This is a genomic window from Microcoleus sp. CAWBG58 (assembly GCF_020883045.1).
In the GTDB taxonomy this organism is placed as follows: Bacteria; Cyanobacteriota; Cyanobacteriia; order Cyanobacteriales; family Microcoleaceae; genus Microcoleus.
On the sequence record NZ_JAHRFA010000047.1, the window covers coordinates 1 to 54,778 of the forward strand.

The window sequence follows — 54,778 nt, forward strand, 5'->3', positions numbered from 1 at the left end:
TCAAGTTAGCATTACTCAACTCAGCAGAAATCAAGTTAGCATTAATCAAATTAGCATTGGCGAGATTGATATCAAGGAGATTTGCCTTGTTCAAATCGACACCGCTCAAGTCAACCCCAGCAAAGTGTCTTTCTCCACTGGTATATCTTCTAAGTAATTCTTCAGCGTTCATAAATTATCTAGTCAATGAGTTTAACTTTTGAATTATAGTACAATCATCCTCTGACCTGACTCCTCTCGAAACAGAAGTATGATGAATATTCAAACGGAGGGTATATCTGTTTTCAGTAAGGTTTAGCATTCATTGATGTGTACAATTATCATTTCGGATAGTTCCATCTGGCATGATAGTTTTGCATAAAATCGTATCTTCAAACCCTTTTCCCATGAGCCTAACTCTGTTTGTCATCAGACTAGGCTCTGGTTGAACCCTCATTAGATTAGCGTGGGTGAGATTTGAACTATCAAAGGAAGTTTCGTCCACGATCGCACCAATAAATTAATATTACCCAAAGTCAGGACACGGCAGTTCCGTTTCCCTACAATTAATCGGGCGATCGTTACATCTGGTGCGATCGCGATAGATTATTTTGCGGCGCAAGAAACGGCATTGCCGTCTCCTCCGTTGCTTAACAGTCAACCGTCAACCGCCAACCATCAACAATCAACTGACTAAAACTGAGATTTAGGCGCTACTCCGTCGCACAGACGCCGATCGCGATCGCTCACATTAGGATTAGTTCTGAGATAATCCCCCACCCAATCGCAGCCCCTCACCAGCAAATCATCAAGATCCAAATTCCACAAAATTACCCGGTTATCCTTGCTAGCAGAAGCCAGAATTTTCCCATCCGGGCTAAAACTCAAGCCCATCACACTATCCTTGTGACCGGTCAAAGTTTTCAGCAACGTCCCGCTGCGGCTCCACAACTTCACCTTATGATCGTAACTGCCCGAAGCAACCAACAAACCGTCCGGGCTAAAACCCACGCTAGTCACGCTGTCGCTAGAACCCTTCAGCAGCGTCGCTACCAAAGTTCCGTCCACCTTCCACAGCTTCACCGAATTGTCGTAACCAGCCGAAGCCAGCATTTTGCTATCAGGGCTAAAAGCAACCCCCAACACAAAACTATTGTGAGCCCCTTCAAAAGTCCTCAGCAAACCACCGTCCCGATTCCACACTTTGACAGTACCGTCATCGCTTGCAGAAGCCAACATCGTACCGTCAGGACTGAATGTCACCCCAGTCACCCAGCCTTTGTGTCCCGTCAAAGTCTTAATCAACCTGCCGTGTCTCGTCCAGAGTTTCACAGTCTTGTCCTTGCTCGCCGAAGCGATAATCTCGCTGTCAGGGCTAAAATTCACGCTCATCACGCTGTCGCCGTGTCCTTCGAGGGTAAACAGCACAGAAGGCGAACACGGGAATAGCGGCGCCGAAGGACAAGGGAGACTATTACTCGTCGCATCTTTGTTCAGACTCCAGACTTTCACCGTTTTGTCGTAACTCCCAGAAACCAGTAGCTGTCCGTCGGGGCTGAAATTGACGCTGGCGACTCTCTGAGTGTGTCCTTCCAAGGTTTCGAGCAAAATCCCCGTGCGGCTCCAGAGTTTGATAGTTTTGTCCGTAGAAGCAGAAGCCAGCTTTTGACCGTCGGGGCTGAAAATAACGCTTTGCACCCGGTTTTGGTGTCCGTCGAGGGTTTTGAGCGGCACATCATCGAGCCGCCAAAGTCGGACTGTTTTGTCAAAACTTGCTGAAGCCAAAGTTTTGCCATCCGGGCTAAAACTTACCTGAGTAACTCGATCGGCGTGTCCCTCAAAAGTTCTGAGCAAACGACTGTCCGGTTTAATATTGCTAGCATCCGTTGGGCGTTTGTCGCCAACACCAGCCAGACTCCAGAGTTTGACAGTCCCGTCTGCGCTTCCAGAAGCAAGTGTTTTACCGTCGGGGGAGTAACTGACACCAAATACCCACTTGCTGTGTCCCCGCAAAGTTGTTAGCAGTTCGCCCTTATTTGCCTTGGCTGATTTTTTTCGGGCTGGGTATTTTATGGCAGCGATGCTCCAGATTTTGACCGTTTTGTCTTCACCGGCACTGGCGAGCGTTTCACCGTCGGGGGAAAAACTGACCGTGTAAACTTTGGAGGGTTTTTTGTTTTCGCTGTGCCACAAATTAGCGATTAACCTGCCGTCAGCATTCCACAGTTTTACAGTGCCGTCATCGCTCGCCGCAGCGATGATTTTACCATCGCGGCTGAAGCTGATCCAATTTATGGGAGCTGGTTGTGCGATCGTTTGCAGCAACGTACCGTCGGTTTTCCAAATTTTGATAGTTTTGTCTGTGGATGCGCTGGCGATCGTTTGGCCGTCCGGGCTAAAAGCAACGGTGGTAACGCTATTAGTATGTCCCGTTAAAGTGGTCAGCAAAGTGCCGTCTGTTTGCCAAATTTTGACAGTTTTATCTAAACTTGCCGAGGCGATCGTTTTATTGTCGGGACTGAAAGTGACACAGGAGACGCTGTTAGTGTGTCCTTTGAAAGTAGCCAGCAAACTGCCGTCGCGCCGCCAAAGTTTCACGGTTTTATCTACGCTAGCAGAAGCTATTGTTTGACCGTCTGGACTGAAAGCCAAACCCCAAACTACGTCACCGTGTCCCTCCAAACGGTTGCGTTCTTTGACGCCATAAACTGCTTGCTGGAGGGCAGCAGCAATCAGAATTTCCGTGTCTTTGAGAGTGTGCATTTCTTTGGAGCGTTCTATCTGTCTCCACTTTTTACCCGCTCTCAAACTTTCTAGCATGGCGTCAAATTTGTTGTTTGAGAAATAAAGAGCTTCAGAAGCTGCTGTGAGGGTACTAATTTCGGCTCGCTGAGTTTGAGCGACAGCTAGCTGTTTTTGACCGACTGCCCGCCACCAAAAGTTGACGGCGGCGATCGTGGAACTCGTTAGCAATAGGACGCCGATAACTGCTACTCCTAGCATTTGTTTGAGAAAAGTATTGGCTCGGTAGAGCTGTGCTTGACTCATCTTTTTGTCGGCTTCTGCTTTGTGGAGTCTGGCTTCTAAGCCAAATCTTTGGCGGATCGGCCGCACTAAATAGTCGTGTACCAATTGATAGCGGTCTTCGGGCGATTCCCGCAGCAGAAATAGCAAACCGTGACCGACTAAAATGTCTAAAATCAAGTCGAGGTTGTCGGTTTTCTTTTGTCCGCTTTCTGGTTCTTTTGCGAACTGTCGCTGTAGGGAAATTCTTCCTCTGCTGCCGATCGCCAATAATTCACTTTCGCCCCCATCTGCCGGCTGCTGGCCTGTCACTAAGGACAGTTCGTGTTTGGTTTTAATCAGCCGAACGCCTCTTTCATCCGTCAGGGAAAACAATATTTTCCAAGCTGCATCTTCGTTAACTAGGCCGCAGTCAGAGATCACTCCTTCGAGCGATCGCTTCACTAATTCTGCTTTGGGATTGGCGCCCAATTGCTGGTATTGTGCTAGAGTTGTAATACCTTCTTCTTGCAGTTGCGCTCCCACTACCTGCAATTCGATCGGTCTCACTTCTTGCAGTTCGTCTGCTAAATCTTCCACGAAGGCATCGATCAGTGCCGGTTCTAAATAATATTCTGCCCGTTTCGTTAAGTGTCCGATCACAGCCCGCGCGTCTTTCATTGAAAAACTGCGTAGTTGGTAGCGGATGCTTTTGTCGAGAATATTATTGTTAATGGCGTCGAGATCGGGGAAGCGATCGCAGTCGAGCAAATAGTGCAAGTAATCTTCGCGCAAGCACAGAATTATCTTGACATAAGGTAGGTTCAAAAACAATCGCAAAAAGTTATAAAAAAGTTGTCTTTGTGCCACCGAAGTCGAAACAAAGAAAAATTCTTCAAATTGGTCGAAAATCAGCACAGTTAACAAATTATTTGTGGCATTTTCGCGTAACTGCTCTATAATAAAAGAAGAAGTTTCCGAGCCGCGTTCTGGAGAAATAGAGCAACTGCTTTTGTGGATTTCCTTTAGTCCTTGAGCGATTAATTGCGTTTCATCTTCGGCTTGTTTGTCGTACAGCGCTCCGTTCAAAGCGTTTTCTAATTCCACCAGCCAGTCGGTGTAAACTTTGATAACTACTGGCAAGGCATCGCGTGCGCCCGGAGTAATATTTTTCAAAGCAGGTACTAAGCCGGCGTTGACTAGAGAACTTTTTCCGACTCCGCTGGGCCCGTGAATAATAGTTAATTTATGATCGTCCCTGCTAATTCTTTCGAGCAATTTATTGATATCTTTTTGGCGGGAATAAGCTGTCATTTCCGCTGCGATCGCAGCTTGATTTTGAGCTGAGGGGCTCGAAGGATTGACAGCTTGACGCTGCTGTTGCAATTGGCTGGCTCCGATAAAAGCTCTAAATCCGTATTGATACTCGATCGATCGCTGGGTTTTTTTAATCCGGAAAGCTTTGAGATACTCTCCCTGCTCGAAATAAACCGCTTGGAGTTCTGTCAAAATATCGATGTAAAGTCGGGGATCGTACTTGGGTTCGCTTTGATTTTGAGCTAACTCCAAAGAATGAACCGCCGCTTCCCACTGGCCTAGCTCCCGCAAACTTCGGGCTAAGAGTAAAAGATACGAACTGCGATCGGATTTGGGATGTTGGATTTTAGATTTGGGATCGTTACTGAACTCGTTAGTACCCACGAATTCTGGATAATTTCCCGCAAATCCCAATCTCAAATCTTCAATCAACAATCTTAAATCATTAGGTGTTTGATCCAAAATCGCCAAAGCCAACTCGGCTAGCTGGCGGGCTTGAGTCCACCTGGACTCTTGCAGGGCAACTTCAGCCAAAAACCCGTAATCTTGAGCTAATTGGCTGGGAGTACCGTAGGTGAAGTGCAACTGCAAAGAATTTTCAGCTAATGCTTGCAACTCTCCCCAAGCTTTGAGGCGTTGCAGTACCTCTCCGAGGTGTGCTGTCACCTCAGCTACCAATTCTGGGCGATCGGCAAGGGAGAAAGCGTTTCTAGATTGTTCCAGGCTAATCCAAGCTTGTTCCCAGTGGTGGCGGTTGGCTACCGGATTTCTGGCTGCTTGCAATCTGTGACACAGGGCTATGTGAAATAGCACTATGCCTTCTCTCTCTAAAAATAGGATGTTGGGGACAGGATTCGACAATGATGAGCAGAGGGTCGATCGATTTTCGGCATATTCCCAGTTTGCCAGTTCCCAGTTGCCGGTTTGCTGCTGCCAAAATATTAAGCTTTCTTGGTAATGAATTAATGCTGTTTCGGTTTGGTCGCTGACATAGTAATCTCGACCCAGAACGAATTGCAGGCTGGCTTTCAGGGCGGGTTCTAATTCTTGACCGCGATTGTGTAAATCTCTTAAAGCTAATTCTAGTTCTCGGCGCGACAAAGAGCCGATCGCCAAATCGAGGGTATTGCCCGGACTCAAAGGCGAATACGAGTGGACATCTAATTGTCGTCCGTTTTGGAGTTGAGAGTTAAAGGTGAGAAAGCGTTCTCCGGAGCTAATTTGATGCTCCTGGGCTGGTTTTTCCCAGTCGGTTTCGCAGGTGCAAAAACCTGGTCGGGTGCCTGCTGTACTGCTGCCGAGTTCTTGATTTATTTCGCCTACTTTAAATATAGTATCGGCTTGCTGTGCCAAGAAATTAATTAATTCGTCAACAGCCATTTCAAATTTAATGGTGGCGGCGGCCCAACTTTTGAAATCCGGGGCCAGACGAATCATTTTGGTCACAATGTCATCTGTTACCCACAAAATCACCGGACAGGAAAAATTTTTGCGAAATTCATCTCGCACTTGATTGGTAGAGGCCATCAATTCGTCGATCGCTACTACTGTTTCTAAACCAAATACCATCAAAGCTGAGGCAGAACCTACAGCCGAAGCCCCGTTCTGAAGCGTGTTTGCCTGGAGGGTAGTGTAAAGGGTTTTGACGGATGCTGGCAGGACGAGATCTTGAATTGGAACTGCGGACATTTCTCGCAGCCGCTGCGCTATGTGCTGCCGCAACTGCTCGTAGTTGCAGCGCACCAAAATTAGCGAAAATTGCTGCTGAGACATGGCGATGGATCTTACCAGAGTTTTGAGCGATCGCTCGTTGTAGCTGGCGGTTTCTTGTTGTTTAAGTAGATCGGTCATGCGTGCACCCCTTTTGCAGAAATCAATTACCTAACGATTGCCGATCGTGACGGAAACAGTATCTACTTAGAGATGCCCGTATCGGTCTGGCGCTTTATATCTGTAGGAATACGTAGTTTTTCGTACTTCTCCTATGAATACTTACATAGTCATCAGGTTTAATCTAAAAACATCATAGCTCCCAATCTCAGAGAATGGGAAACTTGACAATAAAAATTAAACCTAGATCAAATATTTTTTAGTCAGCTACAGATAAAATCCTCCATTCATAAATATCAGACAGCTAAATGTATCGATAATACCAGCGACTAGCTATTAGTAAACAATAGGTATATCTGTAGCATATATTTGGAAAAAAGAAAAAAACTCGTCATGGATGCTCGCTCCAGACTAGGAGCAACGGATCAATACATACCTACCTACATGGTCTGGCATGGGAGATATGACAGTTGAGGTTGGGGAAATGTATTGTGTGGTGACAAATATTTATGGGGCAATTATATGCGCGGCGTAAAAACCGCATTTAAGAGAAATCAGCCAGTGGGAAAAACCGCTGACTGCGTGCTTATTGGATTGTAGAAATTGGGAGTTTTGAACGGTAAATTTTAAGTTAAATAGTTTCCAATTTACTCGTCGCTAACGGATCTTAGAGTCGAAGAATGCGATCTCAAAAATCCCAACTATTCTTGGTGATTTCGTTGCTGCCACTCCTGATATTTTCTGGTTTCTGCTAGGGCTGGATTGATGCCAAACCAGCGACCTTCTTGATCTCGGTATTCAAAGACAAACATACTTCGCAACAAGATTTGAGATTCTTCTTCGCCGGTTACACTTTGTCGGTTGACGACTTGAAACAACAATTCCCATTCCGTGTCATTGATGGCTCCCAAAAGGTCATCGCGATATTCTTGAATGACGCTTTCGAGGCATTCGCGAGAGAAGGGGGGATCTTCATGTTGCAAACAGCTATACAAAAGCATCAGTAGATTGCGAACATGGCCACCGCTAATCCGGCAAAGCCTGTCTAAAGTTTCGGGAGAGTCAAAGACTTTGGAAATCAAATCGATGCGTTGGGCGGGAGCGACTGTGGGGAAAGCTCTAGCCAATACGAGCTGGCGCAGCAGTGCCATTCCTTCGATATGATCGTCGCCCGATCGCCTCAGCACGGGTACCATCGGCATCACCTTGGGTTTGACTCCAAATCGACTGGCGAGACGGCCAAAGTCGTTGGAAAAAATCAAAGTCAGGGGAATGGTGTAGACGACGTGGCAATTGAGTTTTTTCAACTGTTCGCCGCGGTCTAAAAACAGGTATTCTGGCTGGGTGCGTCCGCTGGGTTTGAGGGAGGCGTCGAGGCGATCGAGATTGTCAACGATGACTGCGAGGCCTTTTTTGCCTTGTTGCTTGAGTTCGGCATTAGCTCTGTCGAGGAGTTCTTCGTTGATCGACTGCAAGATGCTGTTGGTGCGGGGTTCGAGATATTGCCTGAGTTGCGATCGCAGTTTGGGAGAATCTTTAGTTTTAGCAGTAACTCGAGCAATGCCTATAGATAACTCAGCTTCCGCTGACAAATCTATGGGAGTCTGCAAAAATTCTGCCACTTCTGCAAACAGATTGGTAAAGTAGCTCGGTCTGAGTTTAATTCTGGCGGATTCCATCGTTTCGCTGACTTGGCGGGCTATGCTCAGCAAAATATCGCTGATGTCTACATCGCCCATGTCTAAGTCTTGGGAAGACTCGAAGTAGACGACGCAAAAACCATCTTGCTCTAGCTCAGCTTTGAGTCGAAACAATTCGGTAGATTTGCCACAGCCGATATGCCCTGTAAATAGCTGACAGGTTGGCTCGTCGGGGGAGATGCGGGTGATGGTTCGCTGTAAAGATTCAATGATTTTGCCACCCCGCACAGAACCAAAATCGATGTAGTATTGATAATCTCCTGGGTCTCCCGCGACAAGGGTCTTGCTCGGGTTGCAGGCTTTATAAAATCTGTCTAATTCGAGTGCGATCACAATTGAAGCCGGCTAAAAGTTAAAAGAGTTAATCGAAAGTCTAAACTTTCTTTCGTTGAGTTTAGTTTGATTTATCACACTTTGCCGTGTGGGGTAATGCCCTAAATACCTAAACAACCTCTATCTGCTAATGAACCGGACGGCGCGGGAATTTGGAATTTTTAATTAAGAAATTTTAATTATCTAACTGAACCAGTGAATTTACGGATATTTGCCCTGCTTATGGGTAATTTCGCGGGGATCTGGGTGAACTACTCATCGTCAGGCGGGATACCGCTATGACGGGAGCTTCCAACTTCAAGCGGAACAGCATCCAGCAAGACCGAAATCTTACCAGGTTGACTTACATTCCGTCCATTGGCAGTAGCACTTCCAATGCCAAAATCCGCAAGGCTTCATCTCTAATATTCTTCGCCGCGTTCACGTCTCTATCGTTACGGCTATGACACTTAGGACAATCCCAATGACGAAGATTCAAAGGCATGGATGATACCTTGTGGAGACAATTATTGCAAGTCTTAGAGCTAGGAAAAAAGCGGTCTACCTCGATGTAGACCTTACCTAGTATCTGGGCCTTGTACTTTAACATTGTTCCAAACATTCCCCATCCAGCATCGCTAATAGCTTTTGCTAGATAGTGATTGCATACCATACCTTTGATGTTGAGATTTTCTACTGCAATAACTTGGTTTTCGTCTACTATCTTGCGGGACAGCAAGTTCCGAAAATCTTCGCGCACTCTTTTGATTTTTGAATGAACTTTGGCTACTAATTTTTTAGCCTTTTGTCTGGTGTTACTCCCCTTTTGTTTTTGATTTAGTTTCTGTTGTTTACGCTTCAGATTCCGGCTATGCTTCTTGAGATGTTTGGGGTTGACATACTTGCTGCCATCACTGGTAACACAGAAATCGTTCAGCCCAACGTCTAAACCTATGGCCTTGCCCGACGCATCACTTTCAGGGGTTTCTTGTCCACGATCTACTGAGATTGAGGCATAGTATTTACCATCAGTATTTTGAGAAATAGTAACGGTTTTGATGGTGCCCTCTAGCGGTCGATGAATCCGACAATGTACCTCACCGACGATCGGCAGCTTGATGAAACTATCGCCTACTTTAACATTCTGAGGGTAACTAACAGACTGTCTTCCATGCTTAGATTTGAAGCTCGGAAAACCTGCTCGCTTATCAAAGAAGTTTTTGTAGGCAGTAGATAGATTTAGCGCCACTACTTGAAGTGATTGAGAATAAGCTGACTTTAACCAAGTATATTCTTTTTTGAGGCTTGGAAGCAATCCTTGTATTGCACCTCTACTCAGTCCTTTGCCAGTATCTTTATAGGTTTGCTGGCATAGATTCAAGCTGTAATTCCAGAACCAACGACAACAACCTCTCATCACCCGCAAAATACCTGTGCTGCTCGGCTGTTGGGTAGATTCGGAATTTATAGTTTTGATACATTATCGGCAATCCACATCTCTGCTAATATATCAGAAATGCTAGGAAAATACAAGAAATTTGCGATACCCTGAACCCAACGACTGCGTTTATCCGCTCGCCTAGTCGAAGGGCAAGCAGATAAACTCCGCCGAAGGTTTCGCTGGGTACAACTCACGCGCCTTTCATCCCCTATTAACTGACTACGGTATAGTGGGGGAATTCTCGTCTGTCTAGTTAAATTGTCAAGAAGTAGATGGCTAGTTTTGGAGCGGTTTCTCAAAAAGAGTTAGGGCGCAGGCGCGAAGAGTTGCGGCGGCAGCGTCGTGCTCGATCGGCAGCCCTGCTGTGGCAAATGCTGGCAGCGAGCGCGATGGCCGGGGGTTTGCTGTGGTGGATTGCACAGCCGGCTTGGTTGATTGCTCGATCGGAACAAGTGAAGGTGGAGGGCAATCAGTGGCTGTCGGACAAGGCGGTGCGCTCTTTGGTGCCGCTATCTTACCCGCAGTCGCTGTGGGGAATTCAACCCCAGGCCCTGGCCCAAAAGCTGGAGTTAACTGGGCCGATCGCCAAAGCGAAGGTGACTCGCAACTTGTTTCCACCTTCTTTGACAATAGAAGTGTCAGAAAGGCTGCCGGTGGCGGTGGCGCAGCCGACTGCGGTGTTGAAATCTAGCGACAAGGACAAGGTGGGGTGGCTGGATGCTCGCGGAGGTTGGATGCCGTCGGAGAGTTATACTGCTGTGCGATCGGACAATAGTTCGATCGCACCGGTCAGCCCTCAGGGAACCGGGCCCCAGCATTCTTTGCCAACTTTAAAAGTCATCGGGCCTTTGGAACAGTATCGAGCCTCGTGGCCGAAGTTTTACCAAGGACTCAGCGGCTTGACTGTGAAAGTGTCTGAGATAGACTGGCAAAACCCAAATAACTTGATCTTGAAAACAGAGATCGGTACGGTACACTTAGGGCCGTACAGTTCCAAGACTATCGAGCAGCTTAAAGTTTTAGACCGAATGCGACAATTGCCAAAACAGCTAGATTCAAGCAAAATAGCCTACATTGACTTGAGAAATCCTGCTGCCCCGATCGTCCACTTGCCAGAACCCCCTCCTAGTTTGGAAAGTTCAACTCCTGCACCAACTCCGGATCAGAATTGAGCCTGCGTCTGCCAAAGGTAAAAGGTATCGTCGTCGATCGACAATCAGAATTTTTACCAAAAAATGGGGTCTAAAGCCCCGTGCTTTGAGCATCGGCTTTTGCTATAGTTATAGCGGTTGAAAATCCCATTGTGGTGGCTTGTTAAGACTCCTTGAACCAGAAAGCAGAGTTTATATCTGCAAAATATTGGGTAGCGAAAGCCAAGAAAAACATAGCTAAGGGAAATAAGTAAGTACCCAAAGAAACAAAAGCCATCATTAATTTAATCTAACAGTACCTCGCGGGCACTAGGAATCTGCCTCGTTCGAGGGAAAGCATGGGGAGAAGACTGCCTCTACTATAAAAGGGAAGCCTGATATAGCAAGCCGACTTCTGTGAACCATGAATTAGAATCCCCGTCCGCGACGGTCGGGGAGTATGTCAACTCTGGGTATCAATACGCAAGACTGGAAATAAGGACACTTTTTTGATACCGATCCGCATCGGAAAAAAAATTCATAACTTTGGGTTCGATCCGATGCGTTACGGGCTAGTCTCCATTTTTTTCATTTTGCCTTGCGTAGAAGTGCCTTGTGCACAAGCACCTAGATGGGGTATGCAAGCTATGGGCGAGCAGCAGCGGCCAAATCCGAGATTGCTAACATTGAGCCTCGACCAGTGTTAGTTTTTCGCGCAACATTAGCATATAGTTGATGGTGAATTGGCGTTTAGTTTAGTTAAAAAGCTGTAATCTACTATCCCAGACTCTCATGAACCTTAATAATAGTCAGGGGTCTGACCAAGACAGTCCCCCTTCGGAAGAAGTAAAAAATTTTCCGGTGGCCTTAGATTCCGCCAATCCGTTTAGACGCAAGTCTGGTTATGTAAATGTAGATAGTATTGATATCGATCCTATGGTCAATCCCAAAGACATAATGCCCAGCAGTGCCGCCAAAATCAAAGTAATTGGCGTTGGCGGTGGTGGCGGCAATGCCGTTAACCGGATGATTGCTAGCGAGGTTTCTGGTGTCGAGTTTTGGTGCGTGAATACGGATTCCCAAGCTCTGGTGCTCTCTAATGCTCCGAAACGCTTGCAAGTCGGACAAAAGTTGACGCGCGGTTTGGGCGCGGGCGGCAATCCGGCGATCGGACAAAAGGCTGCTGAAGAGTCTCGCGACGAAGTTGCTAATGCTTTGAATCACGCCGATTTGGTGTTTATCACGGCCGGCATGGGTGGCGGTACGGGCACGGGCGCGGCTCCGATTGTCGCGGAAGTGGCTAAAGAAATGGGCGCTTTGACTGTGGGCATCGTAACCCGGCCTTTCACGTTTGAGGGACGGCGGCGCACCAGCCAAGCTGAAGAAGGAATCGCCGCTTTGCAAAGCCGGGTGGATACGCTGATCGTGATTCCTAACGACAAGCTGCTGTCGGTGATTTCGGAACAAATGCCCGTACAAGAGGCTTTCCGAGTTGCTGACGATATCCTGCGCCAAGGGGTTCAGGGTATTTCTGACATCATTACAATTCCCGGTTTGGTGAATGTTGACTTTGCTGACGTGCGCGCTGTAATGGCGGATGCGGGTTCGGCTTTGATGGGTATCGGTGTGGGATCGGGCAAGTCGCGGGCTAGGGAAGCTGCAATGCAGGCGATTTCTTCGCCGCTGCTGGAGGCTTCCTCGATCGAGGGCGCTAGAGGTGTAGTGTTTAACATCACTGGCGGTACAGATATGACGCTGCATGAAGTTAATGCGGCGGCTGAGACGATTTACGAAGTTGTCGATCCGAATGCCAATATTATTTTTGGAGCGGTGATTGATGAGCGGCTTCAGGGCGAAATTAAGATTACTGTGATCGCTACTGGTTTTTCGGGGGAAATGATCTCATCGTCTCAGGCTTCGCGCACGCAAAATGTTAATGCTCCTTGGCGGGCTGCGACTGTGCCGGTGACTCCTGCTCAACAGCCGCAGGATGCGAAAGCGAAACCGCCCCAGGATTTTGGATTGGATATTCCTGAGTTTTTGCGTAACCGTCGCCCAAAATGATTTTAGATTTTAGATTTTGGATTGGGGATGAGGATGGCGGATTCGCTCTAAAATCTTCTATCTACAAAATCTAAAATCTATGTAGATAGATTTTGGATTAGGGATTAGGGATGGCGGATTCGATCTAAAATCTACAATCAGCAATCTAAAAAATCTAAAATCTATAGCCTTTCTCAAAAAAGTGAGGTATGCCCGCAAGCCCAATGCTCTTCTGCCCATGAGTACCTCCAGAAATCTGAGAAAGGCTATAAAATCTCTAGGGTTTGTCCGGGTTCGGGTTCGAGTAGCTGGGTGGATAGTCCCGAATTGGCGAGTAAATCGCGAAATTCGGGGATGCTGCCGATCGACTTCACTAACATTGGTAAAATACCCGTGGCTCGGATATCTCCTGTGGTTGTAGGTACAAAAAACCGAGGTTTTAGGGTTTGGGCAAGTTTCAGGGCCTCAGCAGGGCCGATGATGATTTGTCCGAGGAAGGGGAAGATTTGACCGATGACGGGGGCGATCGCTACGTCTATGGTGTCTATTTTCTGTTTAACTTTTTCTAATGGCGGCAGATGCGGTTCGTAATAAAGAGTCTCGCCGCTGTTTAAATCTTTGAGTAAATAGCCGTTTTCTTCTTGTCCGGGCTGGATTTCGGCTCCGGGTACGGCGGTGATTTGTAATATTTCTTTAAATTTAGACTCTTGCCAATTTGCTAAAGATGTGATATTGGTGTAGCCTAAACTGCTGAGGACTTTGGCGGCGGTGGGTGAGGCGATCGCGGGAATGGTGCGATCGAGCTTTTCGAGTGTTGGTCTGTGACAGTGGTCGTCTAAGCCTTGGGAAATGAGGATAAGATCGATCGGCGGTAAGGTACTGGGCGTAAAGGCGACAGGCGTATTGTGGTAGGCGGTGAACAGCCAAGGCTGGCCGTAAAATACGAGGGGATCCACTAGCCAGGGATCGACTAAGATGGTTTGGCCTGCGATGTGGAAGATCCAGGAGTTGAGGTCGATGCGGGTGAGTTTCATAAGTGTTTGCAATAATTATTTACATTTATTTTAATCATAGCTAATTTGGTTGGTTGGGGATGTTTTACCTAAAGATTCAGCCACAGCCGAGACGCCTGTGCCACCTACAGATTCAACCACAGCCGAGACGCCTGTACCACCTACAGATTCAGCCACAGCCGAGACGCCTGTGCCACCTACAGATTCAACCACAGCCGAGACGCCTGTGCCACCTACAGATTTACTGTGACAGAAATGTTATAGTTCAGAATAATTGAATTATTAACGATGCAAGCTGGATCGAAATGGAAATCAACCAGAATCCGCTCGATTTTTTAACGATAAAAGTACAAGAAACTGTTGCTGAAACCCAAAACTTAGCGAACGAAATGGCTGCTAAAGTTCAAGAAAATGCAACTTTAGTAACGGCATGGGTACAATCGGCACCAAGTTCAATTGTGAGCGCAGGGGCGATCGCAACTGAAGAAGCTTTTAAAGTCGCGCACAACATCCGTTTTGAGAATCTGCCAAAAAATCTGCAATTAAAATTTGCTAGGGCTGGCGTGCGCGACGGAATGCGAGATGTTCAAGAAGCAGCAAAAGTATTTGAATCCATCCCCGCCCAAATTCGCGCCCAAGGCCCGGAAGCAATTCGCAACTTCTGTCAAGATAAAGATTGGAGTCACATCCAAGCCCGCGTGAATGGAGGCTCAAGCGAAGCTGCTAACGGGATTTTTGAATATTTTTGGGTGAATCGCGCCCGTGGTGGTGCAGACATGACTGCGGAAGAATTAGCAGTCGCCAAGCAAGTTTTAGCGGATGCTGCTTTTAAAGCAGCCGTTGCGGAAATCGTTGGGGCAGCACTTAAAGGGGCGATCGCGGCAGCCGTAATTGAGTTAGTATTTTCGATCTTAGAAAACTCGCTATTGTGCGTCGAAGGCAAAATGACTCAGTCAGAATTAGTCGAAAAAGTCGCCGCCGCCACTGCTAAAGCTGGTATTGCTGGTGGTATAATCACGGGAATTTTGTTAACACTTTGTACGATATTTCCCCCAATTGCTGGGGTTTTAGGTGCCGCAGCGGTGCCTTTGGCGGTTGCAGGTGTTGGTTTTATGGGAATTCGCGCCTGGGAAATTTTTTGTCATGGCGATCGACTATTTGGTATTACCCAACAAGCACAAAAATTTCTGGGAATGACTGAAGCGATCGTTGAAATCAAACCGCAACCATAAAATCTGATTAACGGTTCGTAGTGTGGACTTTAGTCCGCTCTCAAGCTGCGGACTAAAGTCCACACTACGAACAAATCTTATCGCAGTAGATCGACCGGACGTGAAATTACCTGAAAACTGCTGTAATTATGTCAGAAATTAAAAAATCAATGATACCAGTTGCAATGACGATCGCAGGATCTGATAGCGGTGGCGGGGCGGGGATTCAGGCGGATTTGCGAACGTTTGCATTTCACTGCGTGCACGGTACGAGTGCTCTGACTTGCGTGACGGCTCAAAATACTTTGGGGGTGACGCGAGTGGATGCTTTGTCTCCTGAGGCTGTAGCAGCTCAAATCCAGGCGGTGGTTGGGGATATTGGGGTGCAGGCTGCGAAGACTGGGATGCTGCTAAACCGGGAGATTATGGTGGCGGTGGCTGCACAGGTACAGAATTTAAATATAGGGAATTTGGTTGTCGATCCGGTGATGGTATCTCGATCGGGCGATCGACTGATTGACGACGGGGCGATCGCATTTTTGCGCGATAATTTGATTCCTTTGGCTGCTGTCGTAACTCCGAATCGCTTTGAGGCTGAGATTTTGAGCTCAAGAGAGATTGTTTCTTTAGATGATATGCGATCGTCCGCCCAGGAGATTTATCGATCGGGCGCGAAAGCTGTTTTAGTCAAAGGTGGCGGGATGGCGGGAGATTTGCGGGGAATTGATGTTTGGTTTGACGGTACGCGGCTGGATGTGTTGAAAACTGAAACGGTTGATACTAGGAATACTCACGGGACTGGTTGCACGTTGAGTGCTGCGATCGCTGCTAATCTAGCATTAGGTAAAGATTTGTTTACAGCAGTGACATTAGCTAAGAATTATGTTACTACTGCTCTAAAATATGCTTTAGATATTGGGGAAGGGCAAGGGCCTGTGGGGCATTTTTTCCCGCTTTTGCGGAAGGAAGAAGTCAATAGTCAGTAGTCATTAGTCATCTCATTACCCAAAAGAAAGATCGCAATCAAATAGGTTCGTAGTGAGGACTTCAGTCCGCAAGAAGAAGGACTAAAGTCCTCACTACGAACCGTTGTTATTACTGGTACAGTTGTTGAATTGTCTGCTTTTAGGCTGGGGAATGCAGGATGTCGATCGCAAGAAAGTTTGATTTGGTGAGGGTTTGGGGGTTTTGGGCAGCGAAGGCGAGCGAGTCAGCGCAGGAAGTGACAGTTTGCTGTAACTGCGATCGCCAGGAATTCCCTATTGTTAAATCATCGAATTTAACAATAGCCCCATGGAACTCCTCAACTACTACTTTCAAACATCTACTTCCTTCCAACCCTTATTCTATCAGGTAAAATTTGTAATTTGGTATAAAATCCTCCACCGCGACAGCCAAACATTGGCACTGATAGCACTCCCAAATAAATTGTAAACTCTTCCCTTCTCTTTCTTCCTTCGCGTTCTTTGCGCCTTCGCGGTTCGTTTAATTTCTCAATTTCTCAGGCTCTAGAGCGATCGCCACCAAATCTTCAATCTTCTTAATATTCGGATCGCCAGCTAAATAGCCAATACCTCGATGCAAGTGCAGGCGAAACTGTTGGGCGAGAGTTTCCTTGGACGTACCCAAATTATCTTGATGACACCGCTGCTTGAGAGCAATTATCAGAATATCAGCCATGTCGCCGCCAAAAACATCCCAGCTTAGTTCCACATTGCTGTCGCTCTTAATCGGTACTGGCGATGGTATGCTGGGTTCGGCGAGCGATCGGCAAAATCCCCACCTGCACAGGACGTTCCACCGATCGATTTTAGTCGATCGTTTGAGTTTAGATAGTTGCTCTTTGGCTGTTTGAGAGAGGCAGATGCGATCGACTGGTGGTTCCATATTTTTAACCCTAGGTTGATAAGACTACTAATTGACTCAAACGCTTCATAATTCTGAGAACAGTGTACAAATCATTACCCCGTCTGCGAATATCAAAAGGGTCAGACAAAGCATATAGAGGTACTTCTGCCTTCACCAATTTAACAAATATGAAACTTCCTCCAGCATTAATCAGACCGTAGCTGGGTTTATCTGGGTAAGGGTTACATAGCATATAAGCAAGGATTTGTGCAAGTCCTTCTTCAATAGAAAATCCTGCTTTTTTGGATTCGATCACCATCACCCAGAATTGGTCTCTTAATACTAAGGTATCCATCTTGCCTCGGATGATAGTTCCCTCATCTTCGCTGACAATTTCTACAGATGTTTCTGCTTTTACATAAAATGGTGCTAAGTAAAAATCTCCAATAAAAAGCATCGGATCTAGTACAGACATCCGAATCACATTTTCTAGCAAAGGCGGGTAATTTAGCAGGTTAATATAACCTGCTTTTACTTTGTCTAGAAGTTGCTTGTCTAAGTCAGTTAGTTCGGGGAGTTCGTCTTGCCATTCGCGAAAAAATTGCTCATCTTCAACTAACTGAATGCCAAATTGATCGATGAGATCGCGGAGGTTTACGGCTTGTGGTGGTAGGATATTTACCATAGATTTTACCAAAAATAACCTTGTTCCACAGTAGTTTGGCGTTTGGCAGAGTCGTATTTGAGGAGGTAGCTGTGGGCGATCGCCTCTAATTCTTGCAGCTTATCATATTCTAATTTGGTAATCTCCGTGTCCGTAGAAAGCAGAATAACTTGATGGCTGGCTGAGGGGAAATACTTTTCAACTAGGTTGTTTCTGTGAGATGAGTCGAGGCGGCCGAGGGGAGTGTCGATCGCAACTGGTAACAGTCTACCGGATACCCTGGCGAGTCCCCACAAAAAGGCGATCGCCAGCAGTTGTTTTTCCCCAGCCGAAAGTCTGTGTTTGGGTACTGGTTTGCCTTCTGGATCGTAAATTGACAGGCTAAATGTGTCAGTGTCGATCGCAACTCTGTGCACTAAATCGGTTTTGTGCAGCAAATAGCGGAAACAGTCGGTAATTTCTACTTCGAGTTTGTTGAGTTTTTTGAGGGTGAGTTTTTCTTTGAACTGTTTCAGGGTAGCTTGGGCTTTGGCGATGGAGGCGATGACGTGTTGGCTGTTTCTGATGGTGATGTATTCGCTGCTGTAGCTTTCCAGTTCTTTTTGGGTTTTGGCTAATTCTTTCTCTAATTCATCGATGCGGCGGTTGGCTGATTCCAAGTCGGCGGCTGCATCAGCAACTACTTGTTGAGCATTTTTCACTGCCAATTCTAGTTTCTCGTAGGCTTCGGGGGAAGCGGCGGCGGCTAGCTGTCTGTCGGTGAAGTCGATTTCTGCTTCGATGTTTTTGATTTCTGCTATTTGTTCGGCGGTGGCGGTTTGCTGGGCTGGGATTTGGTAGCTAAGCAGGTTTTCTAGTTGCTGGATGCTATTTTCATCGGCGTTCATCCAGGGCGGAATGTCTGTTCCTGCTTGCTGTTCGAGTTCTTGGTCTTCTTGGCGGATAAAGTCTTGAATTTTATCTAGTTGTTGGGCATTTAATGAGATTTCGGCGATATAGTTCAGCAGGCGATCGCTTCTTTGTTTGATTACATTTTGAGCGATTTTTGCTTGCTGCTGGCTGGCTTCTGTTTCTGCTTGGGTTTTGGCTGCGGTTAGTAGGGAAGGAATTAGCGCTAGTGGTAGCGTATTTGAGGCTAATTCCATCATGGTTTTACGGGTTTTTTCTGCCTGATTTTTGTAGTCATCTAGTTGTCTGTCTAGTTGACTGCGATCGGCTGCTATTTTACCACCTTGATAAATAAATTTCTCGGATGCTTGTTGCTGATTTTTTTGAGCTTTCTCTAATTTGGTTTTAAAGCTGGCTTGTTTTTCTTTTGCATCGGCGGTTTTTTGAGTAATATCCTGAAAAGTCTGTTCGATTTTTTCTAAAGCGGCCAAGTCTTTCTTGTCGGCAATTGCTTTGCGTTTGCGACTAGCTAATATTTCTAAATCAACGGCGAGGCGTTCTGCTAATTCCAAACCTAAAAGAGATTTAATTGCCCCAACGACAAACTCGGGGGGGGTTTCAAGTTCTGCTAATTCTTTGACTTGTTCGCCATCAAACAGAAATAGGTTGGATATGCCGACTGGTAAAAGGGTTTCGATATATTCATCCCAGGTTTTAGTAATGGCTTTGTCTGACCACCAATCATTGACGACTTCGCTATATATGAGAATACTTAAGTTATCTTTTGTATCGTTTTTAGTCCAGTATCTGACTATTTTGAATTGGGTTAATTTGTCGTCTTGGACTTGTTCAAATATTAATTCGACGCGGGTATCGTCTAATGGTGGAGTGTGGCGGTTGACTGATTGATTCAGAAAGTCGCTGTAGCTTAAATTGCCTCTGGTGGAACATTGAGCTCTACCACCGTAGAGGGCGAGGCGAATACCATCCATCAGGGTCGTTTTGCCGCCGCCATTCATGCCACCAAATAGGATGACTGGGCAGGGATTTCCGTCTTTTTCGGGGCGGAGATTGATGGTTTGGATTCCTGCGTAGGGGCCGAAGTTTTTGAGGACGAGTTCGAGGAATTGCATTGTAGATGTTGTTGGTGGGGGGCAGAATTTGGAGGGTACAGATAGTTGGTTGGTGGGGGGCGGTTCGGCAGCGGATTTTGTCGCGGATGTAACGGATGGGTGGTTGGTGGAGGGCGGTTCGGCAGCGGATTTTGTCGCGGATGTAACGGATGGGTGGTTGGTTGGTGGCGAAAGTATTATTACCAAGGGATTTGGTAACTAATCATCCGTTACATCCGTTACATCCGTTACATCCGTTACATCCGTTACATAATCCGCTGCCGAACCTTCTGCCCCTTTGCTACCAATCGATTACATCGGTGGAATCTTCCTCTTGTTTCTGGGGCTGAATGCTGGGAGGTAAGGGGAGTTCGGCATCTGTTTCTTCATAGGTTTCTGAACTTCCTCTCGTCCAACCTCTGCCACTTGTTTTCGGCTTCCACAAGTATGGTTGAATGTGTTTCTGCCAACCTTGTACAGTTTTTGGTGGGAGGATGCGGTGATATTCTAATTTGCTGCGCCCAAAGTTGATAAATAAACCTACTTTCGCTCCTGTAGCTGCTAAGTAAGCTATGATTTGAGCTTTATCTTTATCGGTCATTGGATAATTCACAGCCTTATCCTCTACTACAATACATTGATTTACCCAATGGTCTAGATAGAGGATTCCCATCCAAACTTGACCGTCATAGATTTGTCTGGGATACTCCATTTCTGTTGTAATACGGGATTCAAGCATTTCTACATCAAAAGCTCTTTGGTAATGTTTTTCCCTTAAACCTTTTTGCGTCCTCCGGTGTACTCTCATTGCACAGCCGATGATGTTGTAGGTAAGATCCTGATGGGGAATATTAGGGTCAAGCATGGTCGTAAAAATTGTGTAATTTAAACGATGGTGGTTTGTTAATGCTGCGGTTAGTTGACAACCTATTGTATGCGATCGCACGGAGTGGCTGTCAACAAGTTTGGGGTATCACCGCATAAGGTTGCTTTAATCGCTATGTTGTTTCCTCTCCTACCTCGGGAGTTGAAAATTTGATGTCAGCCCAGGATAGCTGCTTCGCTTGATTGCTAGTGCTTTCAAGTTCTTGTTTGAGTTTGGCAATATCGACGGTATCGGATTTTGCGGAAGTGTTAGTTTGGGCGATCGCATTTTTGACTTGCTGAATATTCAATGCCGGATTTGCCTTGACATCTGCGACGGCTTTTTTGAGATTCCGTTGATAGTGGGCGTTGCTAATGGCTTCTTCCTGCGATCGCGAACTGGTTTCAAAACATTTCTCCAAATCAGCATAAACACCAGTACGGCGAGGTTTTGTATAGTATTGGCGTTCGGTATCGAGGAGTTTTGCCATCAATTCCAAGTGCATTTTGTCCTCGCACATTTCTTCGAGGACATTCCATTCATCGCTACCGAGGAGTTTTCTTTCGGCGGCGGGGCGGGAATCTTCAAAGGGTTCCCCCGTGACTTCTTGATAAATACGGGGCAAACTGTCATCAAATTCGTGCTTTTGTTCCAGCCAAATGCGGCGGATTTCGCTAAGTTCTTCCGGGGTAATTAAGGTGATGTCGCGCATTTCTAAGGGGGCGGTTTTGCGGATGTGGGTTTGTGCTTCCAAGACTCGTCTCAGCCAGTGTTCTCGCCAGAATTTGGTGTAGGGCCCTGGAATGGGTTCGACGGAGGTTGTGTCGTCGCCCATGTTGCGTTCAAACAGTTCTACTCTACCGTAGATGCGACGGAAGTCTCTTTTTGGGCGATCGTCTTTAATGTCTAATTCGTTGCGAATATCAAGGAGAGGCTGCATCCATTCTTTCTCTTCATCATTTTGGATCATTGCCTGCATAGACTTATCTTGGTCTACCATTGTACAAACCCAGCAGCCAAAGCGAGAATCTCCGCAACTAGGGGTGGAAGTATCAACGACTAGAGGGCATTCGTTATCTGCTGTCGCACCGCGATACATAGTAAACAAATCTTTATTATCCCCTCCCCAAGGGTTAGGATACTGCATTAGATAAAGCCAAACTTCATCATCCCGCCAGTCTTCCACAGGCGTATAAATTAGAGAGTTAATCAGACGAGAATTAGGACTCAAACGATCGCGCACTCTACCTGCTTCATGCTTTTTCATTGTTGCAGCGCGTTTGCTGCTTTCAGCCTTGCGAGTACCTAAGACAACAATAGTTTCACCGTGAGATCTCACCATTTCACGTATAAAATCGTTAACAGGTTGAATTTTCATGCGATCGGTACACCACCGAAATCCATTTCGAGGTGCTGGATAGCCTTTGCCAATTAAGCATACCCAGAATGTTTCTTGAACGGAAGGATGAAGCAGATGGGGTTCTACAGGCATTTTTTGCTGGTTAGCTGCTAGCTTGACCTGTTTAATGCAATTGCGAACCCAGGTAGAAATAATCGGATTTTCTACCAGCGTATCTGTTGAAATTAAATGAATTGTTTTTGTGCGTTTTTCTAGTGGCAGTGCTGCGATCGCATTCCATATTAACTGCAATACTGCGCTCGAATCTTTTCCAAAAGATACGCCTAAAACCCAGGGAATTTCATCGCTACAATACAAATCCTGAATTTCTTGAGTTAACTTTTCTACATCATCCACTAACTGCTTAACGCTGCGCGGTGGGAATAGTTGAATCTGTTGAGCTTGTGTCATTTTACTAATCTCCCCTTGCCAAGGAGCAACAGTTGTGCTGTGAATTCCACCCGGTGACGCAACATAATTGTTTGCCCTCGATCGTTGAGCTTTGAGCATAATAGTCTGCTTGACTACTATAACCCGTGATGATTTACAATTAAATATTAACCTTTAAATTAATTTACAAGCTATGGCTAATGACAGCTCGAATCAGCCAGAACTCAACCCGCGACTAGATGAATTCCTTGAGCCGTACTTCGCCAGATACCACCGTCAGAAGTGCTATCCGGGCTTAATCTTTCAGCATGGAAAGCGAAAAATGGTACAATTCAACGTGCCTGCTGATGATTTGCCTACTCTCCTTCAAGCAAAACCTTCTACAAATAACGAGCCTGAGTCTGGCAAAAATCGTCCAGAGATTAAGGGCCATGCTGAGGAAGTCAAGGAGTACATTCTCAAGCGCGTTAAAAAAGACCAACCCTGGATTGTGGGTACACTCACTGCAAATGTCGATCCAGAAAAGATTGAAATTATCGAACTAAGTCGGGGAATTTGCTTAGTAGTTATCCCTCGTGGTGTTAAGTTAGATATTACCGATGGACAGCACCGCAAGCGAGCGATTCACGAATTGATTGAGAGTGCTAACGGCGAGTTAATAGGAGATAATGATTTCCCAATTACGCTTGTTTTAGAAGGCAACTTTAATCAGTGTCAAAGAGACTTTAGAGATATGGCGCAAACAAAAGCGCTGGATAAATCGTTACTCTTGTCCTTTGGCGAAATGGAAGGTAGAATAGGTATTTCCAAACAGTTAATTGAACAAGTGCTAATTTTTAAGGGCAAAACAGAGAAAGTTAAAGGTTCTCCATCCTCTAAAGAAAAGCGAATATATACAATGAATTATGTAGCCAAGGCTGTCAGTTGCGCTTTTGCTAACGATCCCAATAACGAGCTGAAAGATTACGATCTATCAGAATGCTCGGCAGCTATAATTAGTTGCCTCAATCAATTATTTACTGAATGCAGTCTAACTCAATACATTTATGAGACAGAATCTGATGATTTGACAGTTGATGAAATTGATGACTTTAAAGAAAATTGTTTACTGGGCAGAAGTGTGGGAATAGAAATATTAGGAAAGTTACTCTACTGCACTTATGATGCTGATAGCTATTGCTTCGATCCAGAACGAGTATCAGAACTTGCTCAGCTTGATTGGTCAAGAAAAAGCCATCTTTGGGAGGGAAATGTGGTTTTGTCGGACAATAAGCCAAATAATCTTGTCCGTAACTATAGAATAACAGCTAGTGTTAATGCTGTAAAAATGGCAGTCAACAAAGTAAAAGCCCATCTAGAATGGATTTAAGCCATATTATCCGCCTGTGCTGAATCTACGATCGCCCCGCCCGCGATCCATCTGCGGTTTCCAAACCCAGGCGCTTTCTCAAATAATCAGTCATCCAACTAACACTCGCCCTCGATCGCGAAATCCCCCCTTTCAGCAAAATCCCGCCCTCCCAATCAGGATTAGAAAACGACCAATCAACCTCGCGCAAAGCAGTTAAACGTTCCTCCCACCGATCGGGAAAAACCGACAGCAAACTCGCCCCAACTTCGCCCAAACTCTCCAGCACAACACTGTGACAGTGCACGCAATTCCGGCGCATTTCCCCCGCCGCCACTTGCTTGTGCAGCACTAATTGCCAATCTGGAATAAAACTGCAAACCGCATTCCAATAACTAACCGCCAGTTCTATTTTTTGAGCGAGTTCTTCCTCTTTTTCCTGTTTTGTGGCGCGGTAACGAGAGGGTTTCGCGTGTTTGTTTGCCTCAATATGACGCAGCAAAGCCATGATAGCACGGTCGATCGCACTTAGCGCAAACAATTTGGGCGATCGCCCATTCAAACTCCCCTTCTCCATCTCCGTCAAACAGCGGAACACCTCAACTTGCTTAACAACCGCTTTTACAACCAAAGCCCGATCGCCCCGGTGGTTGTAAAGTACACTTAGCGACGACTCCAAAGGAACTTGAAAATTGTTCAAATCGGCAAACTTTTGCTGCGATTTTTCCAACCCAATATCAAGAAACAAAATCAGCGCCACCGTCTCGTATCCCAACTGCGGATTTTCCCTCAAAGCCATCTCAAAAGCCGCGCGCCGGTGCTGTCCGTCATTAATAGTAAACTTAGCATCCATCGGCACTCGCAAACGACCGATTTTTCGTTCTTCGGCTTCGTTTCCCACCGCTTCAAAAGTAATATCCGCATCGATTGAAGCAGCGATCGCCCCACAAGTATAATTCCCAGAATTTTTGACAAAATAATCAGCAATTTCAGGAATCCGAGTTTGATTCAGCGTGCGTTTTGCCCGCATTTCCGGTGGCAAATCTTCTGATTCAAAGGGGAACAATTTCGGTAAAAAACGCACAGGACACATCGACACGTAATATTCACGGCCCGCTTGAATGCCCCGAATTACCGGCAAAATGTATTCAAAAGAAGGAGTAGACATAATTTAGAATTGGGAATTGGGCATCGGGAATGGGAATTAACATTTATTGACTTTTTGTCTGGCTTGTGGTATGTGTCCGGGCTATCGCAAGATAAGTTAAGTATTTCACAAATATTTTTAAAAAACAACTGTTGACATAAAATTTAACTCATGATATTTTTGAAAAAATACCCAAATAATATAAAAACTACCAATGACTACCAAGCCAGCGGATGACCTCGCTAACCAATTTTTGGAAAAAGAAAATCGCGAAAGACAACAAATCGCACTGTTATTAGATAATTATTTAGGAAAGGACGATCGCATTTTTGTACAAAAAACCCAGATGGGAAGCAGCGAAGCTTACATCGGTTCAGTCACCCTAGAATGGTTAGACTCCCGCGTCCGTTTCGCCTCGCAAATGCCACTTTTTCGGCAAAAATTTGACCTCCAAACCAACAACATCGTCCGCGACGACGAAACCATTGACGAAATTATCCAGCGCCCCTTAGATTGGTCGCGCCAAGCAGCCCTCACTCAATATTTAGCAGCCAGAAAATCCCACAAATTCCCCGCAGTTTTAGTAGTTGTCAGTCCCCCGTGGGTAGACAATCCTCACGCCCAAGAATGGGATGAAAACGGCGTCGCGACTAAATCCGCGGCTGAATTTACATCCTTTGATAAAAATGGGAATTTAGGGCTGTTGGATGTCTCTCAAAAAGTCTCGATTTTTGCCTTAGACGGTCAGCACCGGCTGATGGGAGTTCAAGGTTTAATGAGTTTAATTAAAACCGGAATTCTGCAAAGATACAACAAAAACAAAAAACCTGTCGGCGATGCAATTACTCTCGAAGATTTAGCCCAAGAGTATCAAATTGACCCCGAAACAGTGTATAAATTAGCTCACGAAAAAATCGGAATTGAGTTTATCCCGGCGGCTGTGGCGGGGGAAACCCGACAGCAAGCACAGCGGCGAGTGCGATCGATCTTTGTGCACGTTAACCTGATGGCGGTAACTCTGAGTCAGGGACAGCTAGCATTATTGAACGAAGATAATGGATTTGCCATCTGCGCCCGCAAAATTGCCGTCACCCATCCCTTATTAAAAGAACAAGATGATAGAAACCCCCGCGTTAATTGGGATAGTGCGACAGTCGCAGCCAAATCAACTGTGTTAACCACATTGCAAGCGCTGCAAGATATGGCCGGGCGGTATTTAGAACATAAATTCCCCCATTGGAAGCCGGAAAGAAAAGGTTTAATTCCCATGCGTCCGGAAGATGAAGAACTGAAAGAGGGAATAGAAGAGTTTCATAAATTGTTCGATCATTTAGCAACTTTGCCCAGCTATCAAAGAATTGAAAGCAGCGAAGAAACAGCAGAATTGCGCCGATTTAGTTTTGAGAAGCCTGGTGGCGAGGGCAATATTTTGTTTCGTCCAGTCGGTCAAATTGCTTTAGCTAATGCTTTGGGAATTCTAGTATTTAGAAAGAAATTGTCGCTGACATCTGTTTTCGACAAACTCCGCAGGTATGATGTGGATGAAGGATTTAGCTACATGGAGAATCCTGAGTCTGCGTGGTACGGGATTTTGTACGATCCGAATAAAAAGCGAATGCTAGTTTCTGGAAGGGATTTAGCCACGAAGTTAATTGTATATTTGGTTGCGGGAATTGAGGACGATATGGATCGGGCTCATTTGCGGCAAGCGGTGGCCCAAGCGAGGACTTTTGAGGATAAAGCTGTTAGTTTTAATAGCAGGTTTGTGCATCCAAAAGAGGTGGGATTGCCGCCCGTGCTGAGCTAAATTATGATAATCGGTAGTTCAGGTGTCAATACCACGCCAAAGTTCTGCATACTAATTCATTGTAACAAAATTAGTTCCGCTGCTACGGGTAAATGATCGGATTCTGTTGCTTCTAAAACAGAACTCGATTTAGCACCCCAATGCTTTGAATGCCAAATATAATCAATGCGGCAAACCGGATAAGTTAAGTGCAAGTTAATTCTTTTCGCAAAGAAACCGCGAGGCCAGGTAAAACCAAACCCAAACCCAGATTTTAGGAAAGCATCTTGCAAAACTTTCTGCACGCTGTAGTAGTCTTGAGATTCGTCTGTCATGTTAAAATCGCCCGCGACAATTACTGGCAAAGTTTCTTGCTGAATTCGCTCTACTAAATCTTGAATTTCGGGAAAGCGTTGTTTGTATTTGTAAACAGGAATTTTTAGAAAAGGCCATATTTTATAGATTTTAACCCACGGGCCGGTTGCTTGCATATTGTAAATGACTATCTCTTGCTGCTTGAAATTAACAATTGCCCGCTGCTGCGTTTCTGGATGATCGGCTAAGTGCAATATTTCGCTGGATGAAATCGGATACTTACTGAGAATTCCTACAGGCGGAGTGTCTACTTGATAGGGATAGTTTGTTTTTAACACATTAAAAACTCTTTTCCTATGCGGGCGAACAGTTTCTTGTAAAAATACAATATCCGGTTGTTCTCGCTCGATTAGTTTAACTAGAGTTGGCGACTTAGTTGTATACCAACCGACGTTATGCGATAATATTTTGAGGCTGGGATGGGAATTGGCGATGCTTGTTGTTGATTCGGGGGAAAAGTATTTGAGATGCAGCCAGCTTAGGAGTAGAATGCAGGCAATTGATGAAATAATAGAGAACCAGCGGTTTTTGATAATTGAAAATGCTAGTATGGGTAAAAATAAAATTGGCAATAAAATTAAGGGACTGAAAGTGCCAATAAAAGCAACAATCCACAGCCGATCCCAAAAGATTAGTCTGAGAATGAAGTAGCCGATAATGAAGGCTGAGTAGCTGTAAGCGAAAAAAATTACAGCTTGTTTGAAGTATCTATGAATCATAATTATAGTTAATTCAGAATAAGAACTTGCTTAAATCGAATTCTTCATTTGACCGATGTTTATTGTCCCTTTCAGAAATTAAGAACAACAAAAGGCGATCGGTATAATCGGCGGCACCCCGAAATTCTTCTCGCAAAATTTCCAAGCCACCGTTAGCATATTCTTCAAAAATTTGCAAGCGTTCTGCCTCTGATTTTTCGTCGAGATGGGAGAGAATTTGCGGATTTTTGGTTTCGCCGATCGCAATTAGCTTGATTGCCATATCGTAGCCCCTCGATACAAAAATATCAACATCGATTGAACCGGGTTCGCGTTTGGAAATTTCCCCTAAGGGCGATCGTTTTTTCCGCTTATTTCCTAAGGAGGCGGCGAAGGCGATGACATCGGCGTATGTCTGGAAAGGCCCGGTTTTGTTGTCGGATAAAGTTAAGGATTTAACTAAATCGGCTTTGTCTTTAGCAATTCTAATTCTGTTGGCAGCCATTTGGTAATTGGAATTGGTAACTGTCAACTGTCAATTGTCAACTGTCAATTGTCAACTGTCAACTGTCAACTGTCAACTGTTTACAATGTCCGCAATAGCATGATTTTTTGTGCAAAACCACCTCTGTTTTCCCGGCGCTTGGCTTGCGCGTTTAAAATGCAATTTTCCGAAATACCATAACTCGCCATCAGCGCATCTATCACCTCATACAAATCAGCCAATTCCTCTATCAAATTCTCCCCGTCAGCCTCGGCGACTTCTGTCGCTTCTTCAATTAATTTTTGCCGCAAAGCTTGACGGTATTCTTCATCTGACAAAACAGCAGTTTCGCATTCGTTGCCGCTTTGTCGAATAATTTCAGGAATGCGATCGCGCACCAACTTATTGTACTCTTTTTCCATCTCAGGCTTCCTTTAACTTTGACTAAAATTTTGAATCAACCAGCGATTGATTTCTCCATCATCTTGAGTTTGACTGCGATTTAAGGCTTCCTCAACTAACGCGATTTCTAGCCCAGGTAAAACCCGCGACTGTTGAATTCTGCCACTACTTCCGCCATTAATTGCAAAGGCAAAAACCTCCCGCGTGTTTGCACGTTCAACCCAATATTCGCTAATTCCTGCGTCTTCATAAAGCAACCGCTTGTTACCCAAATCATCACTAAAAGAAGATGCGCCAATTTCTATTACCAAATTAGGCGGATCGTATTCATTCAAATTAACAGGTGAATTGCTGTCATTAGGAGGAACCCTCAAATCGGAACCGATGTAGTAAGCTAGATTGGGTTGAAACTCACGAATACCTGTTTTGCGGAAACTGGCATTAGCAAATTGAACTACTCGGATATTTCTAAATGCAGCAAACAGAATAACTACATACGGGATAATTGAATTGTGACGCCCGTGCAATGGCCCGACTGGTGATATTTCTACCCTCACGTATTGTTCGTAATAATAAAATTTGCCTTTTTCCCACGTTGAGTCATCAGCAAACGCCAGAAACTCTTCCCAAGTTGCTTTTGTCCAAATATCCGTTTCCAAAACCTGTGTAATTGCCGAACTAGAAGCCATAATCTACCTCTACAATTTTTGTATATTCAAATTCGTCGGGACTGCGCTTAACTAAAGCATAGCGCGTCCCCCCCAGGTAGATCGAATCTTCTTGACAATCAGCTTTAGGAGAATTGTACTCCAGTACGTATTCCTTACCGATCGCATTTTCCATCTCTTGGGCTACTTCTCCGCGCCACTGAGTTTTCGTTACCAAAACTATGAGTTGATTCGCTAACTTTGGCAGTTTGTTCGCAATTTGTTTGCGATAAATCTCGTCCAAACTGCCAAACGGAGAATCCATGACAATGGGAAAGGTACTGCTATCCGGGCCCATCAAAGTATTTTTTTGACTCCACTCGCGCACGCCCTCAATAATCCCGCCGATAAATGACAAACTGAGGATTTGATTTTCTCCCGTCGAAGCGGCGACTAGAGATTCTTGTCCTGAGGTGTTTTCTACTAGGGTTAGTTCGTATTTATCGCTCAATTTGGGGATGTAAGGAGTAAAAGAAATTTGACTGAAAATATCTTGCACTCGCTTTTCTAAATGAGAACAAAACTGTTTTTCTAAACGCGATCGCACTTCTGTCAGGCGATCGATCGCATCCTGAGACGCAGCAATCCGGCGCTGGGCCAATACTTGCTTTTCCTCATTCAGTTGCTGCTTGTCGATTTGCTTGTCGAAAGCCACTATCTGGGCAGTCAAACTCTCAATCTGCTGCTGGTTAGAGCCTGTTTCTCGGTGCAAATCGCCAATTTTTGCCTCAATCTCATCCAAGCGCTTTTGCAAGCGGCTGACATCGCCGTTAGGGAAGTTTTTTAGCTTGGTGTGAATGTCGTCTAACTGGCTTTCCACGCGAGAAAGTTCGGATCTACCGCGACTGATATTGCTTTGTTGGCGATCGATTTCGTCCCAAAAATCAGCTATTTGGCGATCGATCTCATTGATGCGATCGCTAATTCGGATCGTAGTTTCTTCCACATCCCCAGCACCGGCTTTATTCATCCAACCCGTGACATTTTTGCAAGCTTCTGAACCCTCCACCAATTGGGCACCGCAGATACACCGCTGCTGTACTAATAACTGTTCCAAAAATGGCCGTTGAATCCCCGAAAGCAACTCGCCTTTTTCCCGCAAATCAGCGATGAGCGTTTCAAATTCAGCCGCCACATCCGACATAAATATCGTATAACCGCGCACAGAAATTTCTCTTTTTATAGCATCTAAATGGGTAGCATTTTGTTGTTTAAGCAAAGTTTGCTGCATTTCTAATTCATTCCGCAATTTTTGCAACTCAGCAGAACCACTGAGTTCTAGCAAGCTAGCATTTACTACTTTTTTTAATTCACCTTGGTTGGTCAATTCTTTCTCAACTTCTACTTGCTTTTGTAAAATTTTATCTTTTTCTTCTTGAAGCTTTTGCTTTTCTTTTAAAAGTTTCTTGATTTCTGAATCGCCAATGCTTTTTAAATCATTTTCGAGAGACTTTCTTGCTTCTCCCAAATGTCGGATAGATCGACTCAATACCTCTACTCCGAGTAATTCCTTAGTAGCTTCAGCAATTTCTTCTTTCTTGTCGTGACGGACTATTTGCTCGATTCGTTCTCCATCAAAAAAGAAATATTGATGCAGGCTTTCCGGTAAAATCCGCCCGATAATATCGTCTGGATGCTGCGCCGACGGCATCCAGCGCCCGTCATCTTTTGATATTTGCAAGAATAATTCATTCTTGCCATGTTCTACATTATTTTCACCTTTATAAACGCGGCAAGCACGTCTTACTTTATAGTGACTTGTGTCATGTTCAAAAATAATCTCTACCCAACAATCTACTTTTTTGCCAGATTTGGCTTCCGCAAGGGCGCGTTTATTGACTAATTGTTCTCCCACCGCAAAAGCTGCGCTGAATTTTTCATACAGCACCCAAGTAAATCCGTTCATTAAAGCTGTTTTTCCGGCGCCGTTATTGCCATGAATTACCGTGATGTTTTGTTCGCCCCAAGCTAGCTTAATTTCGGGAGTTTGGCCGTAAAATTGCCGAAAATTGCACAGAACAATTGACATTAATTTCATAGAACCGCTTCCTTAATTATTTTCAAAATGTCATCGCTAATATAGCGGGGAACTCTCATATATAGTTTATCTTTTTCCAGTTCCAATACGCGCTCGATAATTTGTCTGACTTCCGGCGGCGCGGTGGTAATTGGTTGCTGTACGTCGCTCAAGTCTTTGTCAGTATGATAGCTGGAACGCTTTTCTGCTAAAATAGCGATCGGTACGGGTGCGATCGCACTATCTCCATATCTAAAAGCTTTAACCAGATTTTTAGTCATAGGTAGAAGAAGGAAGTTCGGCAACGGATTCTGTAACGGATGTAACGGATGTAACGGATGTAACGGATTCAGTCCGATGGAAGAAGGAAGTTGGGCAACGGATTCGCTCAACCGATGTAACGGATGTAACGGATTCAGTCCGATGGAAGAAGGCTATAAGGCCAGGCTAGGGGGTAAAAATAAGGAAGAAGGAATAAGGCTTATGGCAGCTTGCTTTTGAGTCATGTTTATTGGATATTTAATTAAGTTAACTTAGTTGTTTTGTTGCCAAAATCAAAACATTCAGAGTGACGCGTGGGGTGAGAAACCGGGTTTCTACGAGTTTTGCTGTCGTGTCACGAGAAATCTGCAAAGAAACCCGGTTTCTACGATTTTGACGAGAAACGAGAAATTTAGGAAAAAAGCAGGTTTCTGAGGTCTGTGCGTGCCACCAAACTAAACTAACTGGTCAAACTGCGATCGAATAATTATATCTTTTTAAGATAAACCGAACCTGAATAAATGTCAAATATCCAACAATCCGTAACGTTTTTGAATTTGCACCAATTTGACCCTAGCTTCCCCAGCATTGTCAGCTAAATCGGCAAATTCCAGGAAGCGCTTTAACTCTTTTCGCAGCAAGTTACGCTCGACTTCTAAACTTTCTCGACCCAAATCTGGAGGCAAAACTATCATATCAAATAAAGTTGCCCTTTCTTTCCCTGGATGCGGCCGCAAGATTCGTCCCCGGCGCTGAACAAACTGGCGCGGATTGCTGCTGCTTGCTAAAATTACAGCATGGCGAATTGCTGGAATATCAACGCCTTCATCCAAACAGCGAATCGCGACTAAACCTTGCAATTCTCCACTCTCAAATTGTTGGCGCAATCTTTCTCTTTCTGCTAAGGGAGTCGCCGCCGTATAGGTGTTAATCCGATAACCTAATTCTGAACCTAATAATTTGGCGGTTTCTGTGAGTTGGCGGTGGTTGCTGCGGCGCGCACCTGCTTCGATCGCACCGTCGCCGCAGTAAAATAATGTATGGGATGTGTCGAGACGGTGCATCATTAGTTCTCGCAACGCTGTTAATTTATTAGCCGCCGCCCCAATCAATCTAGCCCGCTGCATTAATAAGGTTGTTAAAGCATCATTTGGTTCTATTTTTTCCTCGCCCGACAGCGCCCAACCAATTTTTTTAGTTAAGTAGGAATATTTGCGGGTTTCGGATTCGGTCAATTCGACTAAAATCGGATAGTATAAATAATGTACTAATGCTTTTTGGCGGATGGCGTCGGCTAAGGTGAGTTCGGGCTGCAAAACTGGGCCGAAATAATCTAAGATAGCTTCAGTTCCCTGTTCGTCGAAGTGTCTTTCTGGAGTGGCGGAAAGGGCGAGGCGGAGTCCAATGTTGCGGGGTAAACTTTCTCCTAAACGGGGCGCGCCTAGGTTGTGTACTTCGTCTCCAATAATTAGGGTTTTTTCGGGGAAATACCGGATTTGCGATCGCAAGCTATCCAACATTAATGTAGCGTTAGTTGTGATGATTGTCAGAAATAGCCGTGAAGCGCAGCTATCCCCTAGGGAATCGCCAGATCGCACTTCATACAAACCAGAAGCCAGCTTTTTTTGCCAAGTGCGGGCGTTATCAAACGCTAAAATAGGTTTTAAACCAAATTTCTCCGATTCGCGCGCCCACTGATTCACCAGATGGCAGTACGGGCAAATTACGAGCAGGACTTGAAGGTTAATTTTATTGTATAATTCAGTGGCGATCGCCAGCGCAGTAATCGTCTTGCCGCTACCCGTCGCCATCTTCAGCGTACCGCGTCCCCGATTTGCAAACCAATTATCAACCGCCTGTTGCTGATACTGTCGCAATTGCAGCGATGGCGGCATCCTCGGGAACCCAAATTCCGAATGATTAAAGGTCGATCGATTCACTGTAAAATGTAGTTAGATGCAAACTTCCCTGATTCAACTGTAACTCATTTCTAATTAAAACTTAACAACCCAAACAAGTCATCCGCGGACAGTTGCAAATCAGACAGCACATCGAGTACAGGTAAAATATCCTCACCCTCCTTCCCCTCTGGTTGCTGCTGCGGCTTAAAAACCAGAACTAATTTTTCTTCCGGGTCAATCAACCAACCTAATTTAGCACCGTGATTTAAGCAAAACAAAATATTATTAATAACCCGAGTTGGATTTTGATCCGGCAATAAAATCTCAATTGTCCAATCCGGCACAATTTTAAACCTATTTTCTATTTCTCCATTAGCATTGAGAAGAATGCGCGACCACTCAAACACGGCTATATCTGGAACAATAGAACGTCCTCCAAAAGTGCAGCGCAATTCTGAAAAAGCAAAAGCTAACTTTTGCGGTTCTCCCACCTGATTAATTCTATTCCCAAAACGGGTTTGCAACGTGCTGTGTTTTCCTTGCGGCATAGATTTTTGATAAATTTGACCGTCAACATACTCGCTAGCAGGCTTAGTTTCTGGAATCAGCAAAAACTCTTCCAGAGAAATCTTGGACGGAGACTGAATTGACGTTAGCATAAGCGATTCAACCCTCAAAAACTCTTAAAAATTCACATCGCCGTCAGTTTCCCAATCAGGACAACTGTCCGATTCCACACCAGTAGGGTGCATCGCACAAACCAACAAATTTCCGCCGTAAACTTGACCGTGATAGTTCATGCAACCGCGACAAACCGGATGCTGCGTCGGCGAAGGGTCTACATAAGTCACAAACGACGAATCTATCTCATCAAAATCCGGCTCAAAGTCCCGGCAAATTTCAATTATTGGTTCGAGAAATTCATTTAAATAACCATCAAATTCATTTAAATAACCATCAACTTCAACAATCAGGTTATTTTGTACTTGTTCAGTAAACTCTTCCGAAATTTTTACCAAAACGTCCAGCATTTCGACAAACTCTTCGCCGATGTCGGTGAAAAAATGCTCTACTTCAGAAACAGCATTTTCCATGACTTCAAAAAAATCTTTAGACCAATCTTCCATAAATTTGACGGCTAAACTATAGCGGTTCTCAAGCGTGGTGAGGTACGCAGGTTCCAATCCAATGGCTTATGCCCGCGGAACCCCATGCCCTATGCCCTATGCCCTATGCCCTATGCCCATAAGAGCACCTCATGTTACTGAAAAAGGCTATATTGCAAAATATTTAACAGATAAGTACAGCCTGCCTCCAGCGAAGCGATCGCACCTAATCTCAATTCTATTACCTATTGCGGTATATCCACCCACATCTGACAGAGAAGATATTCAAAAAGGGAACTCAAGATTATTATCCTGAGTTCCCTTCATGCTTTGCTGCGCGAGCTTTTTTCGCTTAATCGCGCTTGAGCCGCCGCAATTCGTCTTGTAAATTCTGTACCTGTTCGCGGAGCTTGTCTACGCCGCCGGTTTCTTTAGTTTCTTTTGTAGAAACTTCTTCTTCCTCAGAAACAATTTCAATCCGCCGAGGTTCAGCGGTTTTTTTGTCCCCAGCAGCTTCTACAGGTGGTTGCTGCTGCTGAGCTTGTTGCACCATATCATCAACAAAGCGACGAGCTTCTTCTGTTGACATCTCACCGCGCTTCACCAATTCATCTGCCAGCTTTTGGGCTTCAGTGCGTAATTCAGTTAACTTGCTGCCAGCTTTTTCACCAGCGTAGGAAGCTAGCCCGACACCAAGGTAAACTGCTTTTTGTAAAATATCTCCGAAACCAGGCATAGGAACTACACCTCATAAAACTGGGTGAACCGGAGACCACGCCTATTACAAGCATCCCGTGTTGCTGCTACCTTCCGGTCCTGACAAGATTTGGGCGTTGGAATCGCGTGGGGCCAGTTCATTTATGAGTATAGCACAGTTATTTATTCTTCAACCACACACCAGTGATAAATTTCATAAATAACGCAACCGTTCTTCACCAGAGGGTCTTCAGCGACGATCGCCTTTGCCTCATCCATCGAAGCCGCCTCAAACATCAACATACCGCCGCCCCGCCTCGCCCAGTAGCCAGTTTTCGCTCGGTGTCCTTTAGAAATCAAATCTCGGACATAAGCTCTGTGAGCTGGCACGTACTGGTCAAACACAGGCTTTTCGACAATTCCTTTCTCAATTTTGACAAACCAAGGCATATTAAATTTTAGATTATAGATTTTGGATTTTGGATTGTAGATTGGGAATGGGTGTTTTGGTGCGGGGCATTGAGGAAATACTCGATCGCCCGTACTCGGCCATTCCTTCCTTAATCCGATGCTATCCCATGCACCTGTCAAAACAAAGATTTTTTATAGCTTTACTGGCGCCGGACGATATTCAAGAGCAGATTACCGAGATTAAACTGTATTTTGCCGATCGCTACAACAGCCGTGGTGCCTTAAATTCGCCACCCCACATCACACTGCAACCTCCCTTTGAATGGCCTGCGGCGGATGTGGCGCAATTAGAGGAAAGTCTCAGGGCCTTTACTGCAAATCGGCTCCCAATTCCCGTTACGCTATCCGGTTTTGCCGCTTTCGCACCCCGCGTCATTTATGCGGATGTTGTCAAATCGCCCCAATTGCTGGAGATTCAAACAGATTTGATGAGTTATGTCGCGGCAAATTTAGGAATTGTCGATCGCATTTCTCAGACTCGCGCATTTGTACCGCACATGACTGTAGCGTTTCGCGATTTAACTGAGGATAATTTTCAAACGGCTTGGCTGGAATTCGCAGCGCGCGAACTCCACTTTGAGTTTACCGCTGCTGCGTTAACCTTACTGCTTCACGACGGCAGCCGCTGGAACATCAGCCAGCAATTTCCGCTTTCAGACTGAACTCTCTCTTCCTTCGCGGACTTCGCGTCTTCGCGGTTCGTTTTCCCAAAAAAACTTGTTTACGCAAGCGGGGGCGAGAAACCGGGTTTCTACGAGTTTTTGCATTTAGTGACGAGAAATATTCATAGAAACCCGGTTTCTGAGGTTGCAAGCCGGGGCGAGAAACTGGGTTTCTACGAGTTTTTGCATTTAGTGACGACAAATATTCAGAGAAACCCGGTTTCTGAGGTTGCAAGTGCATCCACTACAAACCTGTTTAAAATTGAAAGTAAAGTAGATTAGCGATCGCGCCGAGGGGGACTGGCAAGTGCCACAGTTCCATAAACCGCAATTCCCGACTCTTTCAATGTTTTAATTGCCGACTTGACAGTAGTACCGCTAGTGTAAATATCATCAACCAACAAAACTCGATCGCGCGGGAGACGGCGCCGAAAATCTTTCCCCAAAATTAAAGCATCTTTCATTTCCGCTTGCCGCTGCTGTGCTGTCAGAGCGAATAAAGCCTGAGTATTTTTCACCCGCTCCAAACCGTGCCGCTGCAAAGGCAAACCAGTCAGCTCGCAAAAACTTTCCGCCAAAAGTTCCGCCTGATTGAAACCCCGTTCCTTGACCTTTGATTTGTGCATGGGAATCGGTACAACTGTTAAATTGTCAATAGCTAATTCGGGAAAACTCAGCCAAGATTCTGCCAGCCAGCCGCCAAGAGGTTTCGCTAATTGTGGATTTCCTTCATATTTTAAAGCTGCGATCGCCCGTTTGAGAGTCCCGCCGTACTCCCCCCAAACAAAAACACGCTGTTCCGATCCCCAAAATCGACCCGGATCGGCTAACTGACAGTGCTGAAGTTGCTTGTGGCAGTACCCGCAAAACTCCTCGGCGGCCGGTCGCTGACAAAGAGCACAGTTAGACTTAAGAAATAGATTGAGAAAAGATTGGACTAATCCCGTCCATTTTCGCTGGTTCATCCTAAAATTGTGGTATTGTAAAACTTCATTGACTTTATAGCCATTAATAGCCATGTATACTATAATATAGTCAAAAATGAGGGCAAAACAATGCAGCTCGTTTCCAAGCACATTATCGATCGAAACCACTGGCTATACAAGCAGCTAGATAATTTGTGCTTTCTTTCTAAGAATCTTTTCAACTACGCTAACTACCTAATTCGACAAAAATTTATTACCTCGGGAGAATACCTAGATTATTATAAAATACAGAAAATATGTCAGGGAAAGACTGACTATCTAGCATTACCAGCCAAAGTATCTCAGCAAGTATTGTTGAGATTACATGAAAGCTGGAAATCATTTTTTGCAGCTAGCAAGGAATATAACCTCCATCCAGATAAATTCAAAGCCCGACCCAAAATACCCAGATACAAACACAAAACATTAGGCAGAAATGTCCTGACTTACACCGCTCAAGCCATCAGTCAAGAATGGCTCAAAAAAGGAATAATCAATTTCTCGAAAACCCAGATATTTCTAACTACTAAAGTTCGGGTTATAAATCAAGTCAGAATTGTTCCGAAAACTTACCATTACTCGATGGAGGTAGTTTATGAATCCAAGGCTGTAACTGGCTTATCATCAGATGTTGAAGGGATAGCAGGAATTGATATTGGTCTGAATAACTTAGCGACTATTACATCCAATCAAAAAGGGTTCGGGCCGCTGATAATAAATGGTAAACCTCTCAAATCAATCAATGCCTACTATCACAAAAAAAAGGCACAGTTGCAGTCATACTTGAAAAAAGAGAGACAAACATCAATCAAAATTGAACAATTAACTCACAAGCGTAATGTAAAAGTAGATAATTACCTGCATAACGCTAGTAGATTTATCGTCAATCATCTGGCAGCTAACCGAATCGGGACACTGGTGATTGGTAAAAATGATAACTGGAAACAGGGAATAAATCTCGGCAAGCGGAACAATCAGAACTTCGTAGCAATACCTCATGCAAGATTTATTCAAATCCTAACTTATAAAGCGCAGTTAGCAGGAATCGTTGTGAAGGTTATTGAAGAAAGTTACACTTCTAAGTGTTCTTTTTTAGATAATGAAGCTTGTGTCAAGCATTCAGAGTACAAAGGTAAGCGAATTAAGCGAGGTTTGTTTCGTGCTGGTGATGGCAGACTGATCAATGCGGATGTGAATGGCAGCGCTAACATTGTCAAAAAAGCATTTCCCAACGCTTTTGCCGAGGGAATACAGGGCGTAGTAGTACGTCCAGTAAGGGTCACACCTTACAAAATGGTTGTCCGAGGCAAGTGTAATATTTGTCTAGAAAACCTGTAACTATGTGATTAATTGGAAAAACTATCAAAATTAAATCAGTTTCCAAGGACAGGCTCCCAGCGTGACAAACCTCTACTGGCTAGACAAAATTCAACCTTCAGACCGAGATGCAGTGGGAGAAAAAGCATTTTACTTGAGCTGTTTGCTCGCCCAAAATCACCCCGCTCTACCGGGTTTTGTCGTGCCGGCTACAACATTTTCGCAGTTTTTAGAGTCGATCGACTGGCTAGAACCGCTGTTGGCTGACTGGCCCCACTCTTCGCTACACTTGAATGTCGATGAACCCAGACAACTGCAATCGATTGCTCGCAGCATCCGCCACCAAATCCTCAGCGCCAAACTGCCAGATGCACTGCTCTCCACCCTAGAGTCTGCTGTTGGCGCTCTCAACTCCCAAGCCTTAATTTTTCGCCCTTCCCTGACTTCCTGGAACCCGAAAACAGCCGGAATCCTGGAATCTCACGCAGTACGTGCCGAACCACAAGCCATTGAAGCCGGACTCAAACGCGCTTGGGCAGAAGCGTTCAGAGCCAGAAGTCTATTTTACTGGCAGCGGTGCGGCATGAAGATACAGCAAATAAATCCCGTAGTTTTGGTGCAGCCAATCTTCCCAACCATCGCCGCGGGCGAGGTAAAAACTAACAGCGGTGCAGCCTGGGAAATCCAAGCCACCAGCGGTTTGGGACTGTCCCTCGCTCGGGGAGAAACCATCCCCGATTACTATCAAGTGCAGCCCGAAACAGGGGCTGTTAACTTCCAGCGGCTCGGTTACAAAACATTAGCATACAATCTCAAAACCGGGGAGGGGAAGCCGAAAAAAAAACCGCTGCTCGGGAATTGGGAAAGCCGAAAAATCACCAATTCTACATTGTTAATTCCCGATTTTGCTGGCAGTTGCGTGGAACTTTTGACGCTGGGAGAGAAAGGGCAAAGTGAATACGTTTTAGAGGAATCGCAATTGCAAAAACTCATTGAATTGAGCCAAAAAGTAATCGCCGAATTTGACTGTAATGTAATCTTGGAGTGGACGCTAAACCATACAGCAAACAGTAGCGAACCGCAGTTTTATTTTACTCAACTTCGTCTTTTGCCACGGGAACAAGTGGCGCCCTCCCTGGAAAAAGCGATCGCCCAAAGCCGAACTCCTGCTATCCTCAAAGGTTTGGGCGCCGCCTCAGGAAAAGCCGAAGCAATTGCCCAAGTTATGACTAATTCCCACCCAGAAAACGCCGACTTCTTAGCCGGAGGCATTTTGGTAGCCCGCACAATCGATCCGAATTGGCTGCCTTGGTTGAAAGTTGCTGCTGGGATAGTTGCCGAACAAGGAGGCATGACAGGCCACGGCGCCATTTTAGCGAGAGAATTGGGAATTCCTGCGGTTGTGGGAGTTGTGGGGGCGACTCGGGCAATCGCCTCGGGCGATGTGGTGTTGGTAGATGGCGATAGCGGAGAAGTTTTTGCCCTCGCCCCGCATCCGGCGATCGACACAGCAGACAGCAACCCCCTTCAGGAAACGCCAAACAATGCGGATAATTACAGTACAGCAGCAAAAATGTCAATAGCCAATTATCAATCTTCAACATCAGAGCGATCGTCCAATCCCGCATCTAAACCTCGACGGGCAGAATCTCCCGAATCAGTTTGGGGCGCGCCAACGGCAACTCAACTGCTGGTTAATGTCAGCCAAACAAGTTCGATCGATCGCCTCAGAAATCTGCCCATCGACGGCATCGGATTATTGCGCTCCGAATTAATGGCATTGGAAGCTTTGGACTGTCAAAACCCCAAAATTTGGCTGCAAGATGGTCGCCAATCGGAATTTGTCGATCGCATGGCAGATTGCCTCAGCTTATTTGCCGCTGCGGTAGCACCGCGACCAATATTTTATCGATCTCTCGACTTGCGCGAGTCAGGAGCCGACGGCAGTTTCGGCGATACCTTTGAACCGGAGTTATTTGATTGGGAGTTGTCCGTACTTCAAAAAGTCTGCGAGTCAGGTCATACAAATATCAATTTAATTTTGCCTTTCATGCGTTCTGTAGACGAGTTTGTCTACTGCCGCCAGCGCTTAAAAACTATTTTGAAAAATCGACCAGACCAGTTTCAAATGTGGATTATGGCGGAAGTTCCTTCGGTATTATTTTTATTGCCAGATTACGTAAAAGCAGGAGTTCAAGGAATTTCCATCGGCACCAACGATTTAACTCAGTTTCTGTTAGGAATTCACCGCAAGTCCCAAAAGGTAGGAGCTGGTTTCAACGGACGCGATCGAGCAGTGATGAGGGCGATCGAGCAATTAATCCGACAAGCCAGGGCTGCGGGAATTCCTTGTTCTATCTGCGGCGATGCTCCAGCTTTGTATCCCGAGATAGTTGAATCCTTGGTGCGGTGGGGGATTTCGTCTATTTCGGTGAATGTCGATACTACAGAACAGACTTACAGGGCGATCGCCCGCGCCGAACAGCGCCTGTTGCTAGATGCCGCGCGCGCGATCGTTAAAAATTAACCATTATTACAAAAATCTAGTTTTTGCATAAATATATCGCGCTTCCTCACTGAGTTTTTCTGCGATCGCGCCTTAAGAAACCTCAGCGATCATTTAAAAACATCCGATTTTCAAGCTATGATAGAAATATTACCCACACTTTAACTGGAGGTAGAAACAGTGAAATCAAAAATTATTGCAACCGCAGCAATACTTGCGGCCCTCGGCTGTCTGCATCCCCATCCAGCATTATCTCAACCCGCAACTGACGGCGGGACAAAACCAGGATTCTGGCAACCTCAAGCACAGGTTGACAATACTCGCAACATTACCCTGAGACTGTTAAATGAAACCGGATTAAACCTAGAATACGGTCAATCAGGTGTCGGCTTGTCATCCTTGCCAGTTGGAGCTAGCAAAAACATCCTGGTTCGCATCAGCAACCGCACCGGAGACATTGCCAATATTCCGATTAATGTCAAAGGAGGAACCACAACTTTGAAATACGACTATAACGTTGATGCCAAGGAAAACATTGTGACGGTTCGCATCAGCACATCAGACGGCCGCACTAGGCAAGATCGGTCAGTTTATATTGATGAAAAAGGGCGAATTTACTCTTTCTAAGACTGACGCTAATCAACCCGGTTTCTGCTGATAAATCTTGCTTAGACCAGCTAGGTGTCCGTTCAACAGTTGACAGTTGACAGTTGACAGTTGACAGTTGACAGCAACATCTACTTGAAAGTCCGAGGATTGGAGTAATGAATCGTCTTTTTTTAATTTATCCCTAAAACTCAGAGGCTTTCAACCAATTATTTCTGGTAAGAAATCGGGTTTTACGCCTCCGGTGCGTAAATTCTGTCTGGAAAAAGTCCATGTTTTTTTTATGCAGCGGATTTGACATCGCATCTCCCAAATCAACTGATGCTAGCAATTCGGCGCTACTTGCACGCTGGCGCATCAGGTGAGTTCCGAGAGGATGTCAACCGCCGCATCGCGAACTAATATCCGCTGTTCCTGTTCATACCTCCGCCTCGATTGCCCTCTTCTTTCGGTTTAGCTTTGTTCACTCGCAAGGGACGCCCCATCCACTCTGCACCGTCTAATTCGGTAATTGCAGCGTCTTCTTGGGCATCTTCCATCATCTCGACAAATGCAAAGCCGCGCATCCGACCGGTTTCCCTGTCGGTAGGTAAGACAACTCGCTTGACTGTGCCGTACTCTGCAAATACTGATTTCAGGTCTTCTTCGGTGGCGCGGTAGGACAAATTTCCAATATAGATAGTCATGTCGATCGAACTAAACTTGTTGTTGCTACATATAATAACCGGTTCATTTGACTCTCAAGTGCCATCTCGCTTAAAACTGACCAGAAAGAATTGGTTGAAATCCCCAAGCTTTTTCGGGAGAAATTAAAATCAGACTATTCATTACTCCAATACTCGGACTGACCGGGAGAGGTCGCTCTCTGGGGGTCAACTGTCAACTGTCAACTGTCAACTGTCAACTGTTGAAGGATCGCCTTTGAACTAAAAGGGTTTGCCGCACCGACAAACCCTTTCTACTGACTGCAATAGTTAGTCCTTTTGCTTAGTCGATCGAGATCGACTGAGGCCCGGTGCTTTTAGCATTGGTGGCTTCGGCTGCGGGAGGAGTGTAGGAAGTTGAACCGGCTTGCTCATCGATCCAGCTTCTAACGGGATCTTCGTGAAGGTTGAGTCGAAGCAGGCCAGAAAAAAATCCGCCCGCAAAGGCTATAGGCTGTTGGATCAATTCTTTGACCACTGGGATGAGTTCGTCGAGGAACATTCAAGAGTCTCCTTGTGCTGCTGGGGTTCTATCTTTACTGTACCGTTTGTACGGAGATGCTGGCAGCAGACTGCAAAAAAAGGGCGATCGAGCCTGTTAAAGATGGGCAAGCTCATGCTGCAAAAAACGCTTGCCGGAAAATTGTCGGCAAATGATTTACAATGCTAATCTGTTTGTTTACAAAATTTTATGTGCCGTTTGCTTGGCTACCTCGGCGAGCCGATTTTACTCGATTCTATTCTGTACAAGCCGGAACATTCGCTAATTGTGCAGAGTTACCAGCCCCGCGAAATGACTTCGGGCTTGCTCAATGCTGACGGTTTTGGTATCGGTTGGTATCACCCGCACCTCGATACCGATCCGTTTACTTATAAAAATGTACAGCCAATTTGGAACGACATCAATCTGCCGAGTATCAGCCGATATGTTGAATCCGGCTGTGCGATCGCCTATGTTCGCAGTGCAACTTCAGGACAAGCTATAGATTTGAGCAACTGTCAGCCGTTTCAACACGATCGCCTGTTGTTCGTACACAACGGCTTTGTGCAGAATTTTCGCAAAAGTCTTTACAGACCAATTCGCGATCGGCTCAACGATACCGTTTATCAATCAATTAACGGTACTACAGATTCAGAGCACATCTTCGGCTTATTTGTCAATGAATTAACAGCCGGCAACCTGAGCCTAGAAGCTGCTTTGCAAAACTGCCTGAAAACTTTGGCTGAACTAGCAAACGCTCACCAAGTTGAATTTTCAGCAAATATTATTATCAGCGACGGACAGCAGCTCGTTGCATCTCGTTTTGCTTTCCCAAAAGTCCCTCCTTCCCTGTATTGGCTGCGGGACGATTTAAATTTCCCCAATTCTGTCATCATTGCTTCTGAGCCTTTATTTGGTGGCAATTGGCACGAGTGTCCAGTCCAGAGCACGATCAGTACGGGAGTAGACGGTGAGATCGAAATCAATCCAATCTTGTAGAGAGGCAATTTATCAGGATTTGCAGCAGTGTCGCCGCGGCACTTTTCAACTATTTGCAGACATCGATTACAATACTTTCTGCCGTCAAGCCCATCCAGATTTTAGTCCGGTTGGTTGGCATTTAGGTCACATTGCTTATACTGAGGATTTGTGGCTGTTGCAAAAATGTGGTGGGTTCAAGCCAGTTTTTCCTGAGTATCACCAACTGTTTGCTGCGGATATTTTGCCGAAAAAACAACGGGTTTTTTTGCCAACTTTTCCAGAAGTTGAATTATATCTGGATGCGGTTAGAAAAAAGGTGTTAGATTATTTGGAAATAGCGCCGATCGCACAACAGGAACGTCTCTGGCGGTTTATTATTCAGCACGAAAGTCAGCACTGCGAAACAGTTGCTTTCGTGCTGCAAATGCTAAGGAAGGAAGAAGGAAGTTCGGCAACAAGCAATGTGCGGGATGTAGCGGATAGAAGGCATCAGGAACAAGGAAGTTCGGCAACGAGCAATGTGCGGGATGTAATTGATAGAAGGAATCTGGAAAAACAAGGATTAATTACCAATTACCAATTACCAATTCCCAATTACCAATTCCCGATGCCCGATGCCCCATTACCGATTCCCAATTTAGAGATTGAGATTCCCGGCGGGGAATTTTATATGGGAAGCGATGCTGCTGAAACTTTGGATAACGAACGATCGCGCCATCTGTGCGATCTAAAAGCATACGCGATCGATCGCTATCCGGTCACTTGCGGTCAATACCGAGATTTTATGACATCCGGCGGCTATCAGAACCGCGATTGGTGGTCTGCTCAGGGCTGGGAATGGCAAAAAGTTCATTTAGTCGATCGCCCGCTTTACTGGTCAGAAAACCCTGCTTTCAACAACCATCCAGTTTGCGGCGTCAGTTGGTACGAAGCCGAAGCTTACTGCAACTTCGTCGGGAAGCGTTTACCATCGGAAGCCGAATGGGAAAAAGCAGCAAGTTGGGATCCCACAACTGAGACAAAACTTACCTATCCTTGGGGAGAAGCACGGCCAAATGCCAGCCTGTGCAATCACGGCAATCATCTTGCCAATACCTCCCCCGTTGATGCTTTTCCAACGGGAGCAAGTCCAGCAGGCTGTTGCGATATGTTGGGCAATGTCTGGGAGTGGACAGCTTCAACCTTTGACGGCTATCCAGGATTTGAAAGTTATCCTTATCGGGGATACTCTGAACTCTATTTTGATGGAGAACACCGGGTTTTGAAAGGCGGGAGTTGGGCAACTTTTCCTCAGGCAATGCGATCGACTTTTCGGAATTGGTACTATCCGGGCGTGCGGCAAATTATCGCGGGTTTTCGCTGCGCTATAACTACGATCGCATAGGTTCGTAGTGAGGAATGCGAGTCCTCTAATTTTATGCGGACTGAAGTCCTCACTACGAACCTGGAATGCGAGTCCTCTAATTTTATGCGGACTGAAGTCCTCACTACGAACCGTTCAACAGTTGACAGTTGACAGTTGACAGTTGACAGTTGACAGTTTAAAAGCGACCTCTACCTAAAAGTCAGAAGATTGGAGTAATGAATCGTCTGATTTTAATTTCTACGCCAAAGGGAGAGTCTTTTAACCAATTCTTTTTGGTAAAGTTTATTTTTTAAAACATAAATAGTTAATTTTAGACCATATTTGTTTGTCAAACACCAAAACTTTTTTCCACTTTAAAATACTAGGTTAAAAAAGGTTTGTAAATGATTTAATAATTTAGGTTGATATTTGTTGAATTTTAATTTGTGGACGCGACTCGCCATCGGGTGAGAACATACAGAACCCAGAGCGGCCTCAAAAATCTAGCTTGAGTGCGATCTTCAGCAACGCGACAGTGTGCTATATCAATTTGTGCATCTTAATTTTACTCTATGAAATCTCCAAGACTTTCCGACAAGACAAACCCAGCATCAACCAAAGAAAACCGGCTGCACTTAGAGCGGCTGGTGAGCGCTGTGGCACCGACACCCGCAGAAATCAATGCTGGCAGCGATGCAATTACCGGGTTGACTCAAAACCCCAAAACCCTGCCTCCCAAGTATTTCTACGACGATCGCGGCTCGAACCTCTTCGAGTTGATTTGTCAGTTGCCGGAATACTATTTAACGCGCACAGAAACGGCTATTTTGCAAGAGTGTGCGGGGGCGATCGCCCATTTGACGGGCCCGTGCGAAATCGTCGAACTTGGCAGCGGCAGTTCCACGAAAACCCGGATTCTCCTTGATGCTTACAGCAAATTGGAATATCCGCTGCACTATTTGCCGATCGACATCAGCCCTACTATCCTAGAAAGCAGCGCTTGTCAACTGTTAGCAGATTATCCATCGCTCCAAATTCACGGACTTGTCAGCACTTACGAATTAGCCTTAGCTAAAATTGCCCCGTCGCCATTGCCAACCCGAATGATTTGCTTTCTAGGCAGCACCCTCGGCAATCTAAACCATCAAGAATGCGATGTATTCTTCTCGCAAGTTGTCGGTGCATTGCAGCCGGGAGAGTATTTTTTGCTGGGAATTGACTTAGACAAATCTAAGGATATTTTAGAGCCGGCCTACGATGACAGTCAAGGAGTGACCGCAGCATTTAACTTGAATATGCTGCGACATTTAAATCGGAAATATCAGGGAAATTTTGATTTAGCGCAGTTCGAGCATTGGGCTTTTTACAATCAAGAACAATGTCAAATTGAAATGCACTTGAAAAGTAAGAAGGCGCAAACAGTGAACTTGCGCGCGCTCGATTTAACGGTTGAATTTGCCGCCGGAGAAACTATCCGCAGCGAAATTTCGCGCAAGTTTAATCTCAATACTGTCAAGGCAGATCTTTCGCAGCGCGGTTTAAAGCCGGTGCAAGTTTGGACAGATCCAAATCAGTGGTTTGGCTTGATGCTTTGTCAGTTGACAGTTGACAGTTGACAGTTGGCAGTTGGCAGTTGGCAGTTGACAGTTGACTGTTTTGATAGTTGTTATTTGTTATTTGTTATTTGTTATTTTTGAATATCTCCAAATAATCAGTAACTAATGACTAATGACTACTAATATCATGTCCGGTCGATTACCATAACAAAAAACGGTTCGTAGTGCGGACTTCAGTCCGCAATATGCTACGGACTGAAGTCCGCACTACGAACGGATATTATCGCGCTCGATCGGACATAATATAACTACTGACTAATGACTACTGACTACTGACTACTGACTAATTAACAAATCGGCCGCTGTCCGGGTTTTACGGCGTGAATGTACTCGCTGCCGGATGTCGGCCATCCCCGCTTGTAATAGGCTTCCTCGGGCTTCCCCCAGCCCAACTGCAACAAAATTTCGAGAAAATCCAACTTTTCCCACTTCGAGAGACTCGCCCATTCTGTACGCTGGGCTAGAGCTTCTACGTCGATCGGCTCGATCGATCGAAAATCCTTCCCACTATTAATACTCAAATACAAATCCATCCCCGCAGTTACCCGCTCCCAGAATTCCAAAATCGCAGTCTTAGCAGCCTTCAGCGTCATCAAATCAACTGGTAGAGCGATTAATTCGTCATCCACTGCCGGGTAGCGTAGAGTATTGCCTTTAACCGTCATTTCCCGCCAGACAATCCCAGAAACTTGATGTTCCCGCTGGTATTCGTGCACGGCTGCCTTAAAATTTTGATAAGCAGTGAACTTTTGAACGCCCTCAGATTTGAGAAAGCGATCGATCACGGGGTTTCCTGTAGCAGGAGTTTCAGTCAAATTGAGGCGCCGCCCGTGCAAGCAGGCTTGGCGCTCTTGAGCGAGGATTTTAATGAGTTCCGCCGTGCTGTAGATCTTGGGCATCTTTAATTCAGGCAAAATCTATTGATTTGCGGGTCTGGCTGGTTCGATCTGCTAATTTTCAGTAAAGATTATTTGTTTTTTTGAGCAATATCACTTTTGCCGTTATTTTAACTTTTCTTTGTGCTTAATTCTAGTTTGATAGTTTACACGAGTTGGGCCCATAAATCCCGAAAGCTTTTTGAAAAAAGCAGTTAATCGCGATACAGAATTGCGAGTTAGGCTGTCCGCTGTGCGGCCGACGTACCTCGTGGAATTTTTCGCCAACAACAAAGCCCCCTCACTCGAAGGAGGGGGCTAAACTGAGTTAAAGGTTTGGCAATTGTATTTAGCGAGTCCAACAACCCGAAAAAAAAGCAGCATTCGCGCTTGCTGTCAACTACCAAAACTCAAATTTTTAGTTTCCAAGCTTAGTAGCGTCGTGAAGAGCGATTGTTGTCGCCCCAGCCGCCGCCGCCACCCGAGGAGCGTTTGTTGTTGTTTTCCCGAGGTTTGGCTTTGTTGACTTTCAAGTCACGGCCCATCCACTCAGCACCGTCGAGGGCTGCAATGGCTGCTGCTTCTTCTGCTTCGCTGGCCATTTCGACAAAAGCAAAACCCCGCATTCTGCCTGTTTCCCGATCCACTGGCACTTGGACGCGGCTTACAGTACCGTACTCGGCAAATACTTCGTTGAGGTCGTCTGATGTGACCTCATAAGAAAGATTACCCACGTAAATCGACATAAAATCTCCAGAATCTAATTAGGGTGCAGAGACTTAGATTCGGAGAGACGCTTGTAAATAAACACCAACAAACTACGCAACCGAATTTAATTCTTGAAAAACTACTATAACATGAAGCCAGCAGAATCAGCAATTGCCTGTCTTAATTTTCAATTTAGGGTGCCGTCGGGCAATCTCCCACGGAAAGTATTCTTGATAACTGACATATTGCACTGTTAGCCTCATCACCTTGGTTTTTTGCTGTGCGATCGAGCTGAGGGCTGATTTTTTTGATTGCTGTTAGCAGGTGGATGTTGACAGTTGACAGTTGACAGTTGACAGTTGACAGTTGACAGTTGACAGTTGATTAGACTTCTTGCCTCAGTCCTTTTAATCAAATTTTGGGAAGCTGCTCAAAGCAATCTCACAATTAAAAAAAATGTGGGATGTTGCTCTCAGCAGCGTCCAGTTGACAGTTGACAGTTGACAGTTGACAGTTGACAGTTGATTAGACTTCTTGCCTCAGTCCTTTTAATCAAATTTTGGGAAGCTGCTCAAAGCAATCTCACAATTTAAAGAAAATTGTGGGATGTTGCTCTCAGAAGCATCATAAGTATTTTGAAAAGAAGTCTATTTCATGTGTTAGATGAATTTCTAATCTCCGATCTCCAGTCTCGGATCGCATCGGATTTAGCGCCCTGTAATGGCGACCCAAAAATAATTCTCAAAAGAGTTCTTAGGAATATCTACGCGAATTTTTCTGCCCCAAGTATAAACATCAAAACTAACGCGAGATCGATCGCCCTTTCGGATACTTCCTTCATCAATTGCGACATTTCCCAACAGCGTTACCCAGTGACTCGGATAAGGGATCAGCGGCGGTTTGTTTTGCAGCATTCCCTCAGCAGTAATCAAAGCAAAAGCAAATCCCCCAGCTTTGAGCGCCTCGTCGGCGGCCCGCAGCGCTGGAATATCGCCACTGAAATAAGCGTAGTGGGATTTTACATCGCGGCCTCCCAAAATTTCTCGCGCCCAACCGGCCATTTCCCAAGATTTGGTCATCCCGCTGAGGTTGCGGACAATTTCTGGGGCGTTGGCTTCGATGGGAAATATCAAATTTTCTGATTCGCGCAGTGCGGATAAAACCATCCAGTCTACTTGAGGCATCCGCAAATTGCCTTTGCTTTGCCGCAGCGTCATTGAGGGAGAAATCGATCGCATGGATTGAGTGCGAAAACTGCCGGTTTCCCAAAGACGGCGGCAGATTTCGACGTAGCGGAGGGGGCTGCGCGTCAAGAGTGTAAAGGTGACGGCTGCGGGGCCGCAAAAAGGCTGTCCGCCTTGATTTATTTGAAACGGATCGTGGATGCGCGATCGCATTTCGGCGATAATTTGGCTTTTGTTGAGAGCCGGCCAAAAGCTGAGCAGGTTCGAGCGTTCAAATTCGGAAATTGCCTCATCTGCTTGCTGTAGCGAATTTTGGTTTGACAGTTGGGAAGTGGCACTGGCAATTGCGATCGAGTTGTCTGATTGTGTCATTTTTGCGATAAGTCGGAGCTGTTAATATTTGCCTATATTTGATTGCTTGTGCGATCGCACTCGATCGGGATCGATCAATATTATTTTAGGGTTTAATTAGATTTTTTTGTAGACCGCAGATAATCCACAGGAAGAGAAGAAGAAGAGATATATAGCCTTTCTCAAAAAGGTGAGGTATGACTTACAGGTTATATAACCACCCAGACAAAGAGGGCTCTCTTCCCAACAACGTACCTCATATGAGAGCTTGATCCGCTATAGCCTTTGTCAGAAAGATAGGGCATTGGGCATTGGGCATTGGGCATAGGCCATATCTCATTTTTTCGAGAACCCCTATATCTCGGTAAGTTTTTCCTTATATCATTTCCAATTTCATCGGAATTACTGTAGTGCGAGCGTCTCGCTCGCGATTCAGGCGGTTCGCTATGGACGCTCGCACGCTCAACGATTCAAATATATAATTCCGATGCTAACGGAAACGTTACTATTCCTTCTTCCTTACTAGCTTTGGTCAACTGTCAACTGTCAACTGTCAACTGTCAACTGTCAACCGTCAACTGTCAACTGTCAACTATCAACTGTCTTACCATTTTCCTGACATTGCATCTTTGAGTCTCAATTCTTCTCGACTGACTAGAGCTTCGTAGTAATCTGGTTTGATTTCTAGGGCAACTCCGTAGGAACTAATTGCATCTTGAGTGCGCTGCAATTTTTGCAAAACATCGCCGCGTTGCGCCCAAGCTTCCCAGTTTTGGGGTTTGAGTTGAATTACTCGATCGAAAGCGACAAGTGCTTCGGAATAGCGCTGCATTTTCCCCAGCACCAGGCCTCGCTGCACCCAGCCTTGATAGCTGTCGGGCCAGATAGTAATTGCTCGATCGTATGATGCTAGACTTTGTTCGTATTGTTCCAAATTTGACAGGGCGTTGCCACGTTTCAACCAAGCTTCAAAATTGTCTGGCACGTTTTGAATGACGCGGTTGTAAGCTGCGACGGCTTCTTCGTAACGCTGCAATTTTTCCAGGGCTGCGCCTTGCTGCAATCCTACTTTTGATGTAACGTCTGTTTCAGAACTTAGAGAGATTACTTTATCAAAACAGGCGATCGCTTCTTCGTATTGCTCTAATTTTTCTAGGGCTTCGCCTCGCAAATTCCAAGCTTCTAGAAAATTTCCTTCAATTTGGAGGGCATTGCTGTAAGCGATAATCGCATCTTTGTAGCGTTCCAATTCTGCTAGGGCCATACCTCTGCCCAGCCAAGCTTCGGGGAAATTCGGATTAATTTGAATCGCTCGATCGAAAGCATCGATCGCACCTTCATAATCTATTGATTCTGTCAGTGTTTGCCCCCGCCCGATCCATGCTTCGGGATAAGCGGGATTCATTTGAATTGCGCGATCGAAACAAGCAATTGCCCCATCACGCCACTGGTGTCTCAGGGCCATTCCTTTGTACAGCCAAGCTTCGTAATCGTTGGGTTGGAGTTGCAAGACGCGATCGTAAGCTGTGACTGCTTCTCCATATTTGTGCAATTTTGCCGAAGCAATGCCCCGATTGAACCAAGCCAAAGTGTTTTGTGGTTGCAGTTGAATGGCGCGATCGTAAGAAGTTACAGCTTCAGCGTAGCGTTCTGCCTTCATCAAAGCCAAACCTCGGTTCAGCCAAGCTTCCCAGTTAGTTGGGACGAGTTTGAGAGCGCGCTCGTAGGCCGCTACAGCCTCAGCGTAGCGCGAGGCTTGCAGCAACACGCTGCCTTGCCTGCACCACATCGCGGGCAAATTTGGATGAAGTTGGGTGGCTTTTTTGTAACAGGTTGCTGCTTTGTCCCACTCCTGCATTTCTTCTAAAACTCTGCCCTGCTGATACCAAGCTTCGTGCTTTTCTGGATTGATTTCAATTGCTTTGTCAAAAGTCGCGATCGCCTCGGAGTAATTTTGCAAACTGAACAATGCTGTCCCGCGCAGCATCCAGGCCCAATATTCCTCGGGATTAATGGCGATCGCTCGATCGCAACAGGCTACGGATTCTGCCCAAGAGGACAGTTGCTTGTAAGCTTTGCCCAGATTCAGCCACGCGCGGGCCCAATCCGGCTTAATTTGCACCGCTTTTCCGTAGCAAATGATTGCCGCTTCGTACCTTCCCGATGCGTAGTGTCTGTTGCCCCGATCGTAATCTGGAAATGCTGCAAAAATTCTTAAAATCGGGGGCAGCAGAGCTGGTTGGGGGTTTGGGGAGTTTTCCGTGGTAGAAGTCGAAAGGTCTGGCATACGCCTTGCACGTAAAAAAGTTAGTGGGATAACAAGCTGGCGGTCTTATATATTAACTTATGATTTTGTTAAATCGCTGCTGTTTTGAGACAAACTTAGCATATCAGGTCTACTGCCACTCATTATTTTTACTTAAGTGTTTATTTATACAATTATGCAGCGATCCTACTTGAATTATGCAGCGATCGTACTTTGCAGATACCGCTGTACAATACGGTCAAGACACCAACTAATATGTCCCGATCGAGATTTTAAATCAAATTTAATATGTTACTTTTGCACGCATTTTTAGATTTCACGGACTGCTTTATGGACTCCGATCGCAAGTCGATCGACTCTAGCCCCAGTTATTGGTACGAAGGCCTTTGTCCTCAAAGTGGCGAGTTACTAAGACTTCCACGCACTCGAATGTCCGAGGATCTGGCGCGGGGTTTGATGCAGTACCTTGCTGCTGACGATTCCTACGATCGCGAGGGGAAGATGTACGGCATCTTGCTGGTGGAAATGCCTTCGGGGGAACAGCGAATTCTCAAAGCATTTTCTGGGTTGCTGAACGGTTGCAGCGTTGTTGACGGCTGGGTGCCGCCGATTCCGGGGCGATCGCGAGTTGAAGCGACAGAAGCCCGCACGCTGGCTCAATTGGAGGCGATGAAACAGGAACTGATTGCACTGAATCAACTCCCGCAGCGACAGGAATATGCAGCCTTATTGAGCGAATTTGAATTGCAATTGCAAGTTTTGAATGCGCGGCACCGCAATTGCAAGCAGCAGCGAGACGAACAACGTCAATTACTGTGTCAAACTCTCGCAGGAGACACGCTCTTAATAGCCCTGGAAAAACTAAATCAAGAAAGCCGTTTGGAGGGAATTGAATGCAGGCAATTAAAACGGCAGCGGGATGCAATATTGCAGCCCCTAAAAAAGATCGTTGAAGCTGCCGATGAGCGGATGCGGGTGCTGAAACAAGCGCGAAAAGAACTTTCCCGCGAACTTCAGGCCGAGATGCACGCAGCTTACAGTCTGGTGAATTTTTTGGGAAAATCGCGATCGCTCCAGGAATTGATGCCAACTAATTCTATTCCCACTGGTACTGGCGACTGCTGCGCGCCAAAATTGCTGCACTGCGCGGCAGTACACAATCTGAAACCGCTAGCAATGGCTGAGTTTTGGTGGGGGGCGCCATCGGGTGACAAAGTTCCGGGAGAGTTTTATGGTGCTTGTAGCGATCGGTGTCAGCCGTTGATGGGTTTTTTGCTGTCAGGATTGCCACAAAATCCAATTGTTTCCGGGCCGAAAGCTTACCCGGCTTTTTCACCATCAGCTAATAGCAAAAGTTTGTCAAAAGCCGAATTTAAAAAAAGTGTAAATCAGTCTTTTAATGGTGGCATCGAAGCCCGCCCGACAAGTCAGACTTTGAGGGGCAAGCTCCATGCCGATCCCACAAATCATCAAAACAATCATGGTGGAACGGGCAAGATGCCTGTTCCCGATCGCTCTTGGGGCAAGCTCCATGCCGATCCCACAAATCATCAAAACAATCATGGTGGAACGGGCATCTTGCCCGTTGCAAAAAAAACTGTGGCGGAGGCAGAGACTCGCTCTTGGGGCAGGCAAGATGCCCACCCCACAAATCTCAAAAAAATTGGTGGAACGGGCATCTTGCCCGTTACAGATCGCTCTTGGGGCGCGCAAGATGCCCATCCCACAAATCATCAAAACAATCCTGGTGGAACGGGCATATTGCCCGTTACCAATCCCCAGGAAATGCTGCCAATTGTTTATGAAGACAAATGGTTGATTGCAGTCAATAAACCCTCCGGTTTGCTGTCAGTTCCAGGTCGTTATCTAGAAAATCAAGATAGCGTTTTGAGTCGCTTGCAAAACTTGTTACAGGACGGGTTAGAACTGACGGCGGTTCATCGGTTAGATTTAGCAACATCGGGTATTTTGTTGCTGGCGCGGGACAAAGAAACGAGCAGTCAACTAAGCCTGCAATTTGAGAAACGGCGGGTTCACAAAGTTTATGAAGCAGTGCTTTCGGGGACTGTCAACATAGAGGCGGGGACGATCGCACTCCCGGTAAAAGAAGACCCGAAAAATTCCCTACTTCAGCAAGTTAATTGGGAGTGCGGAAAACCCAGCGTTACTCGGTTTCAGGTAATGGCGAAGGAGGGAAATTGTACTCGCGTTGAGTTTTTGCCGCTGACGGGGCGCACGCATCAATTGAGGGTTCATGCAGCGGATGTTCGAGGGCTGGGAATGCCGATTTTGGGCGATCGACTTTACGGATGTCATGCCGCTGCGAACCGACTGCACTTGCACGCGCGGGAACTCTCCTTTGAACATCCGCAGTTGGGTTCAAGGCTCAGCTTACAGGTGGCGACGCCATTTTGATCGCGCGGGCGATCGCAAGTCCGATAGTGCGATCGCCTGCAAGTAAAATAACAAGCACAGGAATTTCAACTCGCCTCTGTTTAGGAAACCTGAAAATGCTACAGACTCCCACGAAAACCCTTACCCCATTAGTCACAAGTTAAGCTAAAAACACTGTTGTCAATGAGTAATCTTACTCATTTTTTACCGAGATACCAATTAAAATATGACTCCATTTGTTGCCTTATTATTGCCAAAAAATTGTTCGGGACT

Annotated in this window: 48 protein-coding genes and 1 other RNA gene; 15 read left to right on the top strand and 34 right to left on the bottom strand. The window is 45.6% G+C overall.

Annotated elements, in window-relative coordinates:
• From QZ918_RS20215 to QZ918_RS20230, 4 genes are all read right to left on the bottom strand, one after another.
• On the bottom strand, positions 1-172 hold a 172-nt coding region (locus QZ918_RS20215), incomplete at its 3' end, for a pentapeptide repeat-containing protein (RefSeq protein ID WP_293337966.1).
• A gap of 500 nt (positions 173-672) precedes the next feature.
• Positions 673-6,150, bottom strand: a complete 5,478-nt coding sequence (locus QZ918_RS20220) for a WD40 domain-containing protein (RefSeq protein WP_293150088.1) — start codon at positions 6,148-6,150, stop codon at positions 673-675.
• Positions 6,151-6,830: 680 nt separating this feature from the next.
• Entirely contained in the window at positions 6,831-8,162 is a 1,332-nt protein-coding gene (locus tag QZ918_RS20225; protein WP_293337930.1) for a P-loop NTPase fold protein, read from the bottom strand.
• 343 nt (positions 8,163-8,505) lie between these two features.
• A complete protein-coding gene (locus tag QZ918_RS20230) occupies positions 8,506-9,558 on the bottom strand; it encodes an RNA-guided endonuclease InsQ/TnpB family protein (RefSeq protein WP_367275389.1) in 1,053 nt (350 codons plus the stop codon).
• Positions 9,559-9,854: 296 nt separating this feature from the next.
• Between QZ918_RS20230 and QZ918_RS20235 the strand changes: the two genes are divergently transcribed.
• Both QZ918_RS20235 and ftsZ read left to right on the top strand, forming a co-directional pair.
• A complete protein-coding gene (locus QZ918_RS20235) occupies positions 9,855-10,754 on the top strand; it encodes a cell division protein FtsQ/DivIB (protein ID WP_293337931.1) in 900 nt (299 codons plus the stop codon).
• A 750-nt stretch (positions 10,755-11,504) separates the two neighbouring features.
• Entirely contained in the window at positions 11,505-12,776 is a 1,272-nt protein-coding gene (gene ftsZ / locus QZ918_RS20240; RefSeq protein WP_293337932.1) for a cell division protein FtsZ, read from the top strand.
• A gap of 245 nt (positions 12,777-13,021) precedes the next feature.
• Here ftsZ and QZ918_RS20245 read toward each other — a convergent pair whose 3' ends face one another.
• Together QZ918_RS20245 and QZ918_RS20250 are read right to left on the bottom strand one after the other, a co-directional pair.
• Entirely contained in the window at positions 13,022-13,789 is a 768-nt protein-coding gene (locus tag QZ918_RS20245; RefSeq protein ID WP_293337933.1) for an MBL fold metallo-hydrolase, read from the bottom strand.
• Between the two features lie 30 nt (positions 13,790-13,819).
• Complete coding sequence (locus QZ918_RS20250; RefSeq protein ID WP_293337934.1) at positions 13,820-13,981, bottom strand: hypothetical protein; 162 nt, start codon at positions 13,979-13,981, stop codon at positions 13,820-13,822.
• A 92-nt stretch (positions 13,982-14,073) separates the two neighbouring features.
• Here QZ918_RS20250 and QZ918_RS20255 point away from each other — a divergent pair, with 92 nt between their 5' ends.
• Both QZ918_RS20255 and thiD read left to right on the top strand, forming a co-directional pair.
• Positions 14,074-15,000: a hypothetical protein gene (locus QZ918_RS20255; RefSeq protein ID WP_293337935.1), complete on the top strand. Its 927-nt coding sequence runs from the start codon at positions 14,074-14,076 to the stop codon at positions 14,998-15,000.
• Between the two features lie 149 nt (positions 15,001-15,149).
• The gene (thiD, locus tag QZ918_RS20260; protein ID WP_367275388.1) at positions 15,150-15,965 is read left to right on the top strand and encodes a bifunctional hydroxymethylpyrimidine kinase/phosphomethylpyrimidine kinase; all 816 of its coding nucleotides are present in this window, start codon (positions 15,150-15,152) and stop codon (positions 15,963-15,965) included.
• 139 nt (positions 15,966-16,104) lie between these two features.
• Here thiD and QZ918_RS20265 read toward each other — a convergent pair whose 3' ends face one another.
• The 4 genes from QZ918_RS20265 to dndD form a co-directional block, all read right to left on the bottom strand.
• Positions 16,105-16,299 carry a hypothetical protein gene (locus QZ918_RS20265; RefSeq protein WP_293337937.1) on the bottom strand — a complete coding sequence of 65 codons (195 nt, stop codon included), beginning with the start codon at positions 16,297-16,299 and terminating at the stop codon, positions 16,105-16,107.
• A gap of 165 nt (positions 16,300-16,464) precedes the next feature.
• Positions 16,465-16,866, bottom strand: a complete 402-nt coding sequence (dndE, locus tag QZ918_RS20270) for a DNA sulfur modification protein DndE (RefSeq protein WP_293337938.1) — start codon at positions 16,864-16,866, stop codon at positions 16,465-16,467.
• Between the two features lie 10 nt (positions 16,867-16,876).
• Entirely contained in the window at positions 16,877-17,512 is a 636-nt protein-coding gene (locus tag QZ918_RS20275) for a restriction endonuclease subunit R (protein WP_293337939.1), read from the bottom strand.
• Between the two features lie 5 nt (positions 17,513-17,517).
• Positions 17,518-19,512 carry a DNA sulfur modification protein DndD gene (gene dndD / locus QZ918_RS20280; protein WP_293337940.1) on the bottom strand — a complete coding sequence of 665 codons (1,995 nt, stop codon included), beginning with the start codon at positions 19,510-19,512 and terminating at the stop codon, positions 17,518-17,520.
• A gap of 28 nt (positions 19,513-19,540) precedes the next feature.
• Between dndD and QZ918_RS20285 the strand changes: the two genes are divergently transcribed.
• A complete protein-coding gene (locus tag QZ918_RS20285; protein ID WP_293337941.1) occupies positions 19,541-19,714 on the top strand; it encodes a hypothetical protein in 174 nt (57 codons plus the stop codon).
• 78 nt (positions 19,715-19,792) lie between these two features.
• On the opposite strand, the gene QZ918_RS20290 is transcribed toward QZ918_RS20285, so the two are convergent.
• Together QZ918_RS20290 and dndC are read right to left on the bottom strand one after the other, a co-directional pair.
• Positions 19,793-20,356 (bottom strand): GxxExxY protein, encoded by a 564-nt coding sequence (locus QZ918_RS20290; RefSeq protein ID WP_293337942.1) that lies wholly within the window; start codon positions 20,354-20,356, stop codon positions 19,793-19,795.
• A 133-nt stretch (positions 20,357-20,489) separates the two neighbouring features.
• A complete protein-coding gene (gene dndC, locus QZ918_RS20295) occupies positions 20,490-22,166 on the bottom strand; it encodes a DNA phosphorothioation system sulfurtransferase DndC (protein ID WP_293337970.1) in 1,677 nt (558 codons plus the stop codon).
• Between the two features lie 172 nt (positions 22,167-22,338).
• On the opposite strand from dndC, the gene QZ918_RS20300 reads away from it, so the two are divergent.
• Positions 22,339-23,514: a DNA sulfur modification protein DndB gene (locus tag QZ918_RS20300; protein ID WP_293337943.1), complete on the top strand. Its 1,176-nt coding sequence runs from the start codon at positions 22,339-22,341 to the stop codon at positions 23,512-23,514.
• Between the two features lie 25 nt (positions 23,515-23,539).
• Here QZ918_RS20300 and dndB read toward each other — a convergent pair whose 3' ends face one another.
• On the bottom strand, positions 23,540-24,661 hold the full coding sequence (dndB, locus tag QZ918_RS20305; RefSeq protein WP_293337944.1) for a DNA sulfur modification protein DndB: 1,122 nt from the start codon (positions 24,659-24,661) through the stop codon (positions 23,540-23,542).
• A 193-nt stretch (positions 24,662-24,854) separates the two neighbouring features.
• Here dndB and QZ918_RS20310 point away from each other — a divergent pair, with 193 nt between their 5' ends.
• Positions 24,855-26,447: a DGQHR domain-containing protein gene (locus QZ918_RS20310; RefSeq protein WP_293337945.1), complete on the top strand. Its 1,593-nt coding sequence runs from the start codon at positions 24,855-24,857 to the stop codon at positions 26,445-26,447.
• A gap of 56 nt (positions 26,448-26,503) precedes the next feature.
• On the opposite strand, the gene QZ918_RS20315 is transcribed toward QZ918_RS20310, so the two are convergent.
• From QZ918_RS20315 to QZ918_RS20370, 12 genes are all read right to left on the bottom strand, one after another.
• A complete protein-coding gene (locus tag QZ918_RS20315; RefSeq protein WP_293150122.1) occupies positions 26,504-27,520 on the bottom strand; it encodes an endonuclease/exonuclease/phosphatase family protein in 1,017 nt (338 codons plus the stop codon).
• A 13-nt stretch (positions 27,521-27,533) separates the two neighbouring features.
• Positions 27,534-28,004, bottom strand: coding sequence for a DNA phosphorothioation-associated protein 4 (locus QZ918_RS20320; RefSeq protein WP_293150124.1), 471 nt, complete (start codon positions 28,002-28,004; stop codon positions 27,534-27,536).
• 80 nt (positions 28,005-28,084) lie between these two features.
• Positions 28,085-28,405, bottom strand: a complete 321-nt coding sequence (locus QZ918_RS20325; RefSeq protein ID WP_293337946.1) for a nucleoside triphosphate pyrophosphohydrolase — start codon at positions 28,403-28,405, stop codon at positions 28,085-28,087.
• A 12-nt stretch (positions 28,406-28,417) separates the two neighbouring features.
• Complete coding sequence (locus QZ918_RS20330) at positions 28,418-29,074, bottom strand: Uma2 family endonuclease (RefSeq protein WP_293337947.1); 657 nt, start codon at positions 29,072-29,074, stop codon at positions 28,418-28,420.
• Positions 29,064-31,130, bottom strand: coding sequence for an AAA family ATPase (locus QZ918_RS20335; RefSeq protein ID WP_293337948.1), 2,067 nt, complete (start codon positions 31,128-31,130; stop codon positions 29,064-29,066). The genes QZ918_RS20330 and QZ918_RS20335 overlap by 11 nt, the downstream gene beginning before the upstream one ends.
• A complete protein-coding gene (locus QZ918_RS20340; RefSeq protein WP_293337949.1) occupies positions 31,127-31,390 on the bottom strand; it encodes a hypothetical protein in 264 nt (87 codons plus the stop codon). Before QZ918_RS20340 ends, QZ918_RS20335 begins: the two co-directional genes overlap by 4 nt.
• 504 nt (positions 31,391-31,894) lie before the next feature.
• A complete protein-coding gene (locus QZ918_RS20345) occupies positions 31,895-33,265 on the bottom strand; it encodes a DNA phosphorothioation system restriction enzyme (protein ID WP_293337950.1) in 1,371 nt (456 codons plus the stop codon).
• A 95-nt stretch (positions 33,266-33,360) separates the two neighbouring features.
• A complete protein-coding gene (locus QZ918_RS20350; RefSeq protein ID WP_293150136.1) occupies positions 33,361-33,930 on the bottom strand; it encodes a Uma2 family endonuclease in 570 nt (189 codons plus the stop codon).
• Between the two features lie 24 nt (positions 33,931-33,954).
• Positions 33,955-34,398 (bottom strand): hypothetical protein, encoded by a 444-nt coding sequence (locus QZ918_RS20355; protein ID WP_293150196.1) that lies wholly within the window; start codon positions 34,396-34,398, stop codon positions 33,955-33,957.
• Between the two features lie 331 nt (positions 34,399-34,729).
• Positions 34,730-35,113, bottom strand: coding sequence for a phasin family protein (locus tag QZ918_RS20360; RefSeq protein WP_293150138.1), 384 nt, complete (start codon positions 35,111-35,113; stop codon positions 34,730-34,732).
• Positions 35,114-35,136: 23 nt separating this feature from the next.
• Positions 35,137-35,233: signal recognition particle sRNA small type (gene ffs / locus QZ918_RS20365), an RNA gene on the bottom strand.
• A gap of 23 nt (positions 35,234-35,256) precedes the next feature.
• Positions 35,257-35,523: a YciI family protein gene (locus tag QZ918_RS20370; protein ID WP_293150140.1), complete on the bottom strand. Its 267-nt coding sequence runs from the start codon at positions 35,521-35,523 to the stop codon at positions 35,257-35,259.
• Positions 35,524-35,552: 29 nt separating this feature from the next.
• Between QZ918_RS20370 and QZ918_RS20375 the strand changes: the two genes are divergently transcribed.
• Complete coding sequence (locus tag QZ918_RS20375; RefSeq protein WP_527250418.1) at positions 35,553-36,206, top strand: 2'-5' RNA ligase family protein; 654 nt, start codon at positions 35,553-35,555, stop codon at positions 36,204-36,206.
• Between the two features lie 278 nt (positions 36,207-36,484).
• On the opposite strand, the gene QZ918_RS20380 is transcribed toward QZ918_RS20375, so the two are convergent.
• Entirely contained in the window at positions 36,485-37,171 is a 687-nt protein-coding gene (locus tag QZ918_RS20380; protein ID WP_293150142.1) for a ComF family protein, read from the bottom strand.
• Between the two features lie 90 nt (positions 37,172-37,261).
• Between QZ918_RS20380 and QZ918_RS20385 the strand changes: the two genes are divergently transcribed.
• The 3 genes from QZ918_RS20385 to QZ918_RS20395 all read left to right on the top strand — a co-directional run bounded on the left by QZ918_RS20385 (position 37,262) and on the right by QZ918_RS20395 (position 41,621).
• Positions 37,262-38,509 carry an RNA-guided endonuclease InsQ/TnpB family protein gene (locus QZ918_RS20385; RefSeq protein ID WP_293150144.1) on the top strand — a complete coding sequence of 416 codons (1,248 nt, stop codon included), beginning with the start codon at positions 37,262-37,264 and terminating at the stop codon, positions 38,507-38,509.
• Positions 38,510-38,570: 61 nt separating this feature from the next.
• Positions 38,571-41,015: a putative PEP-binding protein gene (locus QZ918_RS20390; protein ID WP_293337951.1), complete on the top strand. Its 2,445-nt coding sequence runs from the start codon at positions 38,571-38,573 to the stop codon at positions 41,013-41,015.
• A 159-nt stretch (positions 41,016-41,174) separates the two neighbouring features.
• Entirely contained in the window at positions 41,175-41,621 is a 447-nt protein-coding gene (locus QZ918_RS20395) for a hypothetical protein (RefSeq protein WP_293337952.1), read from the top strand.
• 163 nt (positions 41,622-41,784) lie between these two features.
• On the opposite strand, the gene QZ918_RS20400 is transcribed toward QZ918_RS20395, so the two are convergent.
• The 3 genes from QZ918_RS20400 to QZ918_RS20410 form a co-directional block, all read right to left on the bottom strand.
• Positions 41,785-41,958, bottom strand: coding sequence for a hypothetical protein (locus QZ918_RS20400; protein ID WP_293150150.1), 174 nt, complete (start codon positions 41,956-41,958; stop codon positions 41,785-41,787).
• 40 nt (positions 41,959-41,998) lie between these two features.
• On the bottom strand, positions 41,999-42,286 hold the full coding sequence (gene rbp, locus QZ918_RS20405) for an RNA-binding regulator (RefSeq protein WP_293150152.1): 288 nt from the start codon (positions 42,284-42,286) through the stop codon (positions 41,999-42,001).
• A 301-nt stretch (positions 42,287-42,587) separates the two neighbouring features.
• Entirely contained in the window at positions 42,588-42,806 is a 219-nt protein-coding gene (locus QZ918_RS20410) for a ssl0294 family protein (RefSeq protein ID WP_293150155.1), read from the bottom strand.
• A gap of 189 nt (positions 42,807-42,995) precedes the next feature.
• Here QZ918_RS20410 and egtC point away from each other — a divergent pair, with 189 nt between their 5' ends.
• The 3 genes from egtC (at position 42,996) to egtD (ending at position 46,727) form a co-directional block, all read left to right on the top strand.
• Positions 42,996-43,784, top strand: coding sequence for an ergothioneine biosynthesis protein EgtC (gene egtC / locus QZ918_RS20415; RefSeq protein WP_293337954.1), 789 nt, complete (start codon positions 42,996-42,998; stop codon positions 43,782-43,784).
• A complete protein-coding gene (locus tag QZ918_RS20420) occupies positions 43,756-45,150 on the top strand; it encodes an SUMF1/EgtB/PvdO family nonheme iron enzyme (protein ID WP_293337956.1) in 1,395 nt (464 codons plus the stop codon). The genes egtC and QZ918_RS20420 overlap by 29 nt, the downstream gene beginning before the upstream one ends.
• Before the next feature lie 533 nt (positions 45,151-45,683).
• Entirely contained in the window at positions 45,684-46,727 is a 1,044-nt protein-coding gene (egtD, locus tag QZ918_RS20425) for an L-histidine N(alpha)-methyltransferase (protein ID WP_293179237.1), read from the top strand.
• Between the two features lie 287 nt (positions 46,728-47,014).
• On the opposite strand, the gene QZ918_RS20430 is transcribed toward egtD, so the two are convergent.
• The 5 genes from QZ918_RS20430 to QZ918_RS20450 all read right to left on the bottom strand — a co-directional run bounded on the left by QZ918_RS20430 (position 47,015) and on the right by QZ918_RS20450 (position 52,132).
• Complete coding sequence (locus QZ918_RS20430; RefSeq protein WP_293150165.1) at positions 47,015-47,626, bottom strand: hypothetical protein; 612 nt, start codon at positions 47,624-47,626, stop codon at positions 47,015-47,017.
• Positions 47,627-48,033: 407 nt separating this feature from the next.
• Positions 48,034-48,348, bottom strand: a complete 315-nt coding sequence (rbp, locus tag QZ918_RS20435) for an RNA-binding regulator (protein ID WP_293150167.1) — start codon at positions 48,346-48,348, stop codon at positions 48,034-48,036.
• Between the two features lie 224 nt (positions 48,349-48,572).
• Positions 48,573-48,725 (bottom strand): hypothetical protein, encoded by a 153-nt coding sequence (locus tag QZ918_RS20440; RefSeq protein ID WP_293337958.1) that lies wholly within the window; start codon positions 48,723-48,725, stop codon positions 48,573-48,575.
• Positions 48,726-49,017: 292 nt separating this feature from the next.
• The gene (locus tag QZ918_RS20445; protein ID WP_293337960.1) at positions 49,018-49,866 is read right to left on the bottom strand and encodes a hypothetical protein; all 849 of its coding nucleotides are present in this window, start codon (positions 49,864-49,866) and stop codon (positions 49,018-49,020) included.
• A gap of 583 nt (positions 49,867-50,449) precedes the next feature.
• On the bottom strand, positions 50,450-52,132 hold the full coding sequence (locus tag QZ918_RS20450; RefSeq protein ID WP_293337962.1) for a tetratricopeptide repeat protein: 1,683 nt from the start codon (positions 52,130-52,132) through the stop codon (positions 50,450-50,452).
• Between the two features lie 267 nt (positions 52,133-52,399).
• Here QZ918_RS20450 and QZ918_RS20455 point away from each other — a divergent pair, with 267 nt between their 5' ends.
• Positions 52,400-54,526 carry an RluA family pseudouridine synthase gene (locus QZ918_RS20455; protein ID WP_293337964.1) on the top strand — a complete coding sequence of 709 codons (2,127 nt, stop codon included), beginning with the start codon at positions 52,400-52,402 and terminating at the stop codon, positions 54,524-54,526.
• Positions 54,527-54,778: the final 252 nt, after the last annotated feature.

What these genes read in the sequence shown, in the direction of transcription:
- QZ918_RS20220 (WP_293150088.1), bottom strand. Translation starts at nt 6,150, where the DNA reads ATGACCGATCTACTTAAACAACAAGAAACCGCCAGCTACAACGAGCGA.
- QZ918_RS20230 (WP_367275389.1), bottom strand. Translation starts at nt 9,558, where the DNA reads ATGAGAGGTTGTTGTCGTTGGTTCTGGAATTACAGCTTGAATCTATGC.
- QZ918_RS20235 (WP_293337931.1), top strand. Translation starts at nt 9,855, where the DNA reads ATGGCTAGTTTTGGAGCGGTTTCTCAAAAAGAGTTAGGGCGCAGGCGC.
- ftsZ (WP_293337932.1), top strand. Translation starts at nt 11,505, where the DNA reads ATGAACCTTAATAATAGTCAGGGGTCTGACCAAGACAGTCCCCCTTCG.
- QZ918_RS20245 (WP_293337933.1), bottom strand. Translation starts at nt 13,789, where the DNA reads ATGAAACTCACCCGCATCGACCTCAACTCCTGGATCTTCCACATCGCA.
- QZ918_RS20255 (WP_293337935.1), top strand. Translation starts at nt 14,074, where the DNA reads ATGGAAATCAACCAGAATCCGCTCGATTTTTTAACGATAAAAGTACAA.
- thiD (WP_367275388.1), top strand. Translation starts at nt 15,150, where the DNA reads ATGATACCAGTTGCAATGACGATCGCAGGATCTGATAGCGGTGGCGGG.
- dndE (WP_293337938.1), bottom strand. Translation starts at nt 16,866, where the DNA reads ATGGAACCACCAGTCGATCGCATCTGCCTCTCTCAAACAGCCAAAGAG.
- QZ918_RS20275 (WP_293337939.1), bottom strand. Translation starts at nt 17,512, where the DNA reads ATGGTAAATATCCTACCACCACAAGCCGTAAACCTCCGCGATCTCATC.
- dndD (WP_293337940.1), bottom strand. Translation starts at nt 19,512, where the DNA reads ATGCAATTCCTCGAACTCGTCCTCAAAAACTTCGGCCCCTACGCAGGA.
- QZ918_RS20290 (WP_293337942.1), bottom strand. Translation starts at nt 20,356, where the DNA reads ATGCTTGACCCTAATATTCCCCATCAGGATCTTACCTACAACATCATC.
- dndC (WP_293337970.1), bottom strand. Translation starts at nt 22,166, where the DNA reads ATGACACAAGCTCAACAGATTCAACTATTCCCACCGCGCAGCGTTAAG.
- QZ918_RS20300 (WP_293337943.1), top strand. Translation starts at nt 22,339, where the DNA reads ATGGCTAATGACAGCTCGAATCAGCCAGAACTCAACCCGCGACTAGAT.
- dndB (WP_293337944.1), bottom strand. Translation starts at nt 24,661, where the DNA reads ATGTCTACTCCTTCTTTTGAATACATTTTGCCGGTAATTCGGGGCATT.
- QZ918_RS20310 (WP_293337945.1), top strand. Translation starts at nt 24,855, where the DNA reads ATGACTACCAAGCCAGCGGATGACCTCGCTAACCAATTTTTGGAAAAA.
- QZ918_RS20315 (WP_293150122.1), bottom strand. Translation starts at nt 27,520, where the DNA reads ATGATTCATAGATACTTCAAACAAGCTGTAATTTTTTTCGCTTACAGC.
- QZ918_RS20320 (WP_293150124.1), bottom strand. Translation starts at nt 28,004, where the DNA reads ATGGCTGCCAACAGAATTAGAATTGCTAAAGACAAAGCCGATTTAGTT.
- QZ918_RS20325 (WP_293337946.1), bottom strand. Translation starts at nt 28,405, where the DNA reads ATGGAAAAAGAGTACAATAAGTTGGTGCGCGATCGCATTCCTGAAATT.
- QZ918_RS20330 (WP_293337947.1), bottom strand. Translation starts at nt 29,074, where the DNA reads ATGGCTTCTAGTTCGGCAATTACACAGGTTTTGGAAACGGATATTTGG.
- QZ918_RS20335 (WP_293337948.1), bottom strand. Translation starts at nt 31,130, where the DNA reads ATGAAATTAATGTCAATTGTTCTGTGCAATTTTCGGCAATTTTACGGC.
- QZ918_RS20340 (WP_293337949.1), bottom strand. Translation starts at nt 31,390, where the DNA reads ATGACTAAAAATCTGGTTAAAGCTTTTAGATATGGAGATAGTGCGATC.
- QZ918_RS20345 (WP_293337950.1), bottom strand. Translation starts at nt 33,265, where the DNA reads ATGCCGCCATCGCTGCAATTGCGACAGTATCAGCAACAGGCGGTTGAT.
- QZ918_RS20350 (WP_293150136.1), bottom strand. Translation starts at nt 33,930, where the DNA reads ATGCTAACGTCAATTCAGTCTCCGTCCAAGATTTCTCTGGAAGAGTTT.
- QZ918_RS20355 (WP_293150196.1), bottom strand. Translation starts at nt 34,398, where the DNA reads ATGGAAGATTGGTCTAAAGATTTTTTTGAAGTCATGGAAAATGCTGTT.
- QZ918_RS20360 (WP_293150138.1), bottom strand. Translation starts at nt 35,113, where the DNA reads ATGCCTGGTTTCGGAGATATTTTACAAAAAGCAGTTTACCTTGGTGTC.
- QZ918_RS20370 (WP_293150140.1), bottom strand. Translation starts at nt 35,523, where the DNA reads ATGCCTTGGTTTGTCAAAATTGAGAAAGGAATTGTCGAAAAGCCTGTG.
- QZ918_RS20380 (WP_293150142.1), bottom strand. Translation starts at nt 37,171, where the DNA reads ATGAACCAGCGAAAATGGACGGGATTAGTCCAATCTTTTCTCAATCTA.
- QZ918_RS20385 (WP_293150144.1), top strand. Translation starts at nt 37,262, where the DNA reads ATGCAGCTCGTTTCCAAGCACATTATCGATCGAAACCACTGGCTATAC.
- QZ918_RS20400 (WP_293150150.1), bottom strand. Translation starts at nt 41,958, where the DNA reads ATGCGCCAGCGTGCAAGTAGCGCCGAATTGCTAGCATCAGTTGATTTG.
- rbp (WP_293150152.1), bottom strand. Translation starts at nt 42,286, where the DNA reads ATGACTATCTATATTGGAAATTTGTCCTACCGCGCCACCGAAGAAGAC.
- QZ918_RS20410 (WP_293150155.1), bottom strand. Translation starts at nt 42,806, where the DNA reads ATGTTCCTCGACGAACTCATCCCAGTGGTCAAAGAATTGATCCAACAG.
- egtC (WP_293337954.1), top strand. Translation starts at nt 42,996, where the DNA reads ATGTGCCGTTTGCTTGGCTACCTCGGCGAGCCGATTTTACTCGATTCT.
- egtD (WP_293179237.1), top strand. Translation starts at nt 45,684, where the DNA reads ATGAAATCTCCAAGACTTTCCGACAAGACAAACCCAGCATCAACCAAA.
- QZ918_RS20430 (WP_293150165.1), bottom strand. Translation starts at nt 47,626, where the DNA reads ATGCCCAAGATCTACAGCACGGCGGAACTCATTAAAATCCTCGCTCAA.
- rbp (WP_293150167.1), bottom strand. Translation starts at nt 48,348, where the DNA reads ATGTCGATTTACGTGGGTAATCTTTCTTATGAGGTCACATCAGACGAC.
- QZ918_RS20445 (WP_293337960.1), bottom strand. Translation starts at nt 49,866, where the DNA reads ATGACACAATCAGACAACTCGATCGCAATTGCCAGTGCCACTTCCCAA.
- QZ918_RS20450 (WP_293337962.1), bottom strand. Translation starts at nt 52,132, where the DNA reads ATGCCAGACCTTTCGACTTCTACCACGGAAAACTCCCCAAACCCCCAA.
- QZ918_RS20455 (WP_293337964.1), top strand. Translation starts at nt 52,400, where the DNA reads ATGTTACTTTTGCACGCATTTTTAGATTTCACGGACTGCTTTATGGAC.